This window comes from Rhodococcus sp. C26F (assembly GCF_053345925.1).
The window spans coordinates 283,241-324,584 of sequence record NZ_JBKFBA010000002.1 but is presented as its reverse complement, the minus strand read 5'-3'; the positions used below and the strand labels follow the sequence as shown (position 1 = coordinate 324,584).

Here is a 41,344-nt window from a genome sequence, read left to right as displayed (position 1 = left end):
GCGAGGACCCCGTTCATTCGTCGCCCGGTCGCGGCCGCCCCGGTGGTTCGGGGCGAGCCCGCCCCACCCGGGTCGGCGCGCCCCGCGACTCCCGCCGCCCCCGCACCGAACGCACCGTCCTGGGCCTGTCCACCGGCCGCGCCGTGGTGCTCGCCCTCGTCGTGTGTGGTCTCGCGCTCACCCTCGCGGTGCCGCTGCGCACCTACGTGAGCCAGCGTTCCGAAGCCGAGCAGCTCGCCGCCGAACGCGTGCAGCTCGAACAGGAGATCGCGGCCCTCGAGGAACAGAAGGCCCGCATGGAGGACCCGGCCTGGGTCCGCGCCCAGGCCCGCGAGCGACTGCGGTTCGTCGTCCCCGGCGACATTCCCTACCAGGTGCAACTGCCGGGCGACGCCCCGCCCGAACGCGAGGAGCGCGAACCCGAGCGGCCGACGACCGGCGCCTGGTACAGCGACCTGTGGTTGTCGGTCTCCGAACCGGCACCCGAACCCGAGCCCGAACCCGTGCCGCAGCAGATGCCTGTGGCACCCCCAGAACCAGGAGATGTCCCCGGGTGACCGATCACGTCACGCAAGAAGACCTCGACGCCGTCGCCGCCCAGCTCGGGCGCGAACCCCGCGGCGTCCTGGCCATCGCCTACCGTTGCCCCGACGGTGCGCCCGGAGTGGTGAAGACCGCGCCCAAGCTGCCCGACGGCACGCCCTTCCCGACGCTCTACTACCTCACCGACCCGCGCCTCACGGCCGAGGCGAGCCGACAGGAATCGGCCGGGGTCATGAAGGAGATGACCGAGCGTCTCGGCACCGACGAGGAACTGGCTGCGGGCTACCTGCGCGCCCACGAGTCGTACCTGGCCGAACGCGACGCGATCGAGTCGCTCGGCACCGGCTTCACCGGCGGCGGCATGCCCGAGCGCGTCAAGTGCCTGCACGTGCTGATCGCCCATTCGCTCGCGAAGGGACCGGGCGTCAACCCGCTCGGCGACGAATCCGTCGCACTCGCCGCCGACGCCGGTCTGCGTGGCACGGCGATCCCCGCCGACTGGCCCACCTACGCCGAGCTGCGTGGAGAAGAACAGTGAGGGTCGCGGGAATCGACTGCGGCACCAACTCCATCCGCCTGCTGATCGCCGACATCGCGGAGGACGGCACTCTCACCGACGTCACCCGCCTCATGAAGGTCGTGCGGCTCGGACAGGGCGTCGACGCCACCGGTCGTCTCGCACCCGAGGCGATCGAACGCACGCGGGTCGTGCTGGTGGAGTACGCCGACCTGATCCGCGAGACCGGCGCCACCGCCGTTCGCATGGTTGCCACCTCGGCCACGCGCGACGCGAGCAACCGTGAGGACTTCTTCGCGATGACCCGCGAAGTGCTCGGTGCCGTGATTCCCGGGGCCGAGGCGGAGGTCATCACCGGCGACGAGGAGGCGCGTCTGTCCTTCGCCGGCGCTGTCGGCGAACTCGACTCCGCGCGTGGTCCTTTCGTTGTCGTCGATCTCGGTGGTGGTTCCACCGAGGTAGTTCTCGGCGACGCCGACGGTGTGCACGCCGCCTACTCCACCGACATCGGCTGCGTCCGGCTGACCGAGCGGTGCCTGCACGACGACCCGCCGACCGCGGAGCAGGTCGCCGCGGCACGGGAGGTCGCGGCGGACAAGATCCGCGAAGCGCTCGAACGGGTGCCGGTCGAGCAGGCCCACACCTGGGTGGGTGTCGCGGGCACCATGACCACCCTCGCCGCGCTCGCCCTCGAACTCGACGAGTACGACTCCGAGAAGATCCACCTGTCGTCGGTGCCGTTCGACCGCCTCCGCGAGGTGTGCGACGGTCTGGTCGCCGCGACCCGCGAGAAGCGCGCGGCGCTCGGCCCGATGCACCCCGGCCGCGTCGACGTCATCGGTGGTGGCTCGATCATCACGATGGTGCTCGCCGAGGAACTCGGTCGCCGAGCCGGCATCGCCGAGCTGGTCGTGAGCGAGCACGACATCCTCGACGGCATCGCTCTCTCCGTCGCCCGCTAGTTCACCGATTCGTGTGGGTTCGACCCCGGTTTCCGGGGCTCGATCCACACGAATCGGAGAATGTGTGGTTGACTGGGACTCGGTCGAAGTTTTTGTTCGCGTCTTGTCCACGCTCGCAAATCCTTGTTGCGGGCGGTTGGTTCTCCTTTCGGAAGTCACCGCATGTGATGGCGGCCTCGCTCCACCGAACTCACGGCGGAGCTCGAGTAACACGACAGAAGGAGACAGACATGGCAGAGGGAATCGTGAAGTGGTTCAACGCCGACAAGGGATTCGGCTTCATCGCCCCCGAGGACGGCAGCGCTGACGTGTTCGCGCACTACTCGGAGATCCAGTCGGGCGGCTACCGCAGCCTCGACGAGAACCAGCGCGTGCGCTTCGAGATCGGCCAAGGTGCCAAGGGTCCCCAGGCCACCGGTATCACCGTGATCTGATTCGACCTCCCGTCCCCCAGGGGATCCGAGACACCATCAGGCCCGCCTCGTCATTCGAGGCGGGCCTGATGCATGTCCTGGCCGGATCGGTGAAAACGATTACGGCGACCGGAAATCCCGTCAGGGCACCGTGAAACGAGTGGTGAACCGGGCAGGGTCGAGATAGGTCGTGTTGAGGTCGTCGGTGGTCACCGTCATTCCCGCATCGCCGGAACCGATGTCGATACTGATCTGTCCGCTGGGAGCGTGCCCGGGTTCGCCGGGAGCCGACGTCAGCTCGAGGGCGCGTACGCCGTTCCTTTTGCTTCCCCAGTGGTTGACGAATGCGGTGATGGTGCACGAACCGCCGAAGAACGTCGACCAGGACAGATCGACGAGGATCGTTCCCGGTCGAGCGTGTGGCGCGAACACGTGGCCGGTCAGCTGCCCGCTGCACGGTACCGAGTGGTCCCGCCCCAACGAGTATGTGGTCGGCAGGGGAACGAACTCCTGGTGGCGCGCGGACGCCGTGCCCGGAAGAACCGCGAGCAGGGCAAGCGACATGCCGACCGCGAACGTCCGACGGAATCGTCGTCCGGTCACGCTCCGAGCGGTGTTCATACCGTCCCGCAGTTCGACGACGGCGCGACGCCGGCGAATCGGCCGTCGAGGAAGTCCAGTGCACCCGGCAGGCCGATCACGGCGGCAGTGATGTGATCGGGACTCGGCACGAGCTCGGTCCGCACCGCCACCCCGGCGTCGCAGTACCTGCGCAGCGTCGTGGAGATCGCATCGAGAGGAATCAGCACGTCGGTCGGTGAATGCCACTCGTACACTGGGGCATTCGGCACCGTCGCGACCTTCTCGACGCTGTTCTCCATCAGCACCTCCTGCACGGTCGGGCTGTCGAGCAGGGCAAGGCCCGCCGCCGCGTCGGCGACGTCGGCCATGCTGCGACCGGCACCGGCGAGCAGGATCTCGTTGGTGCACGCGTTGGCGATGCGGTCGCGCAGTTCCTGCCCCGCACCGTTGAGCTGCTCGCTGACCGGCATGCGGTCCGGGTACTCACGTTCGAGGCCGAGGGCGGCCGCCATCGCCAATCCGAAGGCGGGATGAGCGGATTCGCCGAGTTCCCGGGCCATCTCGCCGATGTCCATCGGGACGCCACCGTAGGCGGAGCCGACGATCGGGATCTCGGGCGCGTAGGTCGGGGCGAGTGCTGCGGCCATCGCCGTCGCCATCCCGCCGCCGGAGTAGCCGGCGATGCCGACCGGGCTGTCGGCGAGTTCGAGCGGTGCGTAGCGTTGCGCGGCCCGGATGCCGTCGAGGGTGATCTGCCCGCCGACCTTCGCGGCGCCGTAGGCGCTGTTCGGTCCGAGATGATCGGGAACGGCCAGCGACCAGCCGCGCTGGATCGCGATGAGCAGGCCGGGGGACTCCCGGATCCCTCGCAGTGGGTTCGGTGCGTACAGCGCCGTCGACGGCGCGCACTCGAGTCCGAGTGCGTTGATGATGGCCTGGTACGAGACGAGCGGACGACCCGGCGCCCCACCCTGAGGGGACAGCACGGTGGTCACGGCGGAGATCGGTTCGCCGGCGGAGTTCGTCGACCGGAACTTCAGCTGGACGGCGTCGGTGCCGGGGAATCCGAGCGGCGGCGGAACGACGCGCGCGGCGAGGACGTCACCGGGCTGCCGATCGGCGATGTCGTCCGGGGTGCTGTAGAAGGAGTCGTTCACGGACGCGGGGTAGACGATGCCTTCGGCCTGTGCGGAGGGTGCGGCCACCAGGCTCGGCGTCGCTGCCAGGGCCATGACGGCTACCGCGGTGGCGAGTCGCCCGGTCAGTGGGCGTGCGGTCGTGAAGCGCATCCGTTGTCCTTCTCTTCGTGCCCGGTCCACGACCCGGCTGTCCGCTGTGTACTTGTGTCCCCGCAGGATGTCGGCCGGAAATCGAGGTGCGTTACAGCCCGGTGTGGAGCACACTCGAAGTCGGATCCGAGGAGGTCGAGGAGCAATGAGGATCGAAGCGTACACGGCCGAACGACGAAGCGACATACTCGATCTCTCGATCCGGGCCTGGCGTCCCGTCTTCGAGCTGTACCGGCCCGCCGTCCCGGCCTTCGTCTACGACTCCTTCTATCCGAACGGCTGGGAGTCGCGGCAGATCGACGATCTCGGCAGGGTCCTCGACGACGAACCCGAGTCGGTCCATCTGGCCGTCGACGGCGACGAGCTGCTCGGCTGGGTGTCGGTGCGCGTGCACCCGGAGGACAGCATGGGGGAGATCCACGTGCTCGCCGTCGACCCACGTCATCAGCGCAAAGGCGTCGCGTCGGCGTTGATGAACCACGCCGACGACCTCGTCCGCGCCGCCGGGATGACCATGACGATGGTCGAGACGGGCGGTGACCCGGGCCATGCCGGCGCGCGCGCCGTCTACGAGGGCGCCGGATACGAACGCTGGCCCGTCGCACGGTACTTCAAGAATCTCGCGCCCCGGCGCGGTAGTGGACAGTCGTGAACGCTAATGTGATCCCCACGCCCCTATAGCCCAATTGGCAGAGGCAGCGGACTTAAAATCCGCCAAGTGTGGGTTCGAGTCCCACTGGGGGCACAATTCCGGGGTCGCCCGATGCATTCGCTACCTCTCTTGCCATCCGCTACAGCGCATTGCCGTAGCGGATGGAGATTCTTGTAGCGGATGGATGACCACAGCTCGGAGGTGCGCTACGCCTCCACAGGCAGCTGCGGAGCGCTCCGGGCCCGGAGCTGCTCGGCGCGTCCGTTCATCAGGTAGCCGGTCATCTCCGGATGCGTCGACAGGTAGAACGCGCCGTCGGCCGCCTGGGCGAAGATCCGTTCCGCCGCTTCCAGAGCGGGCATCGCGCTCTCACCGACCTTGAACATTGCCTCGCGCTCGAGTGCACCGGCTTCCGAGTCCCCGCCGGCCCGCTCGAAAATCCTGCTGACCACCGGGCCGGGCAGAACCGCCGCGACGGTGATGTCGTATCCCGCCGCCTCGACCTCCAGTTTCAGGCACTCGGTCAGAGCGAGCGTCGAGTGCTTGGACACGATGTAGGGCGCCTGACGCGGGGCTGCTCCGATCCCGCCGATGGACGACAGATTCCAGATGTGCGCCGGAACGCCGGCCTCCGCCATGCGCGGGACGACGGACCGCACGCCGTTGAACACACCCGTGACGTTGATGTCGAGAACGCGCTGCCACTCCTCGGCGGACACTTCCCACAGGTAACCGAACTGCTCGACACCCGCGTTGTTGATCGCCAGGGTGACCGGGCCGAGAGTGTCGTAGACGGTCGCGAAGAACGCGTCGACGGATCCGGCGTCGCGCACGTCGGTGTGCACCGCGATCGCCTCGGTTCCGGATACGACGAGATCGTCCGCCACCGCTCGGGCCGCTTCGATGTCGATGTCGGCGATGGCCACCTTCATGCCCAGCGACGCGCCGTAGCGGGCGAGTCCTTCCCCGACGCCCGAACCACCGCCCGTGACAGCCAGGACCCCGCCTGCGAATACTGAATGTGCGTCGGTCATGAAGTGCTCCTCTACGTCGATACTTCCCGGTGGTGACGAGTCATTCTGCCGATACTCGTATCCGCTGCGCACGAGCGGGTTCCGGCCGCCACGTCGAACACATCCGCTACCGTTCTCGTCATTCGCCACGGCAAATTGCTGCAGCGGATGGCGAATCTTGTAGCGGATGCACTGTCGGCGGACAGTTCGACCCGCGACTACCCAGAGGGAATCCTCCGCTGATCCTCGTGACGTGAGCGGTGCAGGACCTCCATGAGCTCGTGTTCGAGCGCTACGAACTCGCTCGACACGCACGTCTCCAGGGTTCGAGGCCGGGGCAGGTGCACACGCACCTCGTGCTGCACCCGCGTCGGTCGCGGACCGAGGACGACGACCCGATCGGACAGCAACACCGCCTCCCGCACGTCGTGCGTCACCATCAGCACCGTCCAGCGATGCTGCTGCCACACCTGCTGCAACCACAATTGCATCTCGGTGCGGGTGAGTGAATCCAGTGCGCCGAACGGCTCGTCGAGCAGGAGCACGTCGCGTCCCTGCAGCACCGTGCGTGCGAGCGACGCGCGTTGACGCATACCGCCCGACAGTTGGTGCGGCGCAGCGTCCTCGAATCCGGTCAGGCCGAAGGTCGGCAGCAGTTCGCGGGCGCGGGCACGAGCGTCCGATCGCTGTACGCCCTGCACCTCGAGCCCGAGTGTGCAGTTGTCGAGCACCGTCCGCCACGGGAAGAGCAGGTCCTTCTGGGGCATCAGCGCGACCCGCCCGGGTGCGGCGGGAGAGCCGCCGACGAGAACCTCACCGGTGTCGGGCTGTTCGAGTCCCGCGACGATCGAGAACAACGTCGACTTGCCGCAACCGCTCGGTCCGATCAAGGACACGAATTCACCGGGCTCCACGGAACAGTCGATGCCGTCGATCACCGCCCGGTCGCCGTACGCCTTGTGGACCGATGCCATCGTCACCGCACTCATGTCGCATCCTCCGTGAGTGCCCACGGCGCGACCACCCGTTCGACGACGTAGGTCAGCGCGTACAACGTGAGCGATAGAACGGCGGTCACCAGCACGGCTGCGAGCACGAGATCGGTGCGGAACGAATTCTTCTGTGTACTCATGTATATGCCCAGGCCGGATGTCGCGCCGACGTATTCGGCAAACACCGCGCCCACTACGGCGTAGGTGATCCCGATCCGCAGGGCGGTGAAGAAGCGGGGGAGCGCGGACGGCAGGCGCACGTAACGAAACTGCTGCCACCGTGACGCGCCCATGCTGCGCAGCAACGCGCCCGCCTCGCGGTCGGCCGCCGCGAACCCTTCGAGCAGTCCGATCGCGACGGGGAAGAACGTCACGAGCGCGATGACGAGGATCTTCGGCAGCAGTCCGAATCCGAACCAGATGATCATCAAGGGCGCGATCGCGATGATCGGCAGGGTCTGCGACACCACGAACAACGGCACGAAGGCCCGCCGCAACCACGGCGAGAAGTCCACGGCGATGGCGAGCACCCACGCGAGTGCCAGCGACACGGCGAAACCGACGAGGGTGACCTGAAGGGTGGACCAGGCGTGCCCGGCGATGTCGACCCGATGTGTCCACCCTTGCGTGAGAACGCGTGCGGGGGACGGCAACACCTGCGGACGGATACCGCTCACCACGACGTACGACTGCCAGATCGCGACCAGCGCCCCGGCGACGAGCAGGGCGGGAAGGAGTCGACGTGCGCGGCCGGTGCTATCGGTCTTCGAGGTAGTCATCGGTGACATAGGTCGACCAGTCCGGCTCGGTCGTCAACGGGCTGCCATCGGGTCCGGACAGCAGGCCGTTCTCGTAGAGGAATCGGGCGTAGCCCGACCATTTCCCGGCGTCGAGGACTCCGACGGCACCGGAGGCGTCGCGCATGTAGTCGGCGGCGAGCAGGCGCTGGCTCTCGTAGACGAGTTCCTCGTCGGGGAAGGCCCCGGGATTCGCCTCGATCAGGGCCCGGGCTCCACGATCGGGGTCGTCGGCGGCGATCCGGTAACCCTGGTGCAGCGCCTGCACGAAAGCGCGTGCCTGCTCCGGGTTCTCCGTCATCCAGTCCTCGTTGCCATCGACGACGATCGCGTACGCGTCGGGGAAGCCGTAGTCCGTGAAGCGGAAGTACCGCATGGGCAGGCCGCGGCGCTCGGCCTCGAGACCCTCCCACGCCAGGTACGACACGGTGAAGTCGGCGGTCGACGAGTAGACGGCCTCGTACGATGACGTCCCGAGCGTCACCTCCTCGAACTCCCCGCGACCACCGTCGTTGCGGATCACCTCGGCGAGCATCTCGTCCTCGCCGGGGTTCGCGAAGCCCGCGAAGGTCTTGCCGTCGAGTTCCGCCGGCCGCGTGATGTCGGGGTTGTCGCCCCGGACGGCGATCCCCGTCGCCCAGTGCTGCAGGGGTGCGAGGACCGCGAGGGTCCGGGACCCGGATGCCCTGGCGATGGTCGAGGTGGCATGCGTCGAGATTCCGAACTCGGCGCTCCCGGCGTCGACGAGGGTGTCGGGCGTCGCGTTGTTGTACGGCAGGATCTCGACGTCGAGCCCTGCATCGGCGAACAGGCCCTCCTGCTGCGCCACGTACAGCCCGGTGTGATTGGTGTTGGGCGTCCAGTCCAGCGCGAATCGGATGGTGTCGCTCTCGGAACCGGACGAGCACCCGACGACCGCGGTGAGCGCGGCGACGAGGGTGAGCAGTCCGGCGAGAGATCGCCGCGCGTTCACTGCGCGGATCGGGAACGGAACGGCGTGTGGACAAGCATGGCCATGTCGGGACATCCCTTCGTCAGCATTACCTGATGAGGTTCGACGGGTGTGTTCTCAGCCCCGCTCGTGCGGAGCACCCCGTGTCACTGGCGACCCTAGCACTGCGGCTTCCAGGCACCCCCGGGACGGCGGCAGAACGAACGCGTGACACGAAGTTACATAAATGCCCAGGTCGCGGCATTACCCTCACGTTTCACCCGTAGCGGAAGAGTCGAAGGTCCCTTCCTTCTGCTGTTTCCGTGAATCCGAACCCCTGTCGCTCGAGGCGGGACCGAAGACCGGCCACGTGCGACCGGTTGGCGTATCTGCGGTGGCAATCGGCGGACGGCCCGGAGAGTTCGGCCGACGCCGACCGGGTGCTCGTCGCCCAACCCGGGATCCTCGAGGGAGCGGGTGCGCTCGAGAGCGTCGCACGCAACACCGTCCTCACTGCCGCCGCTCGCGGTTGCCACATCGAGTTCTGGGCACTGGACCGACGATCGAACTGCCTCGAAGACCACACAGGTGTGCAGGCGGCACTGCGGACGGGGTCGCTCGACACGGCGACCGACTACTCCTTCCACGGCGCCGAGATCGATGGGCGGCGATTCGCCGGCCACGCGACCGTCACCGACGTCGCGTGGCTCTCGCGCGCCGGACTCGAACAGACGCTGCGCGACCAGTGCGAGCTGTTGCGCCACGAACTTCCCGGCCCGGCCCGGCCCTGCGGAAGCGGAAAGTGTTGTGCGGCGGACATTCTCTCGGCAGTTTCATCACCGGCAATTTCGCGGAATGGGATTTCGGCGGAGTTTCCGTCACCACCGACGACGCCGGCACCGTTCGATGCGCTGTCCGGATCGATCTCGACGGCGCCCCCGGTGCCGGCACTTCCCGCGGTCGTCAATCCCGAGGCGACGAATCTGCTCGCACTCACCGGACTCGCGGCGCGACTCGCCCCGGACGGCACCGACGGAATCATCCCGCGGATGCCCGACAACCCGAACGTCGACTCGACGCTGCGGACACTGTTGTCGAGGGATTGCGCGATGTTCGCGACCGGCGACCCGGACGTGCGGACGTTGAACGCGACCACCGAGGCGGTGCTGGGCGATCCTCGACGACAATTCGCAACCACTGGGATTCCTGCAGGCGAGCGTCGGGGTTCATCACCGGTGCGCCCGTGCACGACAAGCTGTTTCCCGTTCCCAGCACTCCGGAGGTGCTCGGGGGGCTGTTCGGTGACGCACCCAAGGCGTCACCGGAGGTCTTCACCGATCCGGGAGTCGTCTACCGGTGGCTCGACTACGACGAGGTGGGCACGGCGTCGTCACCCGACGAAGCGTGGTACACCGATCGGGGGAGCGAGGTGACGTCGATCGCGGAGCTGGCGCGGAATCCGTCGGAGCCACCCCTGGATTTCACCGAGTGGTACTTCCCACCGAAGCTTCCGTTCGATCTGGCGTCGGCGACCCGCAGGCGTCGCAGGCACTGGCCGACTTCGCGGCCGGATGAGGCGGGATCAGGCGCCGCGGGCGGAGAAGATCGAGGTGTAGTCGTGCGGGCCGCTGACCTCGGCGACAGCCGTGACGGGTTCGATCTCGGCGTCGGCTTCCGGAGTGGTGGGCGCGAGGAAGAGGGGATTGTCGAATTCTTTGTTCTGGCTCATGGCCGTCCTTTCGGGTGCGGCCGGGTAGACCCCGGCCGTGGGGCAGTGCGAAGAAGAGGGGCCGCGGTACACGCGGCGGGGAACTCTCACGTCCGGTTCGGAACCTTCGGGCACCGAGGTGCGAGGTTGCTCATCGTATGCGAGCCGAACGATGACCCCACCCTACACCAGAAGGTTCGCCCGACGTTTGATCGGCGAGTCGCGTGGGAAGACACTCGGCATGGCTACCTACAGAGTGATCGACCCGACCGGGAACGTCGTGGACACCAAGGAAATCGAGAGCGCGGACGACGCGCACGCCTGGTTCGTCGACCAGCGCGCCGACAACAGCGAACTCGGCTGGCGCATGGAGGCACAGAACGAACAGGACGGTACCTGGCACTTCTTCGACGACACCGAGGGCACCTCGAAGTAGGACCCACAGACACGCGCGGTGCCGGTAGTCGAAACTACCGGCACCGCGCAGTTCGTGACTACTTCTTGAAAGCGTCCTTGACGTGCTCTGCGGCATCCGAGATCTTGTCGCCGGCCTGCTTCAACCCGCTGGAGGTCTGGTCGCCGCGACCCTCGGCTTCGAGATCACGATCACCGGTCGCCTGACCGGTGTTCTCCTTGATCTTGCCGCCTGCTTCTTCTGCCTTGTGCTTTGCCTTGTCGACGAAATCGGCCATGGGTCCTCCTCTGTCATCGAACGTTGCCCCTACGGAGTACCCGACCCGAACCGAGCGAAACCGAACACGGCGTACTCGTCCGTGTCAGACTTCGACAACAGACAGCCAGGAGGAGATCGATGTCGCATCCCACCAACCCCGGGCCCGAGGGCGACGAACCGATCGGTGACGCCCCGGACGCCGACCCCGAACTCGTCCGCGACGGTCCCGTGCAGCGCCGTCGATCCGCCGGGGCGGTGATCGCCGCCGTCGCGGTGGTCGTCGTGATCGTCGTGCTGCTCGTCGTCCTCCTCTGAGCGCGGCGAAGAATCACAACCAGTCCCGCTTCTTGAACAGCACGTACAGCACGATCGCCGACACCACGATGATCGCGACTCCGGTGAGCATGCCCCACCACTCGCCGAAGCCGGGATAGGGCACGTTCATGCCGTACCAACCGGTCACGGCGGTGGGGACCGCGATGATCGCGGCCCATCCCGTCAGTTTCTTCATCACGATGTTCAGGCGGGCGTCCTGCAGCGACAGGTTCGTCTCGAAGACGGTGTTCACCATCTCGCGGAGCGACTCCGTCCACTCGGTCGCGCGCATCACGTGGTCGTACAGGTCGTTGTACGAGCTGTCGAGTTCGGGATGGCGGTTGTTCTCGGCGCGGGTGCGCATGACCGCGTTGATGATTTCGCGCATCGGCAGCACCACTCGCCGAAGTTGCACGAGTTCCTTGCGGAGACGGTAGACACGACGCTGGATGTACCGAGTGGACGCCTGATCCTCGAAGAGGCAGTCCTCGAGGTCCTCCGCGGCGTCGTCGAGTTCCTGAATGGTCTCGAACTGTCCGTCCACGACCGTGTCGAGCAGGCCGTGCACCAGCGCCCCGGGCCCGTACTGCAGCAGGTCCGAGTTCTCGTCCCACCGGCGCACCACTTCGTCGATGTCGAACGGGCTGCCGCGACGTACCGTCACGACGCCCCTGGGCAGGACGAACGCGGAGATCCGGGTGGTGTGCAACCGGGACTCGTGAGCCTGATCCTCGTCCTCGGAATCCGGATAGAGGTGTGTCGCGTAGACGGTGAGGAAGGTGTGCGTGGCGTAGCGGGTGGCCTTGGTCCGTTCTCCCTGCGCGAGCGAATCCTCGACCGCATACGGGTCGAGGCTCCATTCCTCGGCGAGTTCGAGCAGGTCCGCGTGCTCGGGATTCCACAGGTCCACCCACACGAGGGCGTCGGCGTCGGCGAGATGATCCGACACCGCGGAGAGGGGGAAGCCCTCGTCGACAAGCTTCCCGTCGGTCCATCGCCGGGTCCGGATAGGTCTGTCGTTTCGGTCCGTCACCTCGGCAGTGTCCCCGAATCCGAGGGGTTTCACACCACGGGACGATTCTCGTCCTCGGCGAGTCGTGCTGCGCGTTCGAGGAACTGCGCGTCGACCCGTGCCCAGTCGTCCGGCCACCGATCCTCCTGCATCCGTCGGTGGAGCGCCTCGAGGGCGCGAGTCGTCCGCGCGCCACCGTCCACGAGATAACACACCATCCCGCGTGACGCGCACTCTGCGGCCACCCACGCGAGCGTGCGTTCGGCCTCCTCCATGCGCCCGGCGGCGTGCAGACAGCTGACGAGGAGCCGTGTGGCCTGGAGGTGGGCGCGGGGACGCAGCCCCTCGGTGCGGCGTACCCACAGCTGCGCCCACTCCACTGCGTGTTCCGCGGCACCGGCTTCGTCGCTCTCGCAGAGCAGGCGGATGGCGGTGGCGTCCTCGAATTGGAGAGTGATCTCCACCGTGCCGTCCGGGTTCGGACGGTCGGAATCGGGCATCATCCGTGTGGGCCTTGGGATTGCACCCAATCCCAGTCGTATCCGCTCGTTCTCCAGCCGCGCCCGTAACCGGGGTAGGTTGTTGATCGCTGCTGCGCGCAGTCCCTCGTCCAGTAGTTTCGTGGCTGATTCCCGATCCCCGTGGACCATCTTCAGGCGCGCCGCGGTCGCGAAACGGGCGATCATGAAATCTGTTGCACCACCGTCTATTCCGAGAAGGTTGCTTTCGTCGAGCAGCGTCTCGGCTTCACCGGTCCGTCCCTGTTCGTAGAGCAGTTCCCCAAGCATCGCGGCGGCGAGCCGGCCCGAATGGGTGTGGATGCCGCCGTTGCGGCGCGCCCGTCGCAATGCCGTGCGGAAGTACTTCTCCGCTCCCTCGACGTCGAGTTGTTCGTTGACGGCGATACCGCACAGGCACTGTCCGTAAATCGCAGCGAAAGGGCCTCGGGTCTCGCGGTGGTAAGGGGCTGCCCATTCTTGCCGGCGCACCGCCGAATCGAAGTCGAAACGGAAGATGTCGGCATAGGATGCGAAGTCCGCGGCGGCCGAGACGACCCACGGGTGCACGGCCGACGGATGTTCGAGGCACGGGGTGACGAGTGCATCGATACCCTCGATCCGGTCGGAGTTCATGAGGATGGCGGCTTCGACCGCATCGGCCTCGAGGCTCAGTGCGTAGGGATCCTGCCCGGAGGTGACGCCCTGTTCCAAGAGTTCACGCACGGTGGCGAGTGTGCTGCGCGAGCGACTCAGTCGCTGCAGGGCTCCGTTCGCCCACGCCTGGGTGAGCAACAACCGCGGTTCGCGTGCGACGGCATGCGGGGGCAGCCTGTCGATCAGCGCGAGAAGGGGAGCGATGTGACCGTGCTCCATCATGTGCATACCGTCGGAGGCGAGTAGACCGACCGCGAAGTCGCTGTCGCCGGCCTTGAGTGCGTGATCGACGGCCTCGGGCAGGATGTGACGCCGGGCGAACCAGTCCGCGGCCGTGAGGTGCAATTCTGCGACCTTCTCGGGATGGTCACGTTCGAGACGCCGCCGCAGGAAGTCCAGGAACATGTGGTGATATCGGAACCAGACGCGTTCGTCGTCGACATGTCGGAGGAACAGATCGCGTTCCTCTGCCTCCTCGAGGATCGCTTGGCTGCGCGGATCTCCGGTCAACGCTGCGGCGAGGCTGCCGCTGACGGATTCGGTGATGCACGTCGACAGCAGGAACTCGTACATCCGCGGTTCGAGCGTGGACAGCACGTTGTCGGCGAGGAACTCTCCGATCGCGTGATGACGACCGGTAATATTCTCGATCATCCATGACGGATCGTCACTGTCACGCAACGACAACGATGCGAGTTGCAGTGCTCCGACCCAGCCCTCGGTAGTCCTGTTCAGGTCCTGCACGTCTTCGGGGGTCAAGTCGAGACCGCCTACGCCACGAAGGAACGAATCGGATTCATCCACGTCGAAACGCAGTGATTCCGAGTCGATTTCGATCAACTCATCTCGAACACGCATGCGACTCAAGGGGAGACCCGACCGGTTGCGACTTGTGACGACGAGTTGCAGATGATGGCAACCCTTGTCGAGCAGGAAATCCAGGGCTCCGATCGTCTCCGGCGAATTCACGCAGTGCCAATCGTCGATGAACACCGTTGTGGCAGTGTCGGATCGATGTAGATCGTTGATCAAGGTGGACAGTACGTAGCGCTCGGCGTTGTCGCCGTGTGCGTCGAGTATCTGCCCGAGTTGATTCGCCAGGGAGGGGCGCACCTGCTTCATCGCCTCGATCAGGTGCGCGAGGAACCACAACACGTTGTCGTCGTCGCTGTCGACCGTCAGCCAGGCGACGGGCACACCCTCGACGGCGAGTGCGTCCCGCCACTGGGCGGCCAGCGTGGATTTCCCGAATCCGGTGGGGGCGTGGACGGCGACGAGACGGCGCCGCTGTCCGGCCTGCAACAGCGCGATGAGCCGGCTGCGCTGGACGAGAGGGCGGGTGGTCGACGGTGGTCGGAATCGGGTGGACGGGGCGATCGTCGGGCCCGTGATGTCCGGCAATCCTTCCGAGGTAGGTCCCGTGAAGGGGAGATCCGGTGGGGTGGTGGGCGGAACGGCCGGGGGAGGACCGGGCAACGCCATCTCGTCGACCGGTAGGCCGTGAGCCCATTGGACGTCTCGGAGCAGATCGCCGAAGGCCGCCGCCGACTGCGGGCGGTCGTCGGGGTCGGCGGACATACCCAGTTCGAGCGCGGTGCACACGTCATCGGGGATGTCCTCGCCGCGCAGATCCGGAATCGGCTCCGAGGTGATGCGCAGGAACTGCGCGATGACTTTCTCTCCGTCCTTCCGCTCGAACGCGGCGTGCCCTGTGATGGCGGCGAACAGTGTGGAGGCGAGGCCGTAGACGTCGGACGCCGGTGTCGGAGCGCGACCGCGCAGCACCTCGGGAGCGGTGAACGCCGGGGATCCGGTGATCTCCCCGGTAACGGTCCGGAATGCGTCCCCGACGCGAGCGATGCCGAAGTCGGTCAGCTGGGGTTCCCCGTACTCGGTGAGCAGGATGTTCCCGGGCTTGACGTCGCGGTGCAGCACGTCGGACCGATGGGCCGTCTCGAGCGCCCCGGCCATCTTGACGCCGATCCGGATCACCTCGGGCCACGACAGCACGCCGTGGCGCCGGATGCGCGTGTCCAGCGAGTCGTGAGGGTGATAGTGCATCACCAGATAGGGCAGACCGTTGTCGATTGCACCGGCCTGCAACACGGTGACGATGTGCGGATGTCCCGACAGCCGCCCCATCGCCCGCTGCTCACGCAGGAACCGTTCGAGATCGACCGGATCCGGGGTTCGTCGCAGCACCTTCACGGCGACGCTCCGATCGAGTGCCTCCTGCCTGCATCGGTAGACCACACCGAAGCCACCGTGGCCGATCTCTTCCGCACCGGTGAAACCGGCAGCGTGCAATGCGCGCACGATGTCGGACTCGGCCACGTCGACGATCGGTGCGCTTTGAGTGGTGGCCGGATCGTTCTCGGACATCGGCGCAATCACCTCGGGGAGCTGTTTCCCCAGGATAGTCTCGAAATGTGCACGCCCGCTGCAGATCGTGCGTCGCCCCTGGTCTACCGTGGTCCGGCCGGACCACGGTGCCTCACCGGGAACGGGCAAACGACACTGCGACCAGAAGTGGGACATAGATGAAGAAGACTCTCGCGGCGCTGTTCGGTGCAGGTGTGGTCCTGCTTGCGGCGGCGTGCGGATCCTCGGACGGATCCGGCTCGGCCGAGGAGACCACCACCACGACGACCGCCTCGGCCTCGGCGGAGGCCGGCACCACGGGCACCACCGTCGAACTCGGCAAGAGCTACGAGGAGAACTGCGAGGCACTGCTGCCCTACCTCGACGAGCTCGAGGAGTGGGGCCAGGACCGCGCGGCAGCGGCCCAGGCCGTCGCCGACGCCCAGCAGCAGCTCCCGGCCTGGCAGGACCTCAGCGAAGAGGAACAGGCCGACACCCTGCGTGCCATCGAGAACGCCGGAAAGGGCGAGTGCTGACGGTCGAGTGTTGATCGACGAGATGTACGACAGGTTGAGGCGCTTCCCGGATGTGGAAGCGCCCAACCTGTTCGCCGTCGACGGGGCCGATCGCCTGCTCCTCGACGAAGCCGCCCCCGCACTGGAATCCGCAGCGCCGGGCACGATCGTGGTCGTCGACGACCAGTACGGCGCCCTGACCCTGGGTGCGGCCGTCCGGTTCGGCGCGGAGCGGATCCGGGTGCATCAGGACTCGGTGGTGGCCGAACGCGCGCTGGCTGTGAACGCCGAGCGTGAGGATCTCACCGACCGCTACCGTTCCTGCGGACTCGACGCGGACCTGCTCGCCGGTGCCCGAGTGGTACTGCTGCGTCTTCCCCGTTCGCTGTCGGCGCTCACCGAGATCGCCGAGACCGTGGCCCGCTACGCCGACCCCGAGGTCGTCGTGTTCGCCGGTGGCCGCGACAAGCACATCGGCCTTGCGATGAACGACGTCCTCGGCGCGTCCTTCGCCGAGGTCCGCGCGTCCCGGGGGCGGCAGAAGTCGCGGGTGCTCACCGCGCGCGGAGCAACGCCCGGACCGGCCTCCTATCCCGTCCGCGAGAGGCTCGACGAACTCGACCTCACCGTCGTCGCGCACGGGGCCGCCTTCGCCGGCCCGCGCCTCGACATCGGCACCCGCTTCCTCCTCGACCACTTCCCGAACCTCGACCTGCCTCGTAACGACACGGACGAGCAGCTCGCGGTGGACCTCGGCTGCGGCACCGGCATCCTCGCCGCGATGCTCGCCCGGCAACTGCCCGACGTTCGGGTGATCGCGACCGATCACTCCGCCGCCGCCGTCGCCTCCGCCGCGGAGACGGCCGCCGCGAACGGGCTCGCCGACCGGATCGACACGCTCCGCGACGATGCCGCGAGTTCGATCGCCGCCGGGTCGGTCGACCTGGTGGTGTGCAACCCGCCCTTCCACATCGGCGCCGCCGTGCACACCGGCGCGGCCCACAAGATGTTCGACGCCGCAGCCCGGATCCTCCGCCCGGGAGGACAGATGTGGACGGTCTACAACCGCCACCTCGACTACCGCCCCGCACTGTCGGGCATCGTCGGGCCGACCCGCGTCGAGGGCCGCAACCGGAAGTTCACCGTGACCAGGTCGGTACGGAGCCGGTAGAGTCCGATTAGTCCGAGCTTTCTCGACGATCGGGAACTCGTGAGGTCACTGCCTCGTTGAACGGACAGAAGCGACCACGAGAAGGGAAGTGCACGGTGCGCACCACCAGTAACCCGGTGTTCCGCAACCTGCCCAAGCAAGAGGGCGGCGGATACGCCACGTTCGGCTCTGCGACGGCGGGCGCCGCGCAGGCCACCCAGCAATTCGGGCAGCCGCAGACGGATCCGTGGGCACGTCCCACCGACCAGCGGACCATGACGATCGACGACGTCGTCACCAAGACCGGCATCACGCTCGGCGTGCTCGCCGTCTCGGCACTCATCTCCTACGTCCTGGTCAACTCCAACGTCGGCCTGGCAGCTCCGTTCGTCATCGGCGGCGGTCTGATCGGCCTCGTCCTGGTGCTGGTCGCGACGTTCGGCCGCAAGATGGACAACCCGGCGATCGTCCTCGCCTACGCGGTGGCGGAAGGCTTCTTCCTCGGCGCGCTGTCGTTCATGTTCACCGACATCACGTTCGGTGGCGCCGGCGGCGCGACCCTGATCGCGCAGGCCGTCCTCGGCACCTTCGGCGTGTTCTTCGGCATGCTCGTCGTGTACCGCACCGGCGCCATCCGCGTCACGCCGCGCCTGACCCGCATGATCGTCGGCGCCCTCGTCGGCGTCCTGGTCCTGGCGCTGGGCAACCTCATCGCCGGCTTCTTCATCGACGGTGGCCTGGGCCTGCGCGACGGCGGCCCGATCGCCATCATCTTCAGCCTCGTGTGCATCGGCATCGCGGCGTTCAGCTTCCTGCTGGACTTCGACTCCGCCGATCAGCTGATCCGCGCACAGGCCCCCGAGAAGGCCGCCTGGGGCGTCGCCCTCGGCCTGACCGTCACCCTGGTGTGGCTGTACGTCGAGATCCTGCGACTGCTCAGCTACTTCCAGAACGACTAGCAGTACGCCACGAAGACCCCGGACCACGGTCNGTCTTCGTCGTTTCGCAGAGGTTGTTTCCCAGGGGTGTTTTCCCTGGGGGTGTACACCGTCACCCTGCCGGAAAGCCACGACGTGGGAACATGGAGTCATGCGCATTGCGGATTCCGTCATCGACCTCATCGGAAACACCCCCCTCGTCAAGCTCAACACGGTGGTGAAACCCGGATCGGGGCTCGTAGCGGCGAAGATCGAATACCTCAATCCCGGCGGCAGCTCCAAGGACCGCATCGCGGTGAAGATGATCGATGCGGCCGAAGCGTCGGGCGAACTGAAGCCGGGCGGGACGATCGTCGAGCCCACCTCCGGCAATACCGGCATCGGCCTGGCCCTGGTCGCGCAGCAGCGCGGCTACAAGTGCGTGTTCGTGTGTCCCGACAAGGTCGGCGAGGACAAGCGCAACGTGCTGCGGGCCTACGGTGCCGAGGTGGTCGTGTGCCCGACCGCGGTCCCGCCGGAGCACCCCGACAGCTACTACAGCGTCTCCGACCGTCTCGCCCGTGAGCTCCCCGGTGGCTGGAAGCCGAACCAGTACTCCAACCCGGGTGGCCCGGCGAGCCACTACGAGACCACCGGCCCGGAGATCTGGAACGACACCGACGGCAAGATCACGCACTTCGTCGCGGGCGTCGGCACCGGCGGCACCATCTCGGGCACCGGCCGGTACCTCAAGGAGGTCTCCAACGGTGCGGTGAAGGTCGTCGGCGTCGACCCCGAGGGCTCGGTGTACTCGGGCGGCACCGGTCGGCCGTACCTCGTCGAGGGTGTCGGTGAGGACTTCTGGCCCTCCGCCTACGACCCGTCGATCCCCGACGAGATCATCGCCGTCTCCGACGCCGACTCGTTCGAGATGACCCGTCGCCTCGCCCGCGAGGAAGGCCTGCTCGTCGGCGGCTCGTGCGGCATGGCCGTCGTCGCCGCACTGCAGGTCGCCGAGCGTGAGGGCCCCGATGCGGTCGTCGTCGTGCTGCTGCCCGACGGTGGTCGCGGCTACATGTCGAAGATCTTCAACGACAAGTGGATGGCCAGCTACGGCTTCCTGCGCGCGCCGCTCGACGGCAAGCCCGACGATTCCACCGTCGGTGACGTGCTGCGCGGCAAGAGCGGCGACCTGCCCGACCTCGTGCACACCCACCCGTCCGAGACGGTGCGCGACGCCATCGAGATCCTTCGGGAGTACGGCGTCTCGCAGATGCCGGTCGTGGGTGCCGAACCGCCCGTCACCGCAGGTGAGGTGGCCGGTTCGGTCAGCGAGCGCGAACTGCTCAGCGCCGTCTTCGAAGGTCGCGCGAATCTCGCCGATCCGGTCGAGAAGCACATGAGCCCGCCGCTGCCGAACATCGGCGTGGGCGAGTCGATCGACTCCGCCACGAAGGCGTTCGGCGACACCGACGCGCTCATGGTGATCGACGACGGCAAGCCCGTCGGCGTCATCACCCGTCACGACCTGCTCGGATTCATCTCTCAAGGCCGATAGGACACAGATCTTCATGACAGACCAGAACCAGCACGGTTTCGCGACCCGCGCCATCCACGCCGGGTACGAGCCCGACCCCCAGACCGGTGCCGTCAACGTGCCGATCTACGCGTCGTCGACCTTCGCCCAGGACGGCGTCGGCGAGATGCGCAACGGCTTCGAGTACGCCCGCACCGGCAACCCCACCCGTCGTCCCCTCGAGGCGAACCTCGCCGCGCTCGAGAACGGCACCTACGGCCGGGCGTTCGGCTCGGGCATGGCTGCCACCGACTGCCTGCTCCGTTCGGTGCTGCGTCCGGGCGACCACCTCGTCATCCCCAACGACGCGTACGGCGGCACCTTCCGTCTCATAGACAAGGTGTTCACGCAGTGGGGGATCGAGTACACCCCGGCCGCGATCAACGACGCCGACGAGGTGCGCGCGGCCGTGCGCCCGAACACCAAGCTCGTGTGGGTCGAGACGCCCACGAACCCGCTGCTCAACATCGGCGACATCTCGGCGCTCGCCGACATCGCGCACGAGGGTGGTGCCAAGATCGTCGTCGACAACACCTTCGCGTCGCCGTACCTGCAGCAGCCGCTCACCTTCGGTGCCGACGTCGTGCTGCATTCGACCACCAAGTACATCGGTGGTCACTCCGACGTCGTCGGTGGCGCGCTGGTGACGAACGACGAGGAGCTCGACGCCGCCTTCGCGTTCCTGCAGAACGGTGCGGGCGCCGTGCCGGGCCCGTTCGACGCCTTCCTCACGCTGCGCGGCATCAAGACGCTCGCGGTGCGGATGGAGAAGCACTCCGACAACGCCGAGAAGCTCGTCGACTTCCTGTCGGGACACTCCGCCGTGACCAAGGTGCTGTACCCGGGTCTCGAATCGCATCCGGGCCACGAGTACGCGGCCAAGCAGATGCGTCGCTTCGGTGGCATGATTTCCGTGCGCCTCGCCGGCGGCCGCCAGGCCGCGCTGGACTTCTGCAAGCGCACCGAGATCTTCACCCTCGCCGAGTCGCTCGGTGGCGTGGAGTCGCTCATCGAGCATCCGGGTGCGATGACCCACGCCTCCACCGCCGGGTCGCTGCTCGAGGTCCCCGAGGATCTCGTCCGGCTGTCGGTGGGCATCGAGGATGCCGCCGACCTGCTCGCCGACGTCGAACAGGCGCTCGGCTGACACACCGGTCGTAGAAGACANAAGAAGGCGTCCCGAAGGGCGCCTTCTTCTCGTGTCGATCGGGAAAAACATCGACGCGTCGCCCTCCGTTTCGGAAGAGTCGGAGCCATGACCGTCGCCAACGCCGGCCGGCTGGGCCCGCGCCCGATCGAAGGCCGCCTGCGATGCGTGACGCGTGACGGCGACGTGCGGAAGGAACCGCATAGCCCCCGGAAGCACTGCCGGGCGCCGTACGATCACGTGGTGACGGACAGTGAACATCCCGAATCCGCCCTGTGGGACACCGTGCTCGACACGGTACGGCGCCACGGACCCATGACGATCGACGAGGTGGCCGATCATCTCGAGGAGCACGGATTCGGCTCGGCCGAGCAAGTGATGATCGATCTCGAACAGTCGGAACCGCATCCGCTGTTGATGTGGTTGTCCGACGACCGTGTCGCGGCGACGGATGCGCTGTTCGAGGGCAGGACGCTCACACACCGCCTCACCGCGGACGAACTCGACCGGCACGCGATCCCGGTCGACGACATCGAACCGCTCCTGCTGCTCGTCTCCGAGGACGACGAGTTCGATCTCGTGCAGCCCGGTGGATTCGAAGCTGCTGCCACGCAGAACGATCCGGATTCGGATGGGATCGTCCGCAAGGAGACGATCGTCTTTCCCGAAGGAGCCCTGTCGGGTCACGAGGCGGGAGACCTGCTCGCACTCACCGTGCGGGGCGGTCGCTCGTCGTTCGCTCCGGTCGACGACGAAGTCCGAAGTAGTGAGGCCGAATTCGTGCACGCGCTCGAACAGGCCATCGCCCGCGAGCAGGTGGCGAGCCTCGAGGGCGCCTTCCTCGACGTGCTCGCCGATGCGCCGGACGCGTTCTCCGCGCCGTCCCTGCCACTCGGGGAACTGCTCGCCGGAGCCGGTCTGGCCCGCAGCGGAGACCTGGTGGCACCGAACGGTTTCGACTTCGACGGATACTCCGACCGGGCGATGTTCGAGATCTATGCCGAACAGCTCGGGATCCCCGTCGACGCCGTGCCCGGCGTGGCCCTGTTCGCGTCGCTGGTCGAAGCCCTCGAACGCGGCGACGACGCCGAACTCGACGAGCGTTTCGCCGTGGGGAAATCCGGTCTGTACTCGGTGCTGTCCGATCCCGAGATCGCCGAGACCGTCTACGACGAACTGGTGGGGGAGAAACTCGCGCCCGAGGCGATCGAACAGGCCGCGTTGTGGCTGCTCGACCATGCGCCGCGACGCGCGGCGGGGGCAGCGCACTGGATCGCCGGTCGCGCGGCCGAATCGACCGGACGCCTCACGGAAGCCGAACGGCACTACGAGCGTTCGGCCGACCTCGACTCCGCCTTCGACCTCCCGTTGTTCGACCTCGCGCGCTTCGCCTCCGATCGCGGGGACGCGATCCGGGGGCTGTCTCTGCTCGCCCGGGTGCCGGGCGGCGACGAACATCCCCTCCACGAAGTGCTCGAACGGTACCGGCCGAAGGAGGTCCCGGGGCTCGGTCGCAACGACCGCTGCTGGTGCGGGTCGGGCCGCAAGTACAAGGCGTGCCATCTCGGGCGCGCCGAACACTCGCTCGAGGAGCGGTCCGACTGGTTGTACATGAAGGCGGCCATGCACGCCCTGGAACCCGGATGGGCGGAGCAGCGGGTCGCGCTGGCGGAGGCCCGCTCCGGTTACGGGGACGACGACGCGGTGGCCGAGGCCGTCGCCGATCCGCTCGTCGAGGACGTCCTGCTCTTCGATGCCGGCGCGTTCGCGGATTTCGTCGAGCGTCGCGGGGAGTTGCTTCCCGAGGACGAGGCGGAGCTCGCCCGCTCGTGGCTGGCGGTCGAGCGTTCGGTCTTCGAGGTCGAGGCGAGTGCGCCGGAGGAGTCGCTCACGCTGCGCGACGTGCGCAGCGATCGTGTGGTCGAGGTGTCCGCGCCCTGGCTCGCAGGTGAGGTGCCCGTCGGCACGTTGCTGTGCGCCCGCGTGATGCCGGTGGGTGGGGAGCGATGGGTGATGCCCGGCGGCTGCGAACCGGTGACGGAGGACCAGCGGGACACGCTCGTAGCGCTGCTCGCCGAGGACACGGTCGACCCGGTGGACATCATGGACGTCCTGACCCATCCCGACGCGGCGGACTTCTATCCGGAGCCATAACTCTGATCACTCGCGAAACACGGATCCCACTGGTCCCAATACTAGAACGTGTTCCTGAATATATGTGATAAGAACATCCGGAAGCCGTACTGGTGATGGACCTCACAGCTACGGTGGGAGCGGTTGATGGATGGATGTGGGGGTAGCGGATGTCGGTGGACCCGTCTGTGGTCATCGTGGCAGTGGCTACGGCAGCAAGTGCGCTCGTTCAGGGCGTGGACTTACCAGCAGAGATCAAGGACCAGATCAACGGGGCGATCGAGTCGTTCGAGGCAACTGCGGAGAACGCCGACACGGACGTGGCGAATTTCGTCGCCTCGTTGCCGGAGCCGATGCAGCAGGGAGCCCAACAGGCGGTCGCGGATGCGACGACAGCGGTCGCGGGGGCGATCGAGCCGCATCTGCCCGAGGAGGCGGCCGCGGCACTGCACCCCGCCGATCCGGAAGCGGCTCCGCCCGCGCTGGCGCCCGAACCACCGGCCGCCCGGCCCGGGCCCTTCGGGATACCGGTCCAACCGCCGGCGACCGGCACGGTCGGGAACCCGCAACCGGGTCCCACGATCCCCGGCACCGGGATCACACTGCCGTCGATCCCGGCGATCCTTCCCGGAACGCGACTCGCACCCATCGGTGCGATCGCCGTGTTCGCGCCGTGGCTGAAGAAGGCCGGGGAACTGTGCGACGGGATCTCCGCGCCGGTCCTCGCGGCCCTCTACTCCGCCGAGAACGGTTTCCGGTACGGCCCGACCGCGCCGGTCTCGCCGGTCGGCGCCCGCGGCCCGGGACAGTTCATGCCCGGCACCTGGGACCAGTACGGCAAGGACGCCGACGGTGACGGCAAGGCCGACGTCCTCGGTATCGCCGACCCGGTCCTGGCGTCGGGCAACCTCCTGTGCGACAACTACAAGCTCATCGACGACTGGAAGAAGCGCGGACTGGTCGAGGGCGACACCCTCGATCTGACCCTCGCGGCCTACAACGCCGGCGTCGGCGCGGTGAAGCGCTCGGGTGGCATGCCGTCCGGTCATCCCGACTACGAGAACCAGACGAAGCCCTACGTCGCGAAGATCCGCGCGACCGAGCACGTCTTCGCCCGCATGCTCTCGCCGTTCCTGGGTCTGGGCATCGGAGGCGGAGCCGGCGACGTCGGTAATCGCATCGTCGACCTTGCCTTCAAGTACCTCGGCCTGCCGTACGTCTGGGGTGGCGGCAACATCAACGGGCCGTCCGGCGGCGGTTTCGACTGCTCCGGCCTGACGTCGTACGCGGTCTTCGCCGCGACGGGCATCACGCTGCCGCGCACGTCCGAGACACAGTGGCACATCGGCACCGAGGTGCCGCTGTACGCGGCACGCCCCGGCGACCTGCTGTTCGGCAACTGGCAGGCCGGGGGACCGGGTCACGTCGCCATCTACATCGGTGGCGGGCAGATGGTGCACGCACCCACCACCGGCGACGTCGTGCGGGTGGGGCCGGTCTTCCCCGATATGAAGGCGCGGCGCATCTTCTGAGAAGCCGCGACTTCGAGAACCTGACGTGAATGCACGAGGGCNGCCCTCGGCTGCAGAGGGGATCAGCCGCGGTAGGGTTCCGCGCTCACCAGGGTCACCTTCATGGTGTTGCCGTTGGGCAGCGTGTACTCGCGGGTCTCGCCGACCTTCGCGTCGATCAGGGCGCCACCGAGGGGCGAGCTGGGGGAGTAGGTCTCGAGCTCGCTGTTGCGGGCGCCTTCCTCGCGGGTCGCGATCAAGAACGTCTCCGTGTCGGTCTCGTCGCCGGCGTAGTAGACGGTGACGACGGAACCGGGGAGGGCGACACCCGACTCGGTCGGAGCGACGCCGACCTTGGCGGTGCCCAGCAGCTCCTGGAGCTGACGGATACGGGCTTCCTGCTGGCCCTGTTCCTCGCGGGCCGCGTGGTAGCCACCGTTCTCCTTGAGGTCGCCTTCTTCGCGACGCTCGTTGATCTCGGCGGCGATGACAGGACGATTCGCGATGAGCTGGTCCAGCTCGGCCTTGAGCCGGTCGTACGACTCCTGCGTCAGCCAGGTCACCTGGGTCTCGGTCATCCTCGATCACTTCCTTCGGGTTGGAGCCCCCGGCTCCGTGGACAAGTCGTGCACATGCAACGACCGCGACAGCACGACCCCCGTCGTCCCCCCTTGTCGTCAGGCTGAACGGAAGTCGTACTGTCTGTTGATGCTCTTATGCAGCAATACACGGCCCCAAAGGGTGGAACCGTGTATCCGGCTATTTTAGCATCACTCCCGTCGCTGCTCCGGGAAAGCGCAGGAAGACGCTGGTCGCGGCAGGTTCCTAGGGTGCGCGGAGATACTCGGGGGCCTCGGTGGCACAGCCGTAGGTGTCGCCCATTCCGGGGCGTTGTGACGTCTTGACCGTGGAGGTCAGTACGACCGTCTGCGAATCGGACGCCGGGATGAGCACCTCGCGCCGTCCGGTCTCGCTGCCGTCCTTCGACCGGGCCCGGATGATGCAGACGGCGTCCTCGGACGGATCGTCGCGCGTGACCTTGAGCTGGATGTCGATGGTGCTGTCGTCGATGATCTCGAAGGCGACGACCTCCGACTCGATCGGAGCGGAGTTGTTCTGGAACAGAACGAACGCCACGACGAGCCCCGCGAGCAGACCGGCGATGGTGAAACCCCAGCGCTTGCCGCGTGTCGACACGCGGGGTCCGGGGTACCGGGAGGAGGGGTACCGGTCGGTGGGCACGGTGTTGCTCATCACTTTGCTTTCACAGCGGAACGATGGATCGGGCGTCGCCGCAGGGTCACGGCTGACGTCGGAATTATCAGGTGGAACTATAGAGGACGGATCCGTAGCGACCGCGACGCGGGCGCAGGGTCGGTTCCGGCGAAGCAGACGACGTGAGGTGGAGGAATACACGTGAGCGGACTACGGCTCATGGCCGTGCACGCCCATCCCGACGACGAGTCGAGCAAGGGCGCGGCCACGATGGCTCGGTACTCGGCCGAGGGGCACGAGGTCCTGGTGGTCACGCTCACGGGCGGAGAGCGCGGCGACATCCTGAATCCCGCCATGGACGTGCCCGGCATCCGTGAGCGCATGAGCGAGGTGCGCCAGGAGGAGATGGCCGAGGCGGCCCGCATCCTCGGGGTACGGCAGCAATGGCTCGGCTTCGTCGACTCCGGACTGCCCGAGGGCGACCCCAAGCCCCCGCTGCCGGAGGGCTGCTTCGCGGCGATCCCGCTCGACGAACCGGTCCGCCGGCTCGTGCAGTCGGTGCGCGAGTTCCGCCCCCATGTCATGACCACCTACGACGAGAACGGTGGCTACCCGCACCCCGACCACATCCGGTGCCACGAGGTGTCGGTCGCGGCCTACGAAGCGGCCGCGGATCCGGATTTCCATCCCGAGCTGGGCGAGCCCTGGGCGGTGAGCAAGCTCTACTACTCGCACGGTTTCATCCGTAAGCGGCTCGAGCTGTTCCGCGAGGAGTACGAGCGTCGCGGGGAGCCGTTCCCGATGGAGCAGTGGCTCAACAAGTGGCGCACCGAGCAGGGCGACATCATGGGGCGCGTGACCACCCAGATCACCTGTGGCGACTACTTTCCGAAGCGCGACGACGCGCTGCGGGCCCACGCCACCCAGATCGACCCCAACGGATCCTTCTTCGCGGTGCCGTTGGACATCCAGCAGAAGGTGTGGCCGACCGAGGAGTTCGAGTTGGCCAAGACCCGCGTGAGCACGGAACTTCCCGAGACGGATCTGTTCGCGGGCATCGAGGACGGGCAGGGCAAATGACGATAGGCACGCTCGCGGTCGATGTTCTGGCCGTCGAGATTCTGGCCCAGGAGCCGACCGGCCCCGAGTTCGGCAAGGCGTCTCCGCTCGGACTGGCCATCGTGGTGGTCCTGCTGGTCGCGACCGCTCTGCTGATCTGGAACATGAACAAGCGGCTGAAGAAGCTGCCCGAGAACTTCCAGCCGGAGCATCCCGAACCCGACCAGGCCGTGGACGACGGCACGCTGCCGGGTGCGATCCCCGGCGGAGCCGAGGAGGAGAAGGCCGGCGGCACGAAGGCCACCGGTCCGGAACGTCCGGAACCCACCAAGGGAAGCTGACGACCGGCCGTCACCGACGGTGCTCCTTCCGTAGCGTGGGGGCATGGCGAACCGACTGGCCGACGCCCTGAGCCCTTATCTGAGGCAGCACGCCGACAATCCGGTCCACTGGCAGGAATGGGGCGACGACGCGCTCGCGGAGGCGCGCGAGCGCGACGTGCCGATCCTGCTGTCGATCGGGTACGCGGCCTGCCACTGGTGTCACGTCATGGCACACGAGTCGTTCGAGGACGAGGCCACGGCCGCCGTTATGAACGAGAACTTCGTGTGCATCAAGGTCGACCGCGAGGAACGGCCGGACCTCGACGCGGTCTACATGAACGCGACCGTCGCCATGGCCGGTCAGGGCGGATGGCCGATGACCTGCTTCCTCACCCCCGACGGCTCGCCCTTCTACTGCGGCACGTATTACCCGAACACGCCGCGCGGCGGCATGCCGTCCTTCGTCCAACTTCTCGAGGCCATCACCGAGACCTGGCACAACCGGCGCGACGAGGTCTCGCAGGCCGCCGACGCCGTGGCCACCGAACTCCGTCGCAGCAGCGGGGGACTGCCCGTCGGGGAGGCCGCTGTCGAGGCGGCCCTGCTCGACGCGGCGGCCGCTGCGATCGCCACCGACGAGGACCGCGAACACGGCGGCTTCGGGGGCGCACCCAAGTTCCCGCCGTCCAACCTGCTCGAGGGTCTGCTGCGCGGATACGAGCGCACGCGCTCCGCCGACACGCTCGGTCTCGTCGAGCGCACGACCGACGCGATGGCGCGAGGTGGGATCTACGACCAGCTCGGTGGCGGTTTCGCCCGCTACAGCGTCGACGCCGCCTGGACGGTGCCGCACTTCGAGAAGATGCTCTACGACAACGCGCTGCTCCTACGGCTGTACGCGCACCTCGCGCGGGTGACCGGCGCGGAACTGCCGACGCGGGTCACCCGGGAGACCGCCGAGTTCCTGCTGCGCGACCTGCTCACCACCGACGGCGGATTCGCCTCGGCGCTCGACGCCGACACCGACGGGGTCGAGGGCCTGACCTACGTGTGGACCCCCGATCAGCTCGTCGAGGTGCTCGGCGCGGACGACGGCCGGTGGGCCGCGGAGGCCTTCACCGTCACTCCCGGTGGCACCTTCGAACACGGCACCTCGGTGTTGCAGCTGCTCGACGAGCCCGACGATCCGGCCCGTCTCGCCGACGTGCGGGCACGCCTGTTCGCGGCCCGGCAGGATCGCGCGCAACCCGGACGCGACGACAAGGTCGTCACCGCGTGGAACGGCTTCGCGATCACCGCACTGGCAGAGGCCGGCGTCGCACTGGGCGAACCCGCCTGGATCGACGCGGCGGCGAGGTGCGCGCGGTTCCTGCTCGACCGGCACCTCGTCGATGGACGACTGCGCCGCGCGTCGCTCGGAGGTGTCGTCGGATCTCCGGCGGCCGTGCTCGAGGACTACGGAGCACTCGTCACCGCGCTGCTCGCCGTCCATCAGGGGACCGGGGATCGGAGCTGGGTCGAGCGCGCGCGAGAACTCGCCGACGTCGCGCTCACGCAGTTCGCGGATCCGGAACGTCCCGGGAGCTGGTTCGACACCGCGCACGACGCCGAATCGCTGGTCGCCCGGCCGCGCGATCCGGTCGACGGGGCGACGCCGTCGGGGGCGTCGCTGATCGCCGAGGCGTTGCTCGGTCTGTCCGCGCTGGTGCACGACGACCCCCGCTACGCCGATGCCGCCGCGCTGTCGCTGTCGGCGGCGTCGATCCTGCTCGAGAAAGCGCCGCGTGCCGGAGGGCACTGGCTGACCGTGGCCGAGGCGTCGGTGCGCGGTCCGCTGCAGGTCGCCGTCGCGGGTGGCGGTGAACTCCTCGACCTCGCGCGCCGGATCGCGCCCGGGGGAGCGATCGTGGTGGGCGGCGAACCCGACTCGTCGCCGCTGCTCGACGGACGGCCGCTCGTCGACGGAGCGTCCGCGGCCTATGTGTGCCGGGGCTTCGTGTGCGATCGGCCGGTGACGACGGCGACGGAACTGCGCGAGGTCCTCATCGCGGTCTGACCTGTCACGGCCACGCGGAGACGGTGCGCGAGCCGAGGAAATCGCCCGTGCTCGTCACCGGTGCTTCGAGCATTCCGGCGATCGCGTCGACGAGGAACAGGGCGAAACCCGTCCAGTCGGGTTCCACCCGTTCCCGTTCCAGGCGTGCTTCGTAGTCGGCGCACGCGTCCACGACGAGTTTCCCCAGCAGCCACGACCGGCCGGTGATCACCACGTCGGGGATGTCGGCGACGCACGCCCTGGCCCGTTCGATCAGAGCGTCGAGATAGGGATCTTCGACGACGTTCCGGGCCGCGATGTCGACCATCGAGGGGACCGTCCGCAGCTGTCGGAGGAACCGGGCGCGCCAACCGGGGACGGGCATCGATGCGAGCTGATCGGTGAACGGGACGACGAGGCAGCTCAGGTAGTCGCGCAGTCCCGGTTCGGGGCCGAGCAGCCCGACGAGTTCGGCTCGTCGTCGGCGGGTGTCCTCGGCGTAGCGGGTGACCATCGCGCGGACGAGTTCGTCCCTGCTCCCGAAGTGGTAGTTGACCGCCGAGTGGTTGGCGTTGCCCGCGTGCTCGGCGATGCGCCGGTTCGAGACCCCGTCGACGCCGTAGGTCGCGAACAGCTCCTCCGCGGAGTCGAGTAGTGCTCGCCGTGCCTGGTCGCCGTAGGTGCTCACGCTGGAACCCGCTGCTCTCTCGTTCTGCCGTACGGCTCATCGGTGGATGGGACGAACGTCACCAGTGTCTCAGGTTGTCCACTTTAAGACACGCGGCGTAGCTTTTTAAGTCAGTCAGCGTATTTCCGAGTTGCCGGTACCGGCCCGGAAGCGTTCAGTCCGTGACCGGATATCGAGGAGTTCGTCAGTGACCGACACCGCCACGACCGAGAAGAACGATCCACCGGGAGGCGACGGCCCGACCGAGGCCGAGCTCGCCCGCGCCCGCAAGGAACAGATCGGGCGCTACGTCGCGATCTTCGTCATGCCGCTGTTGATGGTCGGCATGATGATCACCGGCTATCTGTACGCGATGCACGCCCCGGCCCCGCACGACATGCCGATCGCCGTCGCCGGATCGTCGCAGCAGGCCTACGACTTCGCCCGCGCGCTCGAGGGCGTCGATTCGGAGGCGGTCGACGTCCGCGTCGTCGGGACCGACGAGCAGGCCCGCGACCTCGTGCTCTCGCGGGAGGTCGCGGGCGCGGTCTCGTTGTCCGACGCGGGCACCGCCACCGTGTACACCGCCGGCGCCGCCGGGGCCTCGCAGTCGAACATGGTCACCGGTCTGGTGGCCCCGCCGATCATCGGATCGGGTCTCGACCTCACCGCCGAGGACCTGGCTCCGCTGCCGGACCACGACATGGCCGGTCTGGGCGTGATGTTCATGGCGCAGGCATTGATGCTCGCGGGCTACATGCCGCTGAGCATCATGCTGTCCAACTCGCCCGAGCTGCTGCGCTTCCGTCGCATCGTGCCCCTGCTCGCAGGCTGGTCGGTGTTGATCGGGACCCTCGTGTGGGTCGTCGCAGGTCCGATTCTCGGCGCGGTCGAGGGCCCCACCGCGACGCTGCTGGGAATCAGTTGGCTGTCCATTTTCGCCGTGGGCTCGGTGCAGTTGTTCCTCACCCGGATCCTCGGACCGATGGCGGTCCTGGTGGGCATGCTCTTCGTGATGGTCCTCGGCGTCCCCGCGTCGAATCTGGGCATGTCGGTGTACGCACTGCCGTCGATCTACCCGTGGTTGCACGGCTTCCTGCCCACCGCGGCCGCCGGTGAATCGCTGCGGTCGGTCGTCTACTTCGGCGGCGACGGACTCGGCGGGCACCTCCTGGTGCTGGTCGTCGGTGCGGTGCTCGCCCTCCTCGCCACGCTCGGGGTCGATGCCTTGAAGCGTCGCCGCAACCCCGACGCCGGTGATCCCGAGATCACGATGCCGTCGCTCACGCCCGGACCGCGTCCGGAGAGCAACCGCGTCCGGTACCTGACCCTCGCGTTCTTCCCGTTCGCGATGGTCGTGCTGATGCTGTCGATCATGCTCGGCGCGATGTACCAGCCGACGCCGCGCGACATGCCCGTCACCGTGGTCGCCGCGACCACCGAACAGGCCGAGCAGACGGTCGCCGGGCTCGAGCAGAACATGTCGGGCCTGTTCGACCTGCGCACCTCGGATTCGATCGAGGCGGCGCGCGCCGACGTCAGGGATCGCGAGATCGTCGCGGCGTTCGTCCTGCCGTCCGCGACGTCCCCGACCGCGACCCTCATCACGAACGAGGCTGCCGGCATGAGCCAGCAGCAGGTCGTGCAGCGGGTCTTCGAGCAGGTCGCGGGCGGCATGCAGCTACCGCTCACCGTCGAGAACATGACGCCGCTGCCGGGCTCCGACACGATGGGCACGGTGACGCTCTACGTCGCGATGGGTTGGATCATGTCCGGCTTCATGGTGGTCGTCGTGGCCGGCGGCGCGCAGCCCGCCGCGATGGTCCTGCGCCGCTTCCTGCCGATCTCCGCGGGGTGGGCGCTGTTCATGCCGGCCGTCCTGTGGGTGATCGCCGACCCGATCACCGGAGCCGTCGACGGGCACTTCCTGCCGCTGTGGGGCGTGGGGATCGTCGCGACGTTCACGACCTCGATGTTCACGCTGGCTCTGCACCGTCTGTTCGGGCTGCTCGCCGTCATCCCCGCCGTCGGCATCCTGATGTTCCTCGGTGTGCCCGCCTCGAACGGGGCGATGTCGATGTACATGACGCCGGAGGCCTTCCGGTTCCTGCACGGTGTGCTGCCGATGCCGGCGGCCGTCGAATCGGTGCGCTCGATCCTCTACTTCGGGGGCGACACCGTCGGCCCGCACCTGGTCACGTTCGCGATCTGGGGCGCTGTCTCGTTGCTCTTCGTGATCGCCTTCGACCGGATCCGCGCCGGTCGGCGGACCGAGGCGGGTCCGGTGGTGGAGCGCTCGCCTGAGAGGGTCTAGCTGCTCACGGGTGCTGCGACCGCGAGGTTCGGCGACTCGATGCCGTTCTCATCGAACGCTTCGAGCACCGAGCGGGTGAGGCTGCGGCGGATCGCCCACTGCTTGCCGGCGCGCACGCGCACGGTCAGTCGCAGCGTCACCGCACCCGCCGTCACGGAGTTGACCCCGAGCAATTCGGGCTTCTCCAGGACGTCGGGTGCGATGTCCTCGCGTTCGACGCCGTCGAGCACGGCCCGCAGGGCAATCTGGCAGGCGCGGTCGACATTGGAGGTCGGCGCGATCGGCACGTCGATCACGGAGACGGCGTGCCCCTGGCTCATGTTGCCGACGCGCAGGATCTCGCCGTTGCGGCAGAACCACAGGGTGCCGTCGATGTCGCGGACGGTCGTCACGCGCAGGCCGACCGACTCGACGGTGCCCACCGCGTCGCCGAGGTCCACCACGTCGCCCACGCCGTACTGGTCCTCGAGCAGCATGAACATGCCCGAGATGAAGTCCCGCACGAGGTTCTGCGCACCGAAACCGAGAGCAACGCCGGCGATACCGGCCGAGGCGATGAACGGTGCGACGTTGAAGCCGAGGGTGTCGAGCGTCTGCAGCACCACCCAGACGAGCACGACGACCGACACACCGGACTTGAACACCGAGCCGATCGTCTGGGCACGCTGGATCCGGCGTTCGCGCGCGTAGGGATCACCGATGGCGCGTTCGGCGCGTTCCTGCAGCGGCGCGAGGAACGATCGGCGCGGCTTGCCGGATCTCTCCCGCGGCTTCGTCATGCGGTCGATCAGGCGGTGGAGGACGAACCGGAGCGCGATCGCGACGACGATGTAACTCACGATCGCCAGCGGCCGGTGGATCAGCCAGTCCCGGTTGGTCTCGGTCAGTTCGAAGGCGAGCAACGGAATAGACATCCCTCGCGAGTCTACAAACGGGTGCCGGTTGCTTCAGGTGGTGTGAGAAGTTGCACGAAGCAGCTCGTGAGGTTTCAACCGAGAATCACGAGCCACACCGCTACCGCGTGACACAGGGCCGCGATCACCGTGGCGGCGTGGAAGAACTCGTGGTGCCCGAAGGTCGCGGGCCACGGATCGGGCCAGCGGGTCGCGTAGAGGATCGCACCTCCGCTGTAGAACAGCCCGCCGACCAGCAGAAGCAGCATGGGGGCAAGACCGACCTCGGCGACCAGCTGTCCGGCGACGGGCACGATCGCCCATCCGAGCAATAGATACAGCGGCACACCGACCCAGCGCGGCGCCGTCGGCCACAGCATCTTCAGGGCCACGCCCGCCAGCGCGCCCGTCCACACGACGATCAACAACGGCCGCCCGGATTCCGGAGGCAGGGCGAGCGTCGCGAAGGGGGTGTAGCTGCCGGCGATGAACACGAAGATCATCGAGTGGTCGGCGCGCTTCATCCACACGCGGGCCCGGGGACCCCAGTTCAGGCGGTGGTAGAGGGCGCTGACGCCGAACACACCGCACACGGTGAGGCTGTAGACCGTCGCGGGGAGTACGGCGTCCGGACGGTCGGCGAGGAAGGCCGCTGCCGCGACGAGTGCGGCACCGGCGACGACGGCCACGCCGAACGCCCAGGCGTGGATCCATCCGCGCATTCGCGGTTTGACGGGCAGTTCCTCGAGGCCGAAGGCCGTCATGCATGCGCTCCTCTCGGTACCGATCAGTAACCTACGCACCCGTAGGTTTGTTCCGTCGCCACGTTACAGCCTGTGAGGGCGCTCCGGGAGACTCTGTGACCACCGACGCGACCGTCCGTACGCCTGGGCGTAATGTGACTCGCGTGGTGATGACGGGGTGAGCGTCCGCGGACTGCTGTACCGGCTCTACGAGCGCCGGCTGCTGAAGGAACTCGACGGAGCACGGCATCCGCGACACGTCGCGGTCATGTGCGACGGCAATCGGCGTTGGGCGCGCGAGAACGGCTTCACCGACGTCAGTCACGGCCACCGCGAAGGCGCCAAGAAGATCGCCGAGCTGCTGAGCTGGTGCGACGCGGCCGGTATCGAGACGGCGACGATCTACCTGCTGTCCACCGAGAACCTCCGGCGCGATCCGGAGGAGCTCGATGCGCTGCTCGAGATCATCTCCGACGTGGTGGAGGAGATCTCCGCGCCCGGCCAGAACTGGGGCGTGAAGATCGTCGGCACCACCGACCTGCTCCCGGCCGACCACGCCAAGCGACTGCACGAGGCCGCGGCCGGCACCGCGGGCCGGACGGGCACGCACGTCAACGTCGCCGTCGGGTACGGCGGTCGCCAGGAGATCGTCGACGCGGTGCAGTCGCTCCTGCGGGTGCGCTACGCGCAGGGGTTGCGCGGGGAAGAGCTCGTCGAGTCGGTGACGGTCGACGGTGTCGACAGCCACCTCTACACGTCCGGTCAGCCCGATCCGGACCTCGTGATCCGTACCTCCGGTGAGCAGCGACTATCCGGATTCCTGCTCTGGCAGTCCGCCTACTCGGAGATCTGGTTCACCGAGGCGTACTGGCCCGAGTTCCGCCGGGTCGACTTCCTGCGCGCGCTGCGCGACTACGCCGCACGGCACCGCCGGTTCGGCGCCTGACAGCACCGCCGGTTCGGCTGAGACAGGGCCGAGCGGCGGGCCGCGTCAGAGCTTGCGCAACCGGAGCCGGTTGATGGCGTGATCCGAGTCCTTGCGCAGGACCAGGGTCGCGCGCGGTCGCGTGGGCAGGATGTTCTCCACCAGGTTCGGCAGGTTGATCGAGTGCCAGATCTCCTTCGCGGCACTCATCGCGTCCCGGTCCGACAGGTTCGCGTAGTGGTGGAAGTGCGCCTCGGGATCGGCGAAGGACGTCTTGCGCAGCGCGAGAAAGCGCTCGACGTACCACTGCTCGATGTCCTCGATGCGCGCGTCGACGTAGATCGAGAAGTCGAACAGGTCGGAGACCATCAACCGCGGACCGGTCTGCAGCACGTTCAGGCCCTCGATGATGAGGATGTCCGGCTGCCGCACGATGTGGTACTGACCCGGGATGATGTCGTACGAGATGTGGGAGTAGATCGGCGCCGCAACCTCTTTCGCTCCCGACTTGACCTCGGTGACGAACCGCAGCAGCTTGCGCCGGTCGTAGCTCTCGGGAAAACCCTTGCGGTGCATGATGTTGCGCCGCACCAGTTCCTTGGTGGGGTAGAGGAACCCGTCGGTGGTCACGAGATCCACCCGCGGGTGGTGGTCCCAGCGTGCCAGCAACGCCTGCAGCACACGGGCCGTGGTGGACTTGCCGACCGCCACCGAACCGGCCACACCGATCACGAACGGCACCTGCTGGTCGGGATGCTTCTCCCCGAGGAAGGTCGCGGTCGCGGCGAACAACCGCTGCTTCGCGGCGACCTGCAGGTGGATCAACCGGGCGAGGGGGAGATACACCTCCGCGACCTCCGCGAGGTCGATCTGCTCGCCCAGGCCCCGAAGCCCGATGAGTTCGTCCTCGGTGAGGACGAGGGGAGTCGACTTCCGCAGCGTCCGCCACTGCTTGCGGTCGAACTCGACATACGGGCTCGGTTCGTTCAGACGAGCCATCGGCACGGCTTCCCGGTGGCGCGGCGGATGCGGCGTTGCATGTCCATGTAACGGATTGTGCTCGCTGACACAGGCGGATGCCTCCCCGGGGTCCCCACTCCGGCGGGTTCTCCCGTGTCGGGTCGCCGACGAGCGACTACGCTCGGCCGGTATGGGAGCCGACGACTTCGTGAACGAATATCTGCTGCTGGGCCTGGCTTTCGACCGGCTCGAGGAAGGGTTCGTCGACGCCTACACCGGCGATCCCGCGCTGCGGCGGAAGGTCGAGAACGCCCCGACTCCCGATCCCCGTGATCTATCACACACCGCGCGACGGCTGCGCGACGAACTGCCTGGTGTGGCACTGTCCGACGAGCGCGCCCGTTTCCTCGACGTGCATCTGCGCGCCCTCGACTGCTCGGCCCGCAAGTTCGCGGGGGAGGAGATCGGTTTCGTCGACGAGGTCGAGGCGTACTTCGACGTCCGCATCGCGCCCGGCGACGAGGACGCCTACCGCGACGCGCACCGTCGGCTCGACGCGTTGCTGCCCGGCACCGGATCGCTCACCGAACGGATGCAGGCCCACCGCAAGTCCGAGGTGATCCCCGCCGATCGTCTCGCCGAATGCGTCGAGGCGTTCTCGAGCGCGCTGCGCGAGAAGGTGCGGGCGGTCTACCCGCTGCCCGACACCGAACGCGTCGAGTACGAGGTCGTCGGCGACAAGCCGTGGTCGGGCTTCAACTACTACCTCGGCGACTACCGTTCGCGGGTCGCGATCAACTCCGATCTCGAACAGACGATGGCGCACCTGCCGCGGCTGATCGCGCACGAGGCGTATCCCGGTCACCACACCGAGCACTGCCGCAAGGAGGCCGGTCTCGTCGCCGGCGGCCAGGCCGAGCAGACGCTGTTCCTCGTCAACACCCCGCAGTGCCTCATGGCCGAAGGACTCGCCGATCTCGCGCTCGAAGCGATCGTCGGCCCGGGCTGGGGCACGTGGGCACAGGAGATCTACGCCGATCTCGGGCTCCGGCTCGACGGCGAACTCGCCGAACAACTGTCCGAGGCGTCCGAGCAGTTGCTGTCGGTGCGGCAGGACGCCGCGCTGCTGCTCCACGACCGCGGGCGCAGCCACGACGAGGTCGTCGAATTCCTGCAGCGCTGGTCGCTGTCGAGCCCCGAACGTGCCCGGCAGTCGCTGCGGTTCCTGTCGTCGCCGTTGTGGCGCGCCTACATCAGCACCTATGTGGAGGGCTACCGGCTCCTCGGCGGCTGGCTCGGGCAGGTTCCGTCCGGAGCCGAGCGCGCCGACCGTTTCCGGCGCCTGCTCGACGAACCCCTGGTGCCCAGCAGCCTGCGGTGAACCGCAGGTCGCTCGGGGACCGGCTTCCGGAGCGGTGGACGGCCTTCGTAGACTGGAGGACGTATCCCTGACGCCCTCTGCTTGGAGAAACCTCGATGACCGCTGCGCCCGGCGCCGACGTGAACACTGCCGCACTGAACGACCTCGATCCCGAGGTCGCCGAGGCCATGGCCGGCGAGCTGTCGCGTCAGCGCGACACGCTCGAGATGATCGCGTCGGAGAACTTCGTGCCGCGCGCCGTCCTCCAGGCCCAGGGCAGCGTCCTGACCAACAAGTACGCCGAGGGTTACCCCGGTCGTCGCTACTACGGCGGCTGCGAGAACGTCGACGTCGTCGAGGACCTCGCCCGTAACCGCGCCAAGGAGCTCTTCGGCGCCGATTTCGCGAACGTCCAGCCGCACTCGGGTGCGCAGGCGAACGCGGCGGTGCTCATGGCGCTGATGACTCCCGGCGAAAAGCTGCTCGGTCTCGACCTCGCGCACGGCGGCCACCTCACGCACGGCATGAAGCTCAACTTCTCCGGCAAGCTGTACGACGTCGCGTCCTACGGTGTCAGCAAGGACGACCACCGCATCGACATGGACGAGGTCCGCGATATCGCGCTGCGCGAGAAGCCGAAGGTCATCGTCGCCGGCTGGTCCGCCTACCCGCGTCACCAGGACTTCGCCGCCTTCCGGTCCATTGCCGACGAGGTCGGTGCGTACCTGTGGGTCGACATGGCGCACTTCGCCGGTCTGGTCGCCGCGGGCCTGCACCCGTCGCCCGTGCCCTACGCCGACGTCGTCTCCACCACCGTGCACAAGACCCTCGGTGGCCCGCGTTCCGGCCTGATCCTCGCCAAGCAGGAATGGGCGAAGAAGATCAACTCGGCCGTCTTCCCCGGCCAGCAGGGCGGCCCGCTCATGCACGCGATCGCCGCGAAGGCCGTCGCGCTGAAGATCGCCGCGAGCGACGAGTTCAAGGACCGCCAGCAGCGCACCCTCTCCGGTGCCCGGATCATCGCCGACCGCCTGTCGCAGTCCGACGTCGCCGACAAGGGCATCTCGGTGCTCACCGGTGGCACCGACGTGCATCTGGTCCTGGTCGACCTGCGCAACTCGCAGCTCGACGGCCAGCAGGGTGAGGACGCCCTCCACGAGGTCGGCATCACCGTCAACCGCAACGCCGTGCCGTTCGATCCGCGTCCCCCGATGGTCACCTCGGGCCTCCGCATCGGCACCCCGGCGCTCGCGACCCGCGGTTTCGGCGACGAGCAGTTCACCGAGGTCGCCGAGATCATCGCGCAGACGCTCATCGGTGGCGCCGACGCCGAGTCGCTGCGCACCCGCGTGAGCGCTCTGGCACAGTCCGTGCCGCTGTACGAGGGCCTCGAGGACTGGCGTCTGATCTGACGGTTTTCTACTGTCGCCGACNGGTGCGGGCCGGTCGCGTATTCGGGGGACGAGACATCCCACTGCGGGGTTGGTTAGGGTAGCCTACGCATGCCGACACTGTCGGTGACCGCACGCGTACCCCGAACAGCAGAAGGAAGTCGCATGGCCATCCCGAGCATCGATCCGTACGAGTTGCCCACCGGCGACGAGATTCCCGCTGCTCGGGTGGACTGGACGCTCGATGCGTCCCGCTGCGCACTGCTGATCCACGACATGCAGAAGTACTTCATCGACGCGTACCAGCGCGACGCCGAACCCCTCGCGACCGTGGTGCCCAACATCGTCCGCCTCCGCGAGGCGTGCCTGGCCGCCGGCATCCCCGTCGTCTACACCATGCAGCCCGGCGACCAGCATCCGTCGCGTCGCGGCATCCTCGCCGACTTCTGGGGCGTCGGACTGAGCACCGGCCGCGACACCGAGGTCATCGGCGAACTGACCCCCGGCCCGGACGACATCCAGGTCACCAAGTGGCGGTACTCGGCGTTCCAGCGCACCGACTTCCGTCAGCTGCTCGCGCACAACGGCCGCGACCAGCTCATCGTCACCGGCGTCTACGCGCATATGGGCTGCATGCTCAGTGCCGCCGACGCCTTCATGAGCGACGTCGCGCCGTTCATGGCCCTCGACGCCACCGCCGACTTCTCCCGCGACGAGCACCTCATGGCACTGCAGTACGTCGCCAAGCGGGTCGGCCGGGTCGAGACCACGGATGCGCTGATCGAGTCGATCACCGCGTCGGCGCGTCGCCGCGACCACGAGACCGAAGAACTCACGGCGTCGCTGCGCTGACCCGAATCCGGATTTCGGTGGATCCGACTCCGTCGAGCGGGGTCGGATCCACGACATTCGTGCATACCTCTGAGGCGCACAAACACTCCCGAGACGACGTTTACGCAAACTTCACCGACACGCATGCTCCACCAGCGAGCGAATCGTCCGGATCGGCGTTAGCGTCGGGGGTGTAGGCGGCGCAGGTGCCGACTACACGGGAGGTCCCTGATCGTGTGGCTGACACAGTCCGAGCGAGGGGGCCGGCACCGGGCCTCCGTGGTCGTGACGACACCGGGGACCCACCGGCCCACCGAATACGTCCGGGCGGTGTCGTCCGGGCCGAGGAGCCCCACGTGAACGCAACACGCTCCGTCCCCACCCGCTCCGGCCACGCCTCCGGCACCGCCGCTGCGAAAGAATCCGCTGTACGCACCTACGTGCTGGACACTTCAGTGTTGCTCTCCGACCCTTGGGCGGTCACCAGGTTCGCCGAGCACGAAGTCGTCCTTCCGCTGGTCGTGATCGGCGAACTCGAAGGGAAACGGCACCACCACGAACTCGGCTGGTTCGCCCGCGAATCGCTGCGCCTGCTCGACGACCTGCGGCAGCGGCACGGACGCCTCGACCAGCCCATCCCCATCGGGGACGAGGGTGGCACCCTCCACGTGGAGCTCAATCACACCGACCCCATGGTCCTGCCCGCGGGATTCCGCACCGACACCAACGACTCCCGCATCCTCGCGTGCGCCCTGAACCTGGCCACCGAGGGACGCGACGTGGTGCTCGTCAGCAAGGACATCCCCTTGCGCGTCAAGGCCGGTGCCGTCGGCCTCGACGCCGACGAGTACCACGCCCAGGACGTGGTGATCTCAGGATGGACGGGCATGACCGAACTCGAGGTCGACCGGGCCCTCATCGACGAGATGTTCACCGAGGGCATCGTCGACATCGACGACGCACGGGATCTGCCGTGCCACACGGGGATCAGGCTTCTCGGTGGCTCCTCCAGCGCACTCGGCCGGGTCACCGCCGACAAGCGGGTGCAGCTCGTCCGCGGCGACCGGGAGGCCTTCGGACTGCACGGGCGCTCCGCCGAACAGCGCGTCGCCCTCGACCTGCTGCTCGACGAATCCGTCGGCATCGTCTCCCTCGGCGGCAAGGCCGGAACCGGAAAGTCCGCCCTGGCACTGACGGCGGGACTCGAGGCCGTCCTGGAAAGACGAACCCACCGCAAGGTGGTGGTCTTCCGGCCGCTCTACGCGGTGGGTGGGCAGGAACTCGGCTACCTGCCGGGTACCGAGGCCGAGAAGATGAATCCGTGGGGCCAGGCGGTCTTCGACACCCTCGAAGGACTCGCCAGCCCCGCGGTGCTCGAGGAGGTGCTCAGCCGCGGAATGCTGGAAGTGCTGCCGCTCACGCACATTCGCGGCCGGTCGTTGCATGATTCGTTCGTCGTCGTCGACGAGGCACAGTCGCTCGAACGCAACGTGCTGCTCACCGTCCTGTCACGGCTCGGTGCGGGATCACGCGTCGTGCTCACCCACGACGTCGCCCAGCGCGACAACCTGCGTGTCGGCCGGCACGACGGTGTCGCGGCGGTCATCGAGAAACTCAAGGGGCATCCGTTGTTCGCGCACGTCACGCTCACCCGCAGTGAGCGGTCGCCGATCGCGGCCCTCGTGACGGAGATGCTCGAGGAGTTCGCTCCGGGCGCATGACGCCCGAGCACGGTCGACACGGCGCGTCCGGCACTGCCGGGCGC

At 67.8% G+C, this 41,344-nt stretch carries 40 protein-coding genes, 1 tRNA gene and 1 riboswitch; of the genes, 24 read left to right on the top strand and 17 right to left on the bottom strand.

What is annotated here, in order from left to right; translation table 11 throughout:
* From ACLBYD_RS04655 to ACLBYD_RS04640, 4 genes are all read left to right on the top strand, one after another.
* Positions 1 to 557: FtsB family cell division protein (locus ACLBYD_RS04655; protein ID WP_447815576.1), on the top strand; the 557-nt coding region annotated here is incomplete at its 5' end.
* A complete protein-coding gene (locus ACLBYD_RS04650; protein WP_447815575.1) occupies positions 554 to 1,081 on the top strand; it encodes a DUF501 domain-containing protein in 528 nt (175 codons plus the stop codon). The genes ACLBYD_RS04655 and ACLBYD_RS04650, both read left to right, overlap by 4 nt.
* Entirely contained in the window at positions 1,078 to 2,022 is a 945-nt protein-coding gene (locus tag ACLBYD_RS04645) for a Ppx/GppA phosphatase family protein (protein WP_447815574.1), read from the top strand. The genes ACLBYD_RS04650 and ACLBYD_RS04645 overlap by 4 nt, the downstream gene beginning before the upstream one ends.
* A 230-nt stretch (positions 2,023 to 2,252) precedes the next feature.
* Positions 2,253 to 2,456 carry a cold-shock protein gene (locus tag ACLBYD_RS04640; protein WP_016932996.1) on the top strand — a complete coding sequence of 68 codons (204 nt, stop codon included), beginning with the start codon at positions 2,253 to 2,255 and terminating at the stop codon, positions 2,454 to 2,456.
* Between the two features lie 120 nt (positions 2,457 to 2,576).
* Here the strand turns inward: ACLBYD_RS04640 and ACLBYD_RS04635 are convergent, their stop codons facing one another.
* Both ACLBYD_RS04635 and ACLBYD_RS04630 read right to left on the bottom strand, forming a co-directional pair.
* A complete protein-coding gene (locus ACLBYD_RS04635; RefSeq protein WP_447815573.1) occupies positions 2,577 to 3,038 on the bottom strand; it encodes a hypothetical protein in 462 nt (153 codons plus the stop codon).
* A gap of 14 nt (positions 3,039 to 3,052) precedes the next feature.
* Positions 3,053 to 4,306: a lipase family protein gene (locus tag ACLBYD_RS04630; RefSeq protein ID WP_447815572.1), complete on the bottom strand. Its 1,254-nt coding sequence runs from the start codon at positions 4,304 to 4,306 to the stop codon at positions 3,053 to 3,055.
* Positions 4,307 to 4,451: 145 nt separating this feature from the next.
* On the opposite strand from ACLBYD_RS04630, the gene ACLBYD_RS04625 reads away from it, so the two are divergent.
* Together ACLBYD_RS04625 and ACLBYD_RS04620 are read left to right on the top strand one after the other, a co-directional pair.
* Entirely contained in the window at positions 4,452 to 4,958 is a 507-nt protein-coding gene (locus ACLBYD_RS04625; protein ID WP_447815571.1) for a GNAT family N-acetyltransferase, read from the top strand.
* Between the two features lie 19 nt (positions 4,959 to 4,977).
* Positions 4,978 to 5,051 (top strand) — tRNA-Leu (locus ACLBYD_RS04620).
* A gap of 113 nt (positions 5,052 to 5,164) precedes the next feature.
* Here the strand turns inward: ACLBYD_RS04620 and ACLBYD_RS04615 are convergent.
* The 6 genes from ACLBYD_RS04615 to ACLBYD_RS04590 all read right to left on the bottom strand — a co-directional run bounded on the left by ACLBYD_RS04615 (position 5,165) and on the right by ACLBYD_RS04590 (position 10,420).
* Positions 5,165 to 5,992 (bottom strand): SDR family NAD(P)-dependent oxidoreductase, encoded by an 828-nt coding sequence (locus tag ACLBYD_RS04615; RefSeq protein WP_447815570.1) that lies wholly within the window; start codon positions 5,990 to 5,992, stop codon positions 5,165 to 5,167.
* A 197-nt stretch (positions 5,993 to 6,189) separates the two neighbouring features.
* Complete coding sequence (locus tag ACLBYD_RS04610) at positions 6,190 to 6,960, bottom strand: ABC transporter ATP-binding protein (RefSeq protein ID WP_447815569.1); 771 nt, start codon at positions 6,958 to 6,960, stop codon at positions 6,190 to 6,192.
* Positions 6,957 to 7,742: an ABC transporter permease gene (locus ACLBYD_RS04605; RefSeq protein WP_447815568.1), complete on the bottom strand. Its 786-nt coding sequence runs from the start codon at positions 7,740 to 7,742 to the stop codon at positions 6,957 to 6,959. The genes ACLBYD_RS04610 and ACLBYD_RS04605 overlap by 4 nt, the downstream gene beginning before the upstream one ends.
* The gene (locus tag ACLBYD_RS04600; RefSeq protein ID WP_447815567.1) at positions 7,720 to 8,733 is read right to left on the bottom strand and encodes an ABC transporter substrate-binding protein; all 1,014 of its coding nucleotides are present in this window, start codon (positions 8,731 to 8,733) and stop codon (positions 7,720 to 7,722) included. The genes ACLBYD_RS04605 and ACLBYD_RS04600 overlap by 23 nt, the downstream gene beginning before the upstream one ends.
* Before the next feature lie 36 nt (positions 8,734 to 8,769).
* Positions 8,770 to 8,866: riboswitch (TPP riboswitch) on the bottom strand.
* A 459-nt stretch (positions 8,867 to 9,325) separates the two neighbouring features.
* On the bottom strand, positions 9,326 to 9,847 hold the full coding sequence (locus ACLBYD_RS04595; protein WP_447815566.1) for a hypothetical protein: 522 nt from the start codon (positions 9,845 to 9,847) through the stop codon (positions 9,326 to 9,328).
* Positions 9,848 to 10,273: 426 nt separating this feature from the next.
* Positions 10,274 to 10,420 carry a hypothetical protein gene (locus ACLBYD_RS04590; protein WP_447815565.1) on the bottom strand — a complete coding sequence of 49 codons (147 nt, stop codon included), beginning with the start codon at positions 10,418 to 10,420 and terminating at the stop codon, positions 10,274 to 10,276.
* A 220-nt stretch (positions 10,421 to 10,640) separates the two neighbouring features.
* On the opposite strand from ACLBYD_RS04590, the gene ACLBYD_RS04585 reads away from it, so the two are divergent.
* Entirely contained in the window at positions 10,641 to 10,835 is a 195-nt protein-coding gene (locus ACLBYD_RS04585; RefSeq protein ID WP_059381617.1) for a hypothetical protein, read from the top strand.
* Between the two features lie 58 nt (positions 10,836 to 10,893).
* Here the strand turns inward: ACLBYD_RS04585 and ACLBYD_RS04580 are convergent, their stop codons facing one another.
* Positions 10,894 to 11,091 carry a CsbD family protein gene (locus ACLBYD_RS04580; RefSeq protein WP_213931986.1) on the bottom strand — a complete coding sequence of 66 codons (198 nt, stop codon included), beginning with the start codon at positions 11,089 to 11,091 and terminating at the stop codon, positions 10,894 to 10,896.
* A 119-nt stretch (positions 11,092 to 11,210) separates the two neighbouring features.
* Between ACLBYD_RS04580 and ACLBYD_RS04575 the strand changes: the two genes are divergently transcribed.
* Positions 11,211 to 11,387 carry a hypothetical protein gene (locus ACLBYD_RS04575; protein ID WP_447815564.1) on the top strand — a complete coding sequence of 59 codons (177 nt, stop codon included), beginning with the start codon at positions 11,211 to 11,213 and terminating at the stop codon, positions 11,385 to 11,387.
* A gap of 13 nt (positions 11,388 to 11,400) precedes the next feature.
* Here the strand turns inward: ACLBYD_RS04575 and ACLBYD_RS04570 are convergent, their stop codons facing one another.
* Positions 11,401 to 12,420 carry a magnesium transporter CorA family protein gene (locus tag ACLBYD_RS04570; protein ID WP_447815563.1) on the bottom strand — a complete coding sequence of 340 codons (1,020 nt, stop codon included), beginning with the start codon at positions 12,418 to 12,420 and terminating at the stop codon, positions 11,401 to 11,403.
* A gap of 29 nt (positions 12,421 to 12,449) precedes the next feature.
* Entirely contained in the window at positions 12,450 to 15,935 is a 3,486-nt protein-coding gene (locus tag ACLBYD_RS04565) for a protein kinase domain-containing protein (protein ID WP_447815562.1), read from the bottom strand.
* 158 nt (positions 15,936 to 16,093) lie between these two features.
* On the opposite strand from ACLBYD_RS04565, the gene ACLBYD_RS04560 reads away from it, so the two are divergent.
* From ACLBYD_RS04560 to ACLBYD_RS04530, 7 genes are all read left to right on the top strand, one after another.
* Positions 16,094 to 16,450, top strand: coding sequence for a hypothetical protein (locus ACLBYD_RS04560; RefSeq protein ID WP_447815561.1), 357 nt, complete (start codon positions 16,094 to 16,096; stop codon positions 16,448 to 16,450).
* Positions 16,451 to 16,472: 22 nt separating this feature from the next.
* Complete coding sequence (locus tag ACLBYD_RS04555; RefSeq protein ID WP_447815670.1) at positions 16,473 to 17,600, top strand: class I SAM-dependent methyltransferase; 1,128 nt, start codon at positions 16,473 to 16,475, stop codon at positions 17,598 to 17,600.
* Positions 17,601 to 17,695: 95 nt separating this feature from the next.
* A complete protein-coding gene (locus ACLBYD_RS04550) occupies positions 17,696 to 18,538 on the top strand; it encodes a Bax inhibitor-1/YccA family protein (RefSeq protein ID WP_071934511.1) in 843 nt (280 codons plus the stop codon).
* Between the two features lie 130 nt (positions 18,539 to 18,668).
* Entirely contained in the window at positions 18,669 to 20,054 is a 1,386-nt protein-coding gene (locus tag ACLBYD_RS04545; RefSeq protein ID WP_006553874.1) for a cystathionine beta-synthase, read from the top strand.
* A 13-nt stretch (positions 20,055 to 20,067) separates the two neighbouring features.
* Entirely contained in the window at positions 20,068 to 21,219 is a 1,152-nt protein-coding gene (locus ACLBYD_RS04540; RefSeq protein ID WP_060651828.1) for a cystathionine gamma-synthase, read from the top strand.
* 243 nt (positions 21,220 to 21,462) lie between these two features.
* Positions 21,463 to 23,373: an SEC-C domain-containing protein gene (locus ACLBYD_RS04535; RefSeq protein ID WP_447815560.1), complete on the top strand. Its 1,911-nt coding sequence runs from the start codon at positions 21,463 to 21,465 to the stop codon at positions 23,371 to 23,373.
* 149 nt (positions 23,374 to 23,522) lie between these two features.
* Entirely contained in the window at positions 23,523 to 24,884 is a 1,362-nt protein-coding gene (locus ACLBYD_RS04530; protein ID WP_447815559.1) for a C40 family peptidase, read from the top strand.
* Positions 24,885 to 24,946: 62 nt separating this feature from the next.
* On the opposite strand, the gene greA is transcribed toward ACLBYD_RS04530, so the two are convergent.
* Positions 24,947 to 25,441 (bottom strand): transcription elongation factor GreA, encoded by a 495-nt coding sequence (greA, locus tag ACLBYD_RS04525; protein WP_006553878.1) that lies wholly within the window; start codon positions 25,439 to 25,441, stop codon positions 24,947 to 24,949.
* A gap of 247 nt (positions 25,442 to 25,688) precedes the next feature.
* Complete coding sequence (locus ACLBYD_RS04520) at positions 25,689 to 26,117, bottom strand: DUF4307 domain-containing protein (RefSeq protein WP_016691271.1); 429 nt, start codon at positions 26,115 to 26,117, stop codon at positions 25,689 to 25,691.
* A 180-nt stretch (positions 26,118 to 26,297) separates the two neighbouring features.
* On the opposite strand from ACLBYD_RS04520, the gene mca reads away from it, so the two are divergent.
* Genes mca through ACLBYD_RS04505 form a run of 3 tightly spaced genes read left to right on the top strand, consistent with a single transcriptional unit; the run spans position 26,298 to position 29,516 of the window.
* Positions 26,298 to 27,158 carry a mycothiol conjugate amidase Mca gene (gene mca, locus ACLBYD_RS04515; RefSeq protein WP_016691272.1) on the top strand — a complete coding sequence of 287 codons (861 nt, stop codon included), beginning with the start codon at positions 26,298 to 26,300 and terminating at the stop codon, positions 27,156 to 27,158.
* Complete coding sequence (locus ACLBYD_RS04510; RefSeq protein ID WP_060651825.1) at positions 27,155 to 27,478, top strand: hypothetical protein; 324 nt, start codon at positions 27,155 to 27,157, stop codon at positions 27,476 to 27,478. Before mca ends, ACLBYD_RS04510 begins: the two co-directional genes overlap by 4 nt.
* Before the next feature lie 43 nt (positions 27,479 to 27,521).
* A complete protein-coding gene (locus ACLBYD_RS04505; protein ID WP_447815558.1) occupies positions 27,522 to 29,516 on the top strand; it encodes a thioredoxin domain-containing protein in 1,995 nt (664 codons plus the stop codon).
* A gap of 4 nt (positions 29,517 to 29,520) precedes the next feature.
* Here the strand turns inward: ACLBYD_RS04505 and ACLBYD_RS04500 are convergent, their stop codons facing one another.
* The gene (locus tag ACLBYD_RS04500) at positions 29,521 to 30,183 is read right to left on the bottom strand and encodes a TetR/AcrR family transcriptional regulator (RefSeq protein WP_447815557.1); all 663 of its coding nucleotides are present in this window, start codon (positions 30,181 to 30,183) and stop codon (positions 29,521 to 29,523) included.
* A gap of 187 nt (positions 30,184 to 30,370) precedes the next feature.
* Here ACLBYD_RS04500 and ACLBYD_RS04495 point away from each other — a divergent pair, with 187 nt between their 5' ends.
* Positions 30,371 to 32,476, top strand: coding sequence for an ABC transporter permease (locus ACLBYD_RS04495; RefSeq protein WP_447815556.1), 2,106 nt, complete (start codon positions 30,371 to 30,373; stop codon positions 32,474 to 32,476).
* On the opposite strand, the gene ACLBYD_RS04490 is transcribed toward ACLBYD_RS04495, so the two are convergent.
* Both ACLBYD_RS04490 and trhA read right to left on the bottom strand, forming a co-directional pair.
* Positions 32,473 to 33,390 (bottom strand): mechanosensitive ion channel family protein, encoded by a 918-nt coding sequence (locus tag ACLBYD_RS04490; RefSeq protein ID WP_258260599.1) that lies wholly within the window; start codon positions 33,388 to 33,390, stop codon positions 32,473 to 32,475. The genes ACLBYD_RS04495 and ACLBYD_RS04490 overlap by 4 nt on opposite strands.
* A gap of 74 nt (positions 33,391 to 33,464) precedes the next feature.
* Positions 33,465 to 34,133, bottom strand: a complete 669-nt coding sequence (gene trhA / locus ACLBYD_RS04485) for a PAQR family membrane homeostasis protein TrhA (protein WP_447815555.1) — start codon at positions 34,131 to 34,133, stop codon at positions 33,465 to 33,467.
* Positions 34,134 to 34,290: 157 nt separating this feature from the next.
* Between trhA and ACLBYD_RS04480 the strand changes: the two genes are divergently transcribed.
* On the top strand, positions 34,291 to 35,058 hold the full coding sequence (locus ACLBYD_RS04480) for an isoprenyl transferase (RefSeq protein WP_006553884.1): 768 nt from the start codon (positions 34,291 to 34,293) through the stop codon (positions 35,056 to 35,058).
* A gap of 45 nt (positions 35,059 to 35,103) precedes the next feature.
* Here ACLBYD_RS04480 and coaA read toward each other — a convergent pair whose 3' ends face one another.
* Positions 35,104 to 36,036: a type I pantothenate kinase gene (coaA, locus tag ACLBYD_RS04475; protein ID WP_258260597.1), complete on the bottom strand. Its 933-nt coding sequence runs from the start codon at positions 36,034 to 36,036 to the stop codon at positions 35,104 to 35,106.
* Positions 36,037 to 36,187: 151 nt separating this feature from the next.
* On the opposite strand from coaA, the gene ACLBYD_RS04470 reads away from it, so the two are divergent.
* The 4 genes from ACLBYD_RS04470 to ACLBYD_RS04455 all read left to right on the top strand — a co-directional run bounded on the left by ACLBYD_RS04470 (position 36,188) and on the right by ACLBYD_RS04455 (position 41,300).
* A complete protein-coding gene (locus ACLBYD_RS04470) occupies positions 36,188 to 37,378 on the top strand; it encodes a DUF885 domain-containing protein (protein ID WP_447815554.1) in 1,191 nt (396 codons plus the stop codon).
* 95 nt (positions 37,379 to 37,473) lie between these two features.
* A complete protein-coding gene (gene glyA / locus ACLBYD_RS04465; protein ID WP_447815553.1) occupies positions 37,474 to 38,769 on the top strand; it encodes a serine hydroxymethyltransferase in 1,296 nt (431 codons plus the stop codon).
* 144 nt (positions 38,770 to 38,913) lie between these two features.
* Positions 38,914 to 39,600: an isochorismatase family protein gene (locus tag ACLBYD_RS04460; RefSeq protein WP_447815552.1), complete on the top strand. Its 687-nt coding sequence runs from the start codon at positions 38,914 to 38,916 to the stop codon at positions 39,598 to 39,600.
* Between the two features lie 335 nt (positions 39,601 to 39,935).
* Positions 39,936 to 41,300 (top strand): PhoH family protein, encoded by a 1,365-nt coding sequence (locus ACLBYD_RS04455; protein WP_172414824.1) that lies wholly within the window; start codon positions 39,936 to 39,938, stop codon positions 41,298 to 41,300.
* Positions 41,301 to 41,344: the final 44 nt, after the last annotated feature.

What these genes read in the sequence shown, in the direction of transcription:
- ACLBYD_RS04545 (WP_006553874.1), top strand. Translation starts at nt 18,669, where the DNA reads ATGCGCATTGCGGATTCCGTCATCGACCTCATCGGAAACACCCCCCTC.
- ACLBYD_RS04640 (WP_016932996.1), top strand. Translation starts at nt 2,253, where the DNA reads ATGGCAGAGGGAATCGTGAAGTGGTTCAACGCCGACAAGGGATTCGGC.
- ACLBYD_RS04625 (WP_447815571.1), top strand. Translation starts at nt 4,452, where the DNA reads ATGAGGATCGAAGCGTACACGGCCGAACGACGAAGCGACATACTCGAT.
- ACLBYD_RS04575 (WP_447815564.1), top strand. Translation starts at nt 11,211, where the DNA reads ATGTCGCATCCCACCAACCCCGGGCCCGAGGGCGACGAACCGATCGGT.
- mca (WP_016691272.1), top strand. Translation starts at nt 26,298, where the DNA reads ATGGCCGTGCACGCCCATCCCGACGACGAGTCGAGCAAGGGCGCGGCC.
- ACLBYD_RS04615 (WP_447815570.1), bottom strand. Translation starts at nt 5,992, where the DNA reads ATGACCGACGCACATTCAGTATTCGCAGGCGGGGTCCTGGCTGTCACG.
- trhA (WP_447815555.1), bottom strand. Translation starts at nt 34,133, where the DNA reads ATGACGGCCTTCGGCCTCGAGGAACTGCCCGTCAAACCGCGAATGCGC.
- ACLBYD_RS04505 (WP_447815558.1), top strand. Translation starts at nt 27,522, where the DNA reads ATGGCGAACCGACTGGCCGACGCCCTGAGCCCTTATCTGAGGCAGCAC.
- ACLBYD_RS04540 (WP_060651828.1), top strand. Translation starts at nt 20,068, where the DNA reads ATGACAGACCAGAACCAGCACGGTTTCGCGACCCGCGCCATCCACGCC.
- ACLBYD_RS04470 (WP_447815554.1), top strand. Translation starts at nt 36,188, where the DNA reads ATGGGAGCCGACGACTTCGTGAACGAATATCTGCTGCTGGGCCTGGCT.
- ACLBYD_RS04510 (WP_060651825.1), top strand. Translation starts at nt 27,155, where the DNA reads ATGACGATAGGCACGCTCGCGGTCGATGTTCTGGCCGTCGAGATTCTG.
- ACLBYD_RS04490 (WP_258260599.1), bottom strand. Translation starts at nt 33,390, where the DNA reads ATGTCTATTCCGTTGCTCGCCTTCGAACTGACCGAGACCAACCGGGAC.
- ACLBYD_RS04520 (WP_016691271.1), bottom strand. Translation starts at nt 26,117, where the DNA reads ATGAGCAACACCGTGCCCACCGACCGGTACCCCTCCTCCCGGTACCCC.
- ACLBYD_RS04565 (WP_447815562.1), bottom strand. Translation starts at nt 15,935, where the DNA reads ATGTCCGAGAACGATCCGGCCACCACTCAAAGCGCACCGATCGTCGAC.
- ACLBYD_RS04590 (WP_447815565.1), bottom strand. Translation starts at nt 10,420, where the DNA reads ATGAGCCAGAACAAAGAATTCGACAATCCCCTCTTCCTCGCGCCCACC.
- ACLBYD_RS04580 (WP_213931986.1), bottom strand. Translation starts at nt 11,091, where the DNA reads ATGGCCGATTTCGTCGACAAGGCAAAGCACAAGGCAGAAGAAGCAGGC.
- ACLBYD_RS04530 (WP_447815559.1), top strand. Translation starts at nt 23,523, where the DNA reads ATGTCGGTGGACCCGTCTGTGGTCATCGTGGCAGTGGCTACGGCAGCA.
- ACLBYD_RS04630 (WP_447815572.1), bottom strand. Translation starts at nt 4,306, where the DNA reads ATGCGCTTCACGACCGCACGCCCACTGACCGGGCGACTCGCCACCGCG.
- ACLBYD_RS04605 (WP_447815568.1), bottom strand. Translation starts at nt 7,742, where the DNA reads ATGACTACCTCGAAGACCGATAGCACCGGCCGCGCACGTCGACTCCTT.
- ACLBYD_RS04560 (WP_447815561.1), top strand. Translation starts at nt 16,094, where the DNA reads ATGAAGAAGACTCTCGCGGCGCTGTTCGGTGCAGGTGTGGTCCTGCTT.
- greA (WP_006553878.1), bottom strand. Translation starts at nt 25,441, where the DNA reads ATGACCGAGACCCAGGTGACCTGGCTGACGCAGGAGTCGTACGACCGG.
- glyA (WP_447815553.1), top strand. Translation starts at nt 37,474, where the DNA reads ATGACCGCTGCGCCCGGCGCCGACGTGAACACTGCCGCACTGAACGAC.
- ACLBYD_RS04460 (WP_447815552.1), top strand. Translation starts at nt 38,914, where the DNA reads ATGGCCATCCCGAGCATCGATCCGTACGAGTTGCCCACCGGCGACGAG.
- ACLBYD_RS04555 (WP_447815670.1), top strand. Translation starts at nt 16,473, where the DNA reads ATGTACGACAGGTTGAGGCGCTTCCCGGATGTGGAAGCGCCCAACCTG.
- coaA (WP_258260597.1), bottom strand. Translation starts at nt 36,036, where the DNA reads ATGGCTCGTCTGAACGAACCGAGCCCGTATGTCGAGTTCGACCGCAAG.
- ACLBYD_RS04585 (WP_059381617.1), top strand. Translation starts at nt 10,641, where the DNA reads ATGGCTACCTACAGAGTGATCGACCCGACCGGGAACGTCGTGGACACC.
- ACLBYD_RS04610 (WP_447815569.1), bottom strand. Translation starts at nt 6,960, where the DNA reads ATGAGTGCGGTGACGATGGCATCGGTCCACAAGGCGTACGGCGACCGG.